The sequence below is a fragment of the Clostridium sp. 19966 genome (assembly GCF_032335695.1).
GTDB lineage: Bacteria > Bacillota > Clostridia > Clostridiales > Clostridiaceae > JACTOJ01.
The window spans coordinates 57,672-115,342 of sequence record NZ_JACTOJ010000011.1 but is presented as its reverse complement, the minus strand read 5'-3'; the positions used below and the strand labels follow the sequence as shown (position 1 = coordinate 115,342).

Annotated in this window: 57 protein-coding genes and 1 pseudogene (2 of these 58 cut by a window edge); 16 read left to right on the top strand and 42 right to left on the bottom strand. The window is 33.4% G+C overall.

Features of this window, described 5'->3' with window-relative positions; translation table 11 throughout:
- The 13 genes from IAI10_RS13065 to IAI10_RS13005 form a co-directional block, all read right to left on the bottom strand.
- On the bottom strand, positions 1 to 228 hold the start of the coding sequence (locus IAI10_RS13065; protein ID WP_315673721.1) for an ABC transporter ATP-binding protein. The gene continues 447 nt to the left of window position 1, outside the view; only the first 228 of its 675 coding nucleotides appear in the window; its start codon is at positions 226 to 228; its stop codon lies off the left edge, out of view.
- Between the two features lie 11 nt (positions 229 to 239).
- Positions 240 to 1,388, bottom strand: a complete 1,149-nt coding sequence (locus tag IAI10_RS13060; RefSeq protein WP_315673720.1) for an ABC transporter permease — start codon at positions 1,386 to 1,388, stop codon at positions 240 to 242.
- Positions 1,389 to 1,479: 91 nt separating this feature from the next.
- Positions 1,480 to 2,130: a response regulator transcription factor gene (locus tag IAI10_RS13055; RefSeq protein ID WP_315673719.1), complete on the bottom strand. Its 651-nt coding sequence runs from the start codon at positions 2,128 to 2,130 to the stop codon at positions 1,480 to 1,482.
- Between the two features lie 8 nt (positions 2,131 to 2,138).
- Positions 2,139 to 3,314: a sensor histidine kinase gene (locus tag IAI10_RS13050; RefSeq protein WP_315673718.1), complete on the bottom strand. Its 1,176-nt coding sequence runs from the start codon at positions 3,312 to 3,314 to the stop codon at positions 2,139 to 2,141.
- A gap of 203 nt (positions 3,315 to 3,517) precedes the next feature.
- Positions 3,518 to 4,222 carry a purine-nucleoside phosphorylase gene (gene deoD, locus IAI10_RS13045; RefSeq protein ID WP_315673717.1) on the bottom strand — a complete coding sequence of 235 codons (705 nt, stop codon included), beginning with the start codon at positions 4,220 to 4,222 and terminating at the stop codon, positions 3,518 to 3,520.
- A gap of 88 nt (positions 4,223 to 4,310) precedes the next feature.
- Positions 4,311 to 5,483, bottom strand: a complete 1,173-nt coding sequence (locus tag IAI10_RS13040; RefSeq protein ID WP_315673716.1) for a phosphopentomutase — start codon at positions 5,481 to 5,483, stop codon at positions 4,311 to 4,313.
- 18 nt (positions 5,484 to 5,501) lie between these two features.
- On the bottom strand, positions 5,502 to 6,806 hold the full coding sequence (locus tag IAI10_RS13035) for a pyrimidine-nucleoside phosphorylase (RefSeq protein ID WP_315673715.1): 1,305 nt from the start codon (positions 6,804 to 6,806) through the stop codon (positions 5,502 to 5,504).
- 12 nt (positions 6,807 to 6,818) lie between these two features.
- Complete coding sequence (gene deoC, locus IAI10_RS13030; RefSeq protein ID WP_315673714.1) at positions 6,819 to 7,478, bottom strand: deoxyribose-phosphate aldolase; 660 nt, start codon at positions 7,476 to 7,478, stop codon at positions 6,819 to 6,821.
- Positions 7,479 to 7,510: 32 nt separating this feature from the next.
- Entirely contained in the window at positions 7,511 to 8,533 is a 1,023-nt protein-coding gene (locus IAI10_RS13025) for a LacI family DNA-binding transcriptional regulator (RefSeq protein WP_315673713.1), read from the bottom strand.
- A 34-nt stretch (positions 8,534 to 8,567) separates the two neighbouring features.
- Complete coding sequence (locus IAI10_RS13020) at positions 8,568 to 9,500, bottom strand: ABC transporter permease (RefSeq protein WP_315673712.1); 933 nt, start codon at positions 9,498 to 9,500, stop codon at positions 8,568 to 8,570.
- Entirely contained in the window at positions 9,493 to 10,584 is a 1,092-nt protein-coding gene (locus IAI10_RS13015) for an ABC transporter permease (RefSeq protein ID WP_315673711.1), read from the bottom strand. Before IAI10_RS13015 ends, IAI10_RS13020 begins: the two co-directional genes overlap by 8 nt.
- A 1-nt stretch (position 10,585) precedes the next feature.
- Entirely contained in the window at positions 10,586 to 12,124 is a 1,539-nt protein-coding gene (locus IAI10_RS13010; RefSeq protein WP_315673710.1) for an ABC transporter ATP-binding protein, read from the bottom strand.
- Between the two features lie 315 nt (positions 12,125 to 12,439).
- A complete protein-coding gene (locus tag IAI10_RS13005) occupies positions 12,440 to 13,504 on the bottom strand; it encodes a BMP family ABC transporter substrate-binding protein (RefSeq protein ID WP_315673709.1) in 1,065 nt (354 codons plus the stop codon).
- 327 nt (positions 13,505 to 13,831) lie between these two features.
- On the opposite strand from IAI10_RS13005, the gene IAI10_RS13000 reads away from it, so the two are divergent.
- Positions 13,832 to 14,083 (top strand): hypothetical protein, encoded by a 252-nt coding sequence (locus IAI10_RS13000; RefSeq protein ID WP_315673708.1) that lies wholly within the window; start codon positions 13,832 to 13,834, stop codon positions 14,081 to 14,083.
- Positions 14,084 to 14,104: 21 nt separating this feature from the next.
- Here IAI10_RS13000 and IAI10_RS12995 read toward each other — a convergent pair whose 3' ends face one another.
- The 4 genes from IAI10_RS12995 to IAI10_RS12980 all read right to left on the bottom strand — a co-directional run bounded on the left by IAI10_RS12995 (position 14,105) and on the right by IAI10_RS12980 (position 18,833).
- Positions 14,105 to 16,000 (bottom strand): ABC-F family ATP-binding cassette domain-containing protein, encoded by a 1,896-nt coding sequence (locus tag IAI10_RS12995; protein ID WP_315673707.1) that lies wholly within the window; start codon positions 15,998 to 16,000, stop codon positions 14,105 to 14,107.
- Positions 16,001 to 16,013: 13 nt separating this feature from the next.
- Positions 16,014 to 16,505: a peptide-methionine (S)-S-oxide reductase MsrA gene (msrA, locus tag IAI10_RS12990; protein WP_315673706.1), complete on the bottom strand. Its 492-nt coding sequence runs from the start codon at positions 16,503 to 16,505 to the stop codon at positions 16,014 to 16,016.
- Between the two features lie 140 nt (positions 16,506 to 16,645).
- A complete protein-coding gene (locus IAI10_RS12985; RefSeq protein ID WP_315673705.1) occupies positions 16,646 to 18,268 on the bottom strand; it encodes a hypothetical protein in 1,623 nt (540 codons plus the stop codon).
- Positions 18,255 to 18,833 (bottom strand): sigma-70 family RNA polymerase sigma factor, encoded by a 579-nt coding sequence (locus tag IAI10_RS12980; protein WP_315673704.1) that lies wholly within the window; start codon positions 18,831 to 18,833, stop codon positions 18,255 to 18,257. Before IAI10_RS12980 ends, IAI10_RS12985 begins: the two co-directional genes overlap by 14 nt.
- Positions 18,834 to 19,034: 201 nt before the next feature.
- Here IAI10_RS12980 and IAI10_RS12975 point away from each other — a divergent pair, with 201 nt between their 5' ends.
- Entirely contained in the window at positions 19,035 to 20,609 is a 1,575-nt protein-coding gene (locus tag IAI10_RS12975; RefSeq protein WP_315673703.1) for a DEAD/DEAH box helicase, read from the top strand.
- A 136-nt stretch (positions 20,610 to 20,745) separates the two neighbouring features.
- Entirely contained in the window at positions 20,746 to 21,762 is a 1,017-nt protein-coding gene (gene pdaA, locus IAI10_RS12970) for a delta-lactam-biosynthetic de-N-acetylase (RefSeq protein ID WP_315673702.1), read from the top strand.
- Between the two features lie 84 nt (positions 21,763 to 21,846).
- Here the strand turns inward: pdaA and IAI10_RS12965 are convergent, their stop codons facing one another.
- The 3 genes from IAI10_RS12965 to IAI10_RS12955 form a co-directional block, all read right to left on the bottom strand.
- The gene (locus IAI10_RS12965) at positions 21,847 to 22,656 is read right to left on the bottom strand and encodes a GNAT family N-acetyltransferase (RefSeq protein ID WP_315673701.1); all 810 of its coding nucleotides are present in this window, start codon (positions 22,654 to 22,656) and stop codon (positions 21,847 to 21,849) included.
- Between the two features lie 75 nt (positions 22,657 to 22,731).
- Positions 22,732 to 23,451, bottom strand: a complete 720-nt coding sequence (locus tag IAI10_RS12960) for a PP2C family serine/threonine-protein phosphatase (RefSeq protein ID WP_315673700.1) — start codon at positions 23,449 to 23,451, stop codon at positions 22,732 to 22,734.
- 271 nt (positions 23,452 to 23,722) lie between these two features.
- Positions 23,723 to 24,595, bottom strand: coding sequence for a radical SAM/SPASM domain-containing protein (locus IAI10_RS12955; protein ID WP_315673699.1), 873 nt, complete (start codon positions 24,593 to 24,595; stop codon positions 23,723 to 23,725).
- A gap of 98 nt (positions 24,596 to 24,693) precedes the next feature.
- Here IAI10_RS12955 and IAI10_RS12950 point away from each other — a divergent pair, with 98 nt between their 5' ends.
- The 5 genes from IAI10_RS12950 (at position 24,694) to IAI10_RS12930 (ending at position 27,452) form a co-directional block, all read left to right on the top strand.
- Complete coding sequence (locus IAI10_RS12950) at positions 24,694 to 25,077, top strand: VOC family protein (protein ID WP_315673698.1); 384 nt, start codon at positions 24,694 to 24,696, stop codon at positions 25,075 to 25,077.
- A gap of 199 nt (positions 25,078 to 25,276) precedes the next feature.
- Positions 25,277 to 25,471 carry a hypothetical protein gene (locus IAI10_RS12945; RefSeq protein ID WP_315673697.1) on the top strand — a complete coding sequence of 65 codons (195 nt, stop codon included), beginning with the start codon at positions 25,277 to 25,279 and terminating at the stop codon, positions 25,469 to 25,471.
- Positions 25,472 to 25,491: 20 nt separating this feature from the next.
- A complete protein-coding gene (locus tag IAI10_RS12940; protein WP_315673696.1) occupies positions 25,492 to 25,680 on the top strand; it encodes a hypothetical protein in 189 nt (62 codons plus the stop codon).
- 25 nt (positions 25,681 to 25,705) lie between these two features.
- Positions 25,706 to 25,894 carry a hypothetical protein gene (locus tag IAI10_RS12935; protein ID WP_315673695.1) on the top strand — a complete coding sequence of 63 codons (189 nt, stop codon included), beginning with the start codon at positions 25,706 to 25,708 and terminating at the stop codon, positions 25,892 to 25,894.
- A gap of 79 nt (positions 25,895 to 25,973) precedes the next feature.
- Positions 25,974 to 27,452, top strand: a complete 1,479-nt coding sequence (locus IAI10_RS12930; protein ID WP_315673694.1) for a radical SAM/SPASM domain-containing protein — start codon at positions 25,974 to 25,976, stop codon at positions 27,450 to 27,452.
- A 64-nt stretch (positions 27,453 to 27,516) separates the two neighbouring features.
- Here IAI10_RS12930 and IAI10_RS12925 read toward each other — a convergent pair whose 3' ends face one another.
- The 4 genes from IAI10_RS12925 to IAI10_RS12910 form a co-directional block, all read right to left on the bottom strand.
- The gene (locus IAI10_RS12925; protein WP_315673693.1) at positions 27,517 to 29,040 is read right to left on the bottom strand and encodes a radical SAM/SPASM domain-containing protein; all 1,524 of its coding nucleotides are present in this window, start codon (positions 29,038 to 29,040) and stop codon (positions 27,517 to 27,519) included.
- A 101-nt stretch (positions 29,041 to 29,141) separates the two neighbouring features.
- The gene (locus IAI10_RS12920; protein ID WP_315673692.1) at positions 29,142 to 29,303 is read right to left on the bottom strand and encodes a hypothetical protein; all 162 of its coding nucleotides are present in this window, start codon (positions 29,301 to 29,303) and stop codon (positions 29,142 to 29,144) included.
- Between the two features lie 76 nt (positions 29,304 to 29,379).
- Positions 29,380 to 30,372, bottom strand: coding sequence for an HlyD family efflux transporter periplasmic adaptor subunit (locus IAI10_RS12915; RefSeq protein WP_315673691.1), 993 nt, complete (start codon positions 30,370 to 30,372; stop codon positions 29,380 to 29,382).
- Positions 30,372 to 32,591 (bottom strand): peptidase domain-containing ABC transporter, encoded by a 2,220-nt coding sequence (locus IAI10_RS12910; RefSeq protein WP_315673690.1) that lies wholly within the window; start codon positions 32,589 to 32,591, stop codon positions 30,372 to 30,374. The genes IAI10_RS12915 and IAI10_RS12910 overlap by 1 nt, the downstream gene beginning before the upstream one ends.
- Positions 32,592 to 32,825: 234 nt before the next feature.
- Here IAI10_RS12910 and IAI10_RS12905 point away from each other — a divergent pair, with 234 nt between their 5' ends.
- The 3 genes and pseudogenes from IAI10_RS12905 (at position 32,826) to IAI10_RS12895 (ending at position 35,347) form a co-directional block, all read left to right on the top strand.
- Positions 32,826 to 33,632: a lipid II flippase Amj family protein gene (locus IAI10_RS12905; RefSeq protein WP_315673689.1), complete on the top strand. Its 807-nt coding sequence runs from the start codon at positions 32,826 to 32,828 to the stop codon at positions 33,630 to 33,632.
- Between the two features lie 263 nt (positions 33,633 to 33,895).
- Positions 33,896 to 34,021: pseudogene (locus IAI10_RS12900) on the top strand (IS607 family transposase); the annotation flags it as partial.
- Positions 34,022 to 34,063: 42 nt separating this feature from the next.
- Complete coding sequence (locus IAI10_RS12895) at positions 34,064 to 35,347, top strand: transposase (protein WP_315673688.1); 1,284 nt, start codon at positions 34,064 to 34,066, stop codon at positions 35,345 to 35,347.
- Positions 35,348 to 35,544: 197 nt separating this feature from the next.
- Here the strand turns inward: IAI10_RS12895 and IAI10_RS12890 are convergent, their stop codons facing one another.
- The 4 genes from IAI10_RS12890 to IAI10_RS12875 form a co-directional block, all read right to left on the bottom strand.
- On the bottom strand, positions 35,545 to 37,404 hold the full coding sequence (locus IAI10_RS12890) for a DUF2264 domain-containing protein (protein ID WP_315673687.1): 1,860 nt from the start codon (positions 37,402 to 37,404) through the stop codon (positions 35,545 to 35,547).
- A gap of 26 nt (positions 37,405 to 37,430) precedes the next feature.
- On the bottom strand, positions 37,431 to 39,251 hold the full coding sequence (locus IAI10_RS12885) for a heparinase II/III family protein (protein ID WP_315673686.1): 1,821 nt from the start codon (positions 39,249 to 39,251) through the stop codon (positions 37,431 to 37,433).
- Between the two features lie 163 nt (positions 39,252 to 39,414).
- The gene (gene kduI, locus IAI10_RS12880; RefSeq protein ID WP_315673685.1) at positions 39,415 to 40,245 is read right to left on the bottom strand and encodes a 5-dehydro-4-deoxy-D-glucuronate isomerase; all 831 of its coding nucleotides are present in this window, start codon (positions 40,243 to 40,245) and stop codon (positions 39,415 to 39,417) included.
- Between the two features lie 123 nt (positions 40,246 to 40,368).
- The gene (locus IAI10_RS12875) at positions 40,369 to 41,364 is read right to left on the bottom strand and encodes a LacI family DNA-binding transcriptional regulator (RefSeq protein ID WP_315673684.1); all 996 of its coding nucleotides are present in this window, start codon (positions 41,362 to 41,364) and stop codon (positions 40,369 to 40,371) included.
- Between the two features lie 273 nt (positions 41,365 to 41,637).
- Here IAI10_RS12875 and IAI10_RS12870 point away from each other — a divergent pair, with 273 nt between their 5' ends.
- Positions 41,638 to 42,006: an HsmA family protein gene (locus IAI10_RS12870; protein ID WP_315673683.1), complete on the top strand. Its 369-nt coding sequence runs from the start codon at positions 41,638 to 41,640 to the stop codon at positions 42,004 to 42,006.
- Between the two features lie 62 nt (positions 42,007 to 42,068).
- On the opposite strand, the gene IAI10_RS12865 is transcribed toward IAI10_RS12870, so the two are convergent.
- The 4 genes from IAI10_RS12865 to namA form a co-directional block, all read right to left on the bottom strand.
- Positions 42,069 to 42,959: a GNAT family N-acetyltransferase gene (locus IAI10_RS12865; RefSeq protein ID WP_315673682.1), complete on the bottom strand. Its 891-nt coding sequence runs from the start codon at positions 42,957 to 42,959 to the stop codon at positions 42,069 to 42,071.
- A 175-nt stretch (positions 42,960 to 43,134) separates the two neighbouring features.
- Positions 43,135 to 43,476 (bottom strand): cupin domain-containing protein, encoded by a 342-nt coding sequence (locus tag IAI10_RS12860; protein WP_315673681.1) that lies wholly within the window; start codon positions 43,474 to 43,476, stop codon positions 43,135 to 43,137.
- Positions 43,477 to 43,589: 113 nt separating this feature from the next.
- Positions 43,590 to 44,303, bottom strand: a complete 714-nt coding sequence (locus IAI10_RS12855; protein ID WP_315673680.1) for a Crp/Fnr family transcriptional regulator — start codon at positions 44,301 to 44,303, stop codon at positions 43,590 to 43,592.
- A 274-nt stretch (positions 44,304 to 44,577) separates the two neighbouring features.
- Positions 44,578 to 45,591 (bottom strand): NADPH dehydrogenase NamA, encoded by a 1,014-nt coding sequence (gene namA / locus IAI10_RS12850; RefSeq protein WP_315673679.1) that lies wholly within the window; start codon positions 45,589 to 45,591, stop codon positions 44,578 to 44,580.
- Positions 45,592 to 45,737: 146 nt separating this feature from the next.
- Here namA and IAI10_RS12845 point away from each other — a divergent pair, with 146 nt between their 5' ends.
- Positions 45,738 to 46,073 carry a helix-turn-helix domain-containing protein gene (locus IAI10_RS12845; RefSeq protein WP_315673678.1) on the top strand — a complete coding sequence of 112 codons (336 nt, stop codon included), beginning with the start codon at positions 45,738 to 45,740 and terminating at the stop codon, positions 46,071 to 46,073.
- A 19-nt stretch (positions 46,074 to 46,092) separates the two neighbouring features.
- Here IAI10_RS12845 and IAI10_RS12840 read toward each other — a convergent pair whose 3' ends face one another.
- Complete coding sequence (locus IAI10_RS12840) at positions 46,093 to 46,848, bottom strand: AIM24 family protein (protein WP_315673677.1); 756 nt, start codon at positions 46,846 to 46,848, stop codon at positions 46,093 to 46,095.
- Between the two features lie 178 nt (positions 46,849 to 47,026).
- Between IAI10_RS12840 and mraY the strand changes: the two genes are divergently transcribed.
- Positions 47,027 to 47,980 (top strand): phospho-N-acetylmuramoyl-pentapeptide-transferase, encoded by a 954-nt coding sequence (gene mraY, locus IAI10_RS12835; protein WP_315673676.1) that lies wholly within the window; start codon positions 47,027 to 47,029, stop codon positions 47,978 to 47,980.
- Here the strand turns inward: mraY and IAI10_RS12830 are convergent.
- The 5 genes from IAI10_RS12830 to IAI10_RS12810 form a co-directional block, all read right to left on the bottom strand.
- The gene (locus IAI10_RS12830; RefSeq protein ID WP_315673675.1) at positions 47,977 to 48,312 is read right to left on the bottom strand and encodes a DUF3795 domain-containing protein; all 336 of its coding nucleotides are present in this window, start codon (positions 48,310 to 48,312) and stop codon (positions 47,977 to 47,979) included. The two genes, mraY and IAI10_RS12830, sit on opposite strands and share 4 nt — an antisense overlap.
- A 193-nt stretch (positions 48,313 to 48,505) precedes the next feature.
- Complete coding sequence (locus tag IAI10_RS12825; protein ID WP_315673674.1) at positions 48,506 to 49,030, bottom strand: DUF2812 domain-containing protein; 525 nt, start codon at positions 49,028 to 49,030, stop codon at positions 48,506 to 48,508.
- Positions 49,031 to 49,043: 13 nt separating this feature from the next.
- Entirely contained in the window at positions 49,044 to 49,355 is a 312-nt protein-coding gene (locus IAI10_RS12820; protein WP_315673673.1) for a PadR family transcriptional regulator, read from the bottom strand.
- A 93-nt stretch (positions 49,356 to 49,448) separates the two neighbouring features.
- A complete protein-coding gene (locus IAI10_RS12815) occupies positions 49,449 to 50,924 on the bottom strand; it encodes an amino acid permease (RefSeq protein ID WP_315673672.1) in 1,476 nt (491 codons plus the stop codon).
- A gap of 81 nt (positions 50,925 to 51,005) precedes the next feature.
- Positions 51,006 to 51,689 (bottom strand): helix-turn-helix domain-containing protein, encoded by a 684-nt coding sequence (locus IAI10_RS12810; RefSeq protein WP_315673671.1) that lies wholly within the window; start codon positions 51,687 to 51,689, stop codon positions 51,006 to 51,008.
- 427 nt (positions 51,690 to 52,116) lie between these two features.
- On the opposite strand from IAI10_RS12810, the gene IAI10_RS12805 reads away from it, so the two are divergent.
- On the top strand, positions 52,117 to 53,430 hold the full coding sequence (locus IAI10_RS12805; RefSeq protein WP_315673670.1) for an NlpC/P60 family protein: 1,314 nt from the start codon (positions 52,117 to 52,119) through the stop codon (positions 53,428 to 53,430).
- 137 nt (positions 53,431 to 53,567) lie between these two features.
- Here IAI10_RS12805 and IAI10_RS12800 read toward each other — a convergent pair whose 3' ends face one another.
- Both IAI10_RS12800 and IAI10_RS12795 read right to left on the bottom strand, forming a co-directional pair.
- The gene (locus IAI10_RS12800) at positions 53,568 to 54,131 is read right to left on the bottom strand and encodes an HD family hydrolase (RefSeq protein ID WP_396334382.1); all 564 of its coding nucleotides are present in this window, start codon (positions 54,129 to 54,131) and stop codon (positions 53,568 to 53,570) included.
- A 355-nt stretch (positions 54,132 to 54,486) separates the two neighbouring features.
- Positions 54,487 to 54,933, bottom strand: a complete 447-nt coding sequence (locus IAI10_RS12795) for an Lrp/AsnC family transcriptional regulator (RefSeq protein ID WP_315673668.1) — start codon at positions 54,931 to 54,933, stop codon at positions 54,487 to 54,489.
- 169 nt (positions 54,934 to 55,102) lie between these two features.
- On the opposite strand from IAI10_RS12795, the gene IAI10_RS12790 reads away from it, so the two are divergent.
- Positions 55,103 to 55,948, top strand: a complete 846-nt coding sequence (locus tag IAI10_RS12790; protein WP_315673667.1) for an aldo/keto reductase — start codon at positions 55,103 to 55,105, stop codon at positions 55,946 to 55,948.
- Positions 55,949 to 55,964: 16 nt separating this feature from the next.
- On the opposite strand, the gene IAI10_RS12785 is transcribed toward IAI10_RS12790, so the two are convergent.
- The gene (locus IAI10_RS12785) at positions 55,965 to 56,825 is read right to left on the bottom strand and encodes an AraC family transcriptional regulator (protein WP_315673666.1); all 861 of its coding nucleotides are present in this window, start codon (positions 56,823 to 56,825) and stop codon (positions 55,965 to 55,967) included.
- A gap of 103 nt (positions 56,826 to 56,928) precedes the next feature.
- Positions 56,929 to 57,671, bottom strand: partial view of a C45 family peptidase gene (locus IAI10_RS12780; RefSeq protein WP_315673665.1) — the 3' portion only. It continues 373 nt past the right edge of the window; the window shows 743 of its 1,116 coding nt (coding positions 374–1,116); the start codon falls outside the window, past its right edge; its stop codon occupies positions 56,929 to 56,931.

The window sequence follows — 57,671 nt, the reverse complement described above, 5'->3', positions numbered from 1 at the left end:
GGAATTTAAAGAGCTGTATTCTGAATTATTGTAAAATACTTTTCCTGAAGTAGGCTTTTTAAAACCCGCCATAGCATAAAGCAAGGAGCTTTTTCCGCTTCCGGAAGGTCCCATAATTCCTATGAGCTTATTTCCTTCCAAGGTCAAATTTATATCTTTAAGTGCATAAGTTTGGACTTCTTTACCTATATCGTAAATAAGATTAACTTTTTCTAACTTAAAACTCATAACAATACCTCCTAGTTACTTTCAATCATCTTTATTGGATCAAGCTTGTTAATCATCATATTTATAGGAACTACAGTAAAAAGAGTGGTGAATAAAGGAATATATAAGGACATGATTATTGATTTTCTGTTGATAACAATACCTATGGCCCCTTTACTATCAAACATATTTTGAGCCATGAGACAGCTTATGCCTATGGCAGCTGCCAAGCCTATCAAATAAGCTATCCCATTTAGTGCTGCTACCTCTTTTATTGCTCTAACTAAAATTTCTTTCTTGCTATAGCCCATAGCATTTAAAATCCCAAGCTCTTCTCTTCTATTGAAAAAATGCACATATTTTGTGCTGCCTACTGTAATTACCATCAGTATTATTGATAATAAACATATGATATCCAGCACGCTCATTATATTCATACTGCTGTCAAACTCTTTCTGAGCAAAATTTAAGGTCATCAGCTTTACCTTTCCCTGATCCAGATTTTCTACTGTGCTATTCACATTTTCAAGCTTTCCTTCCTTAGGAAATATTAAAATTCCTCTATGCAGATTCTGCTGCTCATCAGCATAATTGGGCATCGTAGAATCATTTGCACTCACTATAGAAAGCATTGTATTACCCTTTAATATCCCTACAATTTTATATTCTCCATTTAAATTGTCAAATTGATTTATGCTGCTCCCTACCTTATCTCCAAGCTTTACTTTTTTATTTAGCGCAACTTTATCATATATTGCTATCTCATTTTTACCTTCTTCAGGCAGTCTTCCTTCTTTGATAGAAGCTCCATACTCATTCATCACGTAGCTCATATCGCTGCTTCTTAAAGCTAACGCATCTACCTGAGTAATAGTACCGGGTACGCTGTATCTTAAACCATAATTCATAAATGGTACTAGCTTATCTACATCCTTATTGTCTTCTAAAGTTTTCAATATATCGTCCTCTATAGGTTCACTTTTACTATACTCTGTCACTTCGGAATGATTTTTATAATTTTCCACTGTAATAAAGTGAACAGAAGAATTTAAAGAGGCTAAAAGAGAATAAAATACATAGATAAATACCACTGCCACAAATACTGAAATTATCGAGGTGACAAATCTTTTTTTATTGTTGATATTATAATTTATCACGGATAAAGGTTTCAAAGCACTCACTTCCTTTCCAAAACTTTCATCTCTGTAATTATACGAAATTTTTACAGTAATAAAAAAGTTACCCCGGTCACATTTTCTATGACCGGAGTAATTATTTGGTTATAAGTTTCTTTATTGTTATGGCCGCAGTGGTTCTATCAGAAGTGCCCAGCTTAGAGTATATATTGCTTATATAATTTTTCACCGTACCTTCAGATATGAATAGAGAGGCTGCAATCTGTTTATTGTTAAAGCCTTCCGCCATCATCTTGGCTATATCCATTTCTCTTTCAGTAAAGTCTTCTATACTTTTACTTTCTTCCACTATGTAATCAGTGCTCTCATAAATCTTATTTACTAGCTTTCTTGCTACATCATTAGGCAGCATAAATTGTCCTTTGTAAGCATCGTTTATGGCTTTTATTAGAGCGTCTCCTTCTATATCCTTAAGTATATAGCCTGCTGCGCCATAATTTATAGCTTGAATTATATACTCTACATCATTGAAGGTAGTAAGAATAAGCACCTTCACCGAAGGGTAGAGCCTCTTAAGCTCCTTAGTGCACTGCACTCCATCCATTTCAGGCATTCTTATGTCCATAAGCACAATGTCAGGAGCCTGTTGCCTGCAGAGCTCTAGAACCTCCGCTCCATTACTAGCAAGCCCTAGGATATTAAAATTATCTTCCAGCTCCAATATAGTTTTCAGACCATCTCTCATAAGGGTCTGATCATCAGCTATTATAATATCTATTTTCTTCATAATTCACCTCATAACTCTATACATAATTCTAACCCTTCCTCTGGGCAGGTGTTGATAGAAAGCCTTCCTCCAAGCTCCTCTACCCTCTCCCTCATGGCTTTAAGTCCAAAGCCTGGAGTAAGCACTGCCGTCCCTCTGCCATTATCTGAAAGAGAAAAAAATATGTGTCCATTCTTATTCAAAAGCCTAAACAAAAAGGCAGTGCTCTTACCATGTCTTATGCCATTAGTAAGGCCCTCTAATAAAGCCGATAGTATTACCTTTCCCTGCTCTTCTGTTAAGTTTATTTCTTCTATTTGAGTTTTTATAGCTACCTCTGAATGCTTTTTAGTATCCTCTATTATTGCATTAAGAGATTGGGAAAAGCTCATAATTTCTTGTCCATTCTCAAGTATCCTCACAGAGCTTCTTATATCGTTTAATCCCTTTCTCACTTGTTCCTGAGCTAAATTTAATTTATCTAGTGCTTTTCCTGTATCTTTATTTATAAGCCTCTTAGAAGCCTCTATTTCCACCAACACTGTAGTAAGCGTATGACCAACTGTGTCATGAATTTCCCTGGCAATTCTATTTCTTTCCTTCATTGCCGTTAGGTTTTCTACTCTCTTATAAGCTTCCTTTAATTCATCATACACTATATCTTTTTCTAGTTTTTTTACTGTTATATCCTTTAGATTTTCTTCTATGATTTCTGTCTGCATTATGAGATATTTAATAAGGAAAAATATTATATACATCACCAAATATATGGGAAGGCTTAGCAATATGGTTGGAAGAGCTCTATTCATAGCATAATCCATATATAATACTATGGAAAAAGAAGAGAATAAATATACTATTAATGAGGTTACTATTCCAGTTCTCTGGCTTCTGTTCATCACTGCATCATCAAGAACAATAATATAGCAGGCAAGGGTTACCCTGGTTGGATCGAACCTATTTATTAAAAATATGAAGGCTACCTCTAGCAAATAACCTAAAAATAAAACTATACGACTTTTAATCCCTCTCTGCATATAGCTGCTTATGAAAAAGGTTCTAATGGAATAGGAAAATAACAGCATGAAATATAAGAACACTAAAAGCATATCCTTTTCATTATTGTTTAAGCAGCTTATGAGAAGAGTTAATATAATTGTGCAGTAATTTATTATTATAACCGTGGTTTTAACTTTATTTATCATAATACGAAGCTCCATCAAAACATTTAATATGTTTATCTATGTAAAGCAGGAATTCTATAATTGAAGCAACCTGCCTTTTGGATAAGTTAATTGTGCAGACAATTTCTATATAGTTTTATATTACCCTATCTTAAATTATAAAATCAACACTTACTAGTTTTTTATAAAAGAAAAAAGCGGCCGAGGCCGCTTTAAATTTGGAGCTATACATTAGTTGCTACTTCAAGAGCAGTTTCTATCATTTTTGTGAAAGTAGTCTGTCTCTCTTCAGCTGTTGTTAACTCTCCTGTTACTAGATGATCGCTTACTGTCATTATTCCAAGAGCATCAACTCCGAATTTAGCTGCTATAGTGTAAAGTGCAGCTGCTTCCATTTCAACTCCTAGAGCTCCGTATTTAGCCCAAAGCTTCCAGCTCTGTGCATCATCATAGAATACATCTGAGCTTACTATCTGACCAACCTTTGGATCAAAGCCCTTTTCTACCGCTACTTCATAAGCCTTCTTCAAAAGCTTAAAGCTTGCTGTAGGTGCAAAGCTTCTTCCTTCAAAGGTTAGGCTATTCATGTTTGAATCTGTGGAAGCTGCCATTCCTATTATCATATCTCTAACCTTTACGCTGGTTTGAAGCCCTCCGCAGGTACCTACTCTTATTAAATTTTTAACTCCATAAGCTTGGATAAGCTCTGTAACATATATGGATATGGATGGCATTCCCATACCAGTTCCTTGAACTGATACTCTCTTTCCTTTGTAGGTTCCAGTAAAACCATACATTCCTCTTACTTCGTTATAGCATTCTGCATTTTCTAAAAATGTCTCTGCTATAAACTTTGCTCTAAGCGGATCTCCTGGAAGTAGAATACTTTCTGCTATCTGTCCTTCTTTTGCTCCTATATGAACGCTCATTGTAAAATCCTCCTATTTATAAAAACAATACTACTTTAGACTTTGTTTTAAATCTGCTATGCTTTTTAGCAGACTCTAAAACACAGCCTTACTTTAAAATTTCCTTTAAAAAGCTTTCACCGTCAATTATTTTTTCAACTCCAAATATGTCAGCAACAGTCTGCCCCATATCTGAGAAGGTTTTTCTTGTTCCAAGATTTATATTTTCCTTTAATGCCTTTCCATAAGCAATAAACGGAACATATTCTCTGGAATGGTCAGTACTTGGTGTGGTTGGATCACAGCCATGGTCTGCAGTTATGAATAGAACATCCGTATCCTTCATAGCATCAGTTATTTCCTTAAGCCTTACATCAAAAGCCTCCAAGCCTCTTCCGTAGCTTTCAGGATCATTTCTATGTCCCCACTTCATATCAAAGTCCACTAGATTAGTAAAAATAAGCCCTTTCTTATCTTGAGCCATATACTCTAGAGTCTTATCTACTCCATCCATGTTGTCTTTAGTATGAACTGCTTCTGTAACTCCCTGGCCAGTAAATATATCTTCAATCTTTCCTACAGCCATCACATTAAGTCCAGACTTCTGAATTTTTACCAAAACTGTTTCCTCCGGTGGAAGCAATGAAAAATCTCTTCTGTTAGGAGTTCTTGTGAAAGCTCCTGGCTTTCCTAAAAATGGTCTAGCTATTACACGTGCCACTGCATGCTTGCCTGTAAGCATAGCCCTGGCTTTTTTACACATATCATATAACTCTTCTAAAGGTATGACCTCTTCATGAGCCGCTATCTGAAATACGCTGTCTGCAGAAGTATACACTATAGGTTTGCCTGTTTTCATATGTTCTTCCCCAAGCTCATCAAGTATAACTGTACCTGATGCAGGCTTATTGCCTATAATCTTTCTCCCTACAGCTTTTTCAAAAGCCTCTACTACATCTTTCGAGAACCCATCAGGATAGGTTGGAAAAGGTACTTCAGATATTATTCCGCCCATTTCCCAATGTCCAGTGGTGGTATCCTTACCATTAGAAGCTTCTTCAAATCTAGCAAAGCAGCCAGTAGGATGTTCAGCCTTCTTTAAGCCTTTAATTCCATCTATATTTCCAAGTCCTATAGCTTCCATATTAGGTACCTTAAGTCCTCCCAGGAACTTAGATACATTTCCTATGGTATTTGAACCTTCATCTCCGTATTTTGCTGCATCCGGCATTTCTCCCATGCCTACGCTGTCTAAAACTATCCATATTACTCTATTTATCATAAGCTTAATACCTCCTTCTTACTCTATTATACCATATACCAAAGGTATACTATTCTCATAAGCAGGTACTATCTCATAATTTTCTAATATATCTTTTGCGGCCTTATGTATTTTATCTTCATCATTAGCATGTATATAAGCAATAGTATCTCCCTTAGACACCTTGATTCCTCTTTTTTTGTTTAATACTATTCCTACAGCTAAATCTATTTTATCTTCCTTTGTGGCTCTTCCAGCTCCCAGCTCCATAGCTATAAGTCCCATGTCTTCAGAATGTATCTTTGAAACATAGCCATCCTTATCGCTCTTAACTTCAAAAACATATTTTGCTTTAGGCAAAAGACTGCTGTCATAAACCGCAGCCCCCTCTCCGCCTTGAGCATCAACAAATTCTTTGAATTTAGCTAAAGCAGAACCATCTTTTATAGTTTTCAAAAGCTTTTCTCTAGCTTCTCCTACATTTTCAGCCTTTTTAGCCAAGACTACCATGTGGCTTCCTAGGGTAAGGCAAAGTTCCAGAAGATCTTCTGGTCCTTCTCCCTTAAGGGTATCTAAAGCTTCCTTAACCTCAAGGGCATTTCCTATGGCAAGCCCCAGAGGCTGATCCATATCGGATATTACTGCTACAGTTTTTCTGCCTACATTATTTCCTATGCTAACCATAGCCTCAGCCAATCTTTCAGCATCCTCATAATTTTTCATAAAAGCTCCGTCACCTACTTTTACATCTAAAACTATGCAGTCAGCTCCTGCCGCTATTTTTTTACTCATTATGCTTGAAGATATCAAGGATATATTATCTACAGTTCCTGTAACATCTCTAAGGGCATAAAGCTTTTTATCCGCTGGTGCTAAATCAGCAGTCTGAGCCATTAATCCTAGCTTTCTTGTATTAACATTTTCAATAAATTGTTCTTCTGTGATTTCTACTGAAAAACCCTTAAAGGATTCAAGCTTATCTATAGTGCCGCCGGTATGACCAAGACCTCTTCCTGACATCTTAGCTACTGGAATGCCTAGAGCTGCCACCATTGGTGTAAGCACTAAAGAAGTAGTATCTCCAACTCCGCCTGTGCTATGCTTATCTACTTTTATGCCTTCTATTTTTGATAAATCAAGCACATCTCCGGAATGGACCATGGCCATGGTAAGGTCTGCGGTCTCCCTCATATTCATCTTCTGAAAGAATATTGCCATCATAAGAGCAGACACTTGATAATCGGGAATACTTCCTTTAGTATAATTTTCTATGAAATAATTTATTTCTTCCTTAGTAAGCTCTTCACCGTTTCTTTTTTTGATTATTAAATCATACATTCTCATAATGATATTCTCCTAGAGATTATTTTTACTTTCTTCCATAATAGAAACGCTGGCACTTACACCTATTCTGCTGGCTCCTGCTCCTATCATAGCTGCAGCAGTTTTATAATCTCTTATTCCGCCTGATGCTTTTACTCCCATTTCTTCTCCAACGGTTTCTCTCATAAGCTTAACATCTTCTACCTTAGCTCCTGAAGTAGAAAATCCTGTAGAAGTCTTAACATATTCAACTCCAACTTCCTTACAGATAGTGCATACTTTAACCTTCTCTTCATCTGTAAGCAGGCAGGTTTCTATAATAACCTTTAGAAGCGCCTTACCTTTAGTTTCATTAAACACCGCTGCTATATCTTCTTTAACTACATCATACTTCTTATCTTTCAATGCTCCTATGTTTATTACCATATCAACTTCCTGAGCACCATCTTCCATAGCCTTTTTAGCTTCAAAGGCCTTAACTTCCTTTATGTTTGCTCCTAAAGGGAAGCCGATAACTACACAAGTTTTTACTTCCGTTCCCTTAAGTTCTTCGCTTACTGTTTTAGCATAAAAAGGGTTTACGCAAACTGAAGCAAAGCTATACTGCTTTGCCTCACTGCATAATCTTTTTACCGCTTCCTCAGTAGCTTCAGGTTTTAATATAGTATGATCAAAATATTTTGCTAAATTCATATTTACCACCCTTCCGGCTAATGCATCCGCTATTAAGATTTATTTATATACTTCTCTGAGCCCTTTGCTTCTATCTTTGGAGATATAGTTATAGTTCTAACTTCACCGCTGTCATCATTTTGCATAAGTTCAAACAATATTTTTATTGCTTCCTGGCTTAGGCTTTTAGCAGAGACGTCAACATAGCTTACATTTAGTCCTAAATAATTTAATATATCTACTTTGTCAAATCCAATTATAGCTATGTCCTCAGGTGTTTTCAAGCCTTTTTCATTCAGTGCCCTTATGCAGCCTATAGTCATCATACTGCTTCCCACCAATAAAGCTGTAGGCTTATCCTCCATATTCAATATCTCTTTTGTTATATTATATCCGCTCTCCGGTTTATAATTTCCCTCAAAAATATATTCTTCATTTATAGCCATATTATTCATAGTTAAAGCTTTTTTATAGCCTATAAGTCTGTCAAAGGAAGGCTCGGAACCCAAGTTGCCAGTTATTATAGCAATTCTTTCATGCCCCTCTTGTATTAAAAGATTAGCAGCATCAAAGCCTCCTTTTACATTGTCTACAAAAACTCCATTAAAGCTTGCATATCTTATACTGGCCGCCACAAGTACTAATGGCATTCCTATACTATCCAAGGTTTTAAAATAATCATTATCAAAGCTGCCTTCCCCGAAGGCAGGTATCATTATGATACCTTTTACCTTACTTTGTTTTAGAAGAGCCAAGGCTTTGATTTCCTTATATATTTCATCATTGGTATTAAATATTGATATATTATAATCGTATCTCTCAGCAATTTCTCCAATGCATTTTACTATTTCTCCAAAGTAAGGGTCTGAAATATTAGGTACAATAACACCAACGGTATTAGTTTCTTCATCCTTGAAGCTTTTAATGCCGCTAGGAGTATAATTTAACTCAGTTATGACTTTCATAACCTTTGCCCGGGTGGCTTTGCTTACATACCCAGAGTTATTGATTACCCTTGATACCGTTGCTAATGATACTTCAGCTTTTTCCGCTATATCATTTATAGTAACACCCATAATTACGTCCTCTCAATATTAACTATTTTAAATATTATCTTTGACCCTTTTCGTAAGGTATACCATCTGCTGCCGGCGGCTGAGTTTTCTTAACAAAACCAGCTAAAGCGATCATGGTAACTAAATATGGGAATACACTATAAAGCTCTGAAGGAAGATTCAAGCCTAAAAGCTGAGACTTCAGCTGAACAGCCTGAGCAAGGCTGAACAATAGGCATGCTAAGAAGGAGCCTACTGGTTTCCAGTTACCAAATATTACGGCAGCCAAAGCTATAAAGCCTCTTCCTGAAACCATTCCATCACTATACAAAGGCACTGAACCTAAAGTTAATGCCGCTCCGCCTATTCCAGCTAATATTCCTGAAATAGCAACACATATATATCTAGTTTTGTATACATTTATTCCTAAGGTATCTGCTGCCTTAGGATGCTCTCCTACGGATCTTACTCTAAGTCCCCAAGCAGTTTTATAGAGAACAAAATGAGATATTATTACGGCTGCTATAGCTAAAAATACAAACCAATTGAGACCATCAAAAAGACTTCCTAAGACAGGTATATTCCTAAGCCAGCCTGCTACGTGATAGGGCAAGGGATTAACTCCGTCTGTCTGACCACCTTTATGAAATAATTTAAGTATTAAGAAAGCTGCTAAGGCTGTAGCAAAAAGATTTATCGCTGTACCTGAAATCGTCTGATCAGCCTTTAAGCTTATGCTTAAGAAAGCATGTAAAAGAGCAATCAAGCATCCAGCTATGACAGCAAATAATATTCCAACATAAGGACTTCCGCTTACATGAGAACCATATACGCTGAAAAAGGCACCCATTACCATCATACCGTCTAACCCAAGGTTAACAACTCCTGAACGTTCAGAAAATACACCGCCTAGAGCCGCAAATATTAGAGGCGTAGCTAATGCAAGCATAGATGCTATAAGCTGAACTATTACATTTACACTACTCATGTATCATCGCCTCCTTTTTCTTTTTATCATTAATATATTTAACTATATAATCTGTAGCTATAAATATGATTACAACACCCTGTATCAAGGATACTATTTCCTTTGGAATTCCATTAAGCTGCAGGGTCTTTGCGCTGCTGTTAAGAGCTCCAAATAAAAGAGCTGAGAATAAACAGCCTATAGGATTACTCTTTGCAAGAAGTGCAACTGCCATACCTGTAAATCCATAGCCAGGTAGGTTAGTCATATCATCCATATAGAACTTTCCTCCAGTTACATGGATAACTCCACCTAAAGCTGCGATTACTCCTGATAATGCCATAGCAAGAACTATGTTTTTCTTTACATTTATTCCACCATACTCTGCTCCGAATCTATTCATTCCTACGCTTCTAAGCTCATAGCCTATTACTGTTTTCCAAAGTAGCCAAGCTATGAATATAGCTATTACTACTCCTATTATAATTCCCACATTAGCCTGATACTTATCTATAAATCTTGCAAGTCTTGCACTTTCTGCAATCATTGGAGTTGAAGCTTTTTTAGCTATACCTAGCGGAGTTCTTCTTATTATATAATCTGTCAGATATAAAGCTATATAGTTCATCATTATAGTGTTTATAACTTCGCTGGTTCCAGTCTTTGCCTTAATATATCCTGGGATTCCAGCCCATATTCCACCTAAAAGCATTCCGCTCAAAAATATTAATGGAAGATGTATTATAGCTGGAAGTCCAGTTATTTGTCCAACTACAGCTGCTGTTATCATTCCTATTATAAACTGGCCTTCTGTACCTATATTAAAAAGTCCTGTCTTAAAAGCTACAGCATTTGCAATACCAGTAAATATTAGCGGAGTGGTATAAAAGAGAGTATTCATGGTTGACATCTCCGAGCCAAAGCTTCCCTTCCATACTGTAGAAGTTAAATCGCTAAAACCATCAAAAAACTGTAATATGCTATAAGATTTTGCCCACATTACAAAGAATACAGAAACTAATAGTGCTACCACTATAGCTAATAATGGAAATAATATTGGGCTGACTATACTAAAAATACTATTTTTAGACTTCTTATTCTCCAAGTTATTCACCCCTGTTCTCTATTTTATCCTTATTTAAATTTCCCCCAGCCATGAGTATTCCAAGCTTTTGCTCTGTTGCATCCTTACCATCTAAGGTATCTATAATTGATCCGTCATATATTACTGAAATTCTATCAGCCAAGGACATTATTTCATCTAGCTCAAGGGATACCAAAAGAACTGCTTTTCCATTATCTCTTTCCTGAACTATTCTGCTATGAATATACTCTATGGCGCCAACATCAAGTCCTCTGGTAGGCTGAGCTACTATCAAAAGAGATGGATCCTTTGTAATTTCTCTTGCTACTATAAGCTTCTGCTGGTTACCTCCAGAAAGTGCCGAAGCAGCTACCTCTTCGTTTGGAGTTCTAACATCAAAATCCTTTATAAGCTTTCTGCAGTGCTCCTTTATAGCTTTATAGTTCAGTGCTATACCTTTAGTGAACTGCTTTTCTTTATGAATACCTAAGATAGCATTCTCGTATAGAGGCATATTAAGTACAAGTCCTCGCTTATGTCTATCCTCAGGGACATTTCCAACTCCGCAATCCATTATCTCTTTAGTAGATTTATTTATTACTTCTTTACCTTTTATTTTTATAGAACCATTCTCTGCAGGTCTAAGTCCAGTTAAAGCTTCTAGAAATTCGCTCTGACCATTTCCGTCTACACCTGCTATGCCAAGTATTTCACCAGCCCTAAGCTTTAAATTTAAATTTTTAACTGCCTCAACACCTCTGTGATCTTTAACTACTAAATCATTTATTTCAAGCACCACATCGCCAATTTTAGCTTCGCTCTTATTTACTACTAGATTAACTTTTCTCCCTACCATAAGCTCAGCTAATTGATCTATATTGGTGTCCTTTGTGTTCACAGTTCCAGTAACCTTTCCTCTTCTTATAATAGTTACTCTATCGCTCATACTCATTACTTCTTTAAGCTTATGAGTTATAAGTATTACAGATTTACCTTGAGCTTTTAAATTATCTATGATATTCCCAAGCTCTTTTATTTCCTGAGGAGTAAGTACTGCAGTAGGTTCATCCAATATGAGAATTTCAGCACCTCTGTATAAAGCCTTAAGTATCTCTACTTTTTGCTGCTGACCTACTGTTATATCTTCTATAATTGCATTAGGATCTATATTAAAGCCATACTTTTCGGAAAGCTCTTTTACGTCTTTTATAGCTCTATTTATATCAACCTTTAGTCCTTTTTTAGGCTCTATTCCTAGGATTATATTTTCAGCCACGCTAAAATTATGAACAAGCATAAAATGCTGATGCACCATACCTATCCCATGATTTATAGCATCCTTAGGACTATTTATATTCACTAAATTTCCGCTTACATATATTTCGCCCTTTTCCTGCTTATAAAGTCCATATAATACATTCATAAGTGTGGTTTTTCCAGCTCCATTTTCCCCAAGAAGAACGTGGGTTTCACCTTTATTTAAATCGAAATCCACATTGTCATTAGCTACAGTTCCTGGAAAAACCTTGGTTATATTTTTCATTTCTACAACCTTGGTCATACATTAACCTCCATTCAGCTTATTATTCATATAAATCATATTTTGTCATTGCTTTGAGATGCTGATATTTTTTTCAAAACTCAGACTATGTTTTTTTATAAATGCCACAAAAATTTTATCATATTAATTTAAAGTAAGCTAGTACAATATGAAAGTTTTACATATGGTTTTAAGCGCCATAACTGCCTTAAAAACCCGTAAATCATTTCCATATTTCCATTAGTATACTTCTTGAATTATAAATATCATAAAAGAGCCAGATATATATTTTATACATCTAGCTCTTTAAATTTTAAATTAGATTCTTTTATGCTATTACTGTAATGTAGTAGGCTTAAATTCTTTGTATTCTGCTTTTGTAGCAGGAACCTTTATTTTATCAGCCTTTATTGCATCACTGTACTTCTTAACAAGATCTGCTGTTGCTGAATCAACATGTGTTTCAGCAAGATCAACTCCGCCTTCTTTAAGTCCTAGTGAAACAACTGTGTTACCCTTGAAAGTGTTGTCTATAACTGATTTTGTAGCAGCATAAGTTGCCATATCAACTCTCTTTAATGCTGATGCAAGTATTATATCTGCATACTGTGGAGCAGTTTTTGACTGATCCATATCAACTCCGATTGCCCAAACTTTCTTTCCGTTTGCATTAGCATTCTTTACAGCTTCGAACATACCCATTCCAACCTGACCAGCTGCATGGTATATAACGTCATAGTTATCATTTATAAGCTGCTCAGCTGCTGTCTTACCAAGACTTGCATCACCGAAGCTGTTTACATATATAGCTTTAACTGTAGCACTTGGATTAACTGATTGAACACCAGCTTCAAAGCCTACTTCGAAAGCATTTATTAAATCTCCGTCCTTACCGCCTATGAAACCTATCTTGTTGCTCTTAGTTGCCTTAGCTGCAACAACACCGGCAAGGAATGAGCTTTCATTTGCTTTAAACTCATAGGATACAACATTATCCTTCTTAACCTCTGAATCTATTATAACAAATTTTGTATTTTTGTTCTTATCAGCTTCAGCACCAACAGTGTCTGCCATCTGATAACCAACTCCGAATATTAATTGTCTTCCGTCAGCAACTAGAGAATCTAGGTTTGACTGATAATCATCTGCACTCTTTGATTCCAAGTACTTATAATCTACTCCAAAATCTTTAACAGCCTTCTGTAATCCTTCATGAGCAGATTGGTTAAAGGATTTATCATTTATTCCACTTTCATCTGTTGAAAGTCCAACCTTTAAGGATGATTTTTTAGTTGAATCACTAGTAGTTCCAGAATTATCGCTCTTTTTTGAACATCCTGCAAATAAAGAAGCTGCTATAGTCAATGCTGCTACGACAGCTAACACTTTTTTCTTATTCATTAAAAAGACACCTCCACAAAATATAACTCTTCTTTTTCCTATTCCAATATAAACAATATGCCGTACATTGTCAACGAATTTTCATGTTTTTTTCATACCAGTATGAAAATTTTTTCATATTCATTAATATTTTTTTCATATTTTATTCTTTTAACAAAATATAAGCTCTTTTTTGTTAGGATTATTATTAGATTTTTATCCTAAATCCGAAATAAAAAATAGGTGACGAATGACTTAATTATAGTAATTCCAAAAAAACTCAACTATTATACTGTTTATATCTTTAAATTTTGGTATAATTTTCATATATGCAGAAGGAGGTTTTTTATGTTTTCAACATACGAACTAAAATCCATAGGTAAAAAAAGTTTTTATGACAATTTGGGAAATGCAATATTAGTTACCTTTATCACTTCTATTTTGATGTGGATTGTTTCAGCCGCTGACAGACATTCTTATTACTACAATATTCGAGACATCTTAAGTAACAATGGTGTTTCCACATATGCACCTGACACTTATAAAATGCACAGCAAAAACAGCCTCAAAATTGTAAGGCTGTTTATTTTTGTTATATAATAGGTGAGGTGAAAACTCAATTTATTTCTTCTGATTTTCTATTTTTTCTGCCAGTTCATTTAGATATACCCATCTTTCCATGGTTTGATCTAAACTTTGCTTTAGATTTTCTTTTTCTAAAAGCAGCTGCTGAAGAGCTGAATAATCTGATGCTGCTTCTTCTATTTTAGCTTCTACCTCTGCTATTTCATTTTCTATTTTTTCTATTACAGAATCTATTTCTTCATATTCTCTTTGCTCTTTATAAGAAAATTTTAAGGCTTTTTCTTTTTTTTTGTCCACAGGCTCCTTGTTCTTATCCACATTTTTTCTATTCTTATCCTCAAAGCCTATACTTTCTTCCACAGCTTTTATATCTTCTTTAAAATCAGAGTAATTTCCATTATGTATGGTTACTTTACCATTTCCATGAAAAGCAAAAATTTTATCTGCAATTCTATCTAGAAAATATCTATCGTGAGATACTGTTATGACCGCTCCATTAAAGCTATCTATATAATCCTCCAATATAGTAAGGGTTTGTATATCTAGATCATTGGTAGGTTCATCCATCAAAAGCACATTAGGTGCACTCATCAAAACTCTTAAAAGGTAAAGCCTTCTCTTTTCACCGCCTGACAGCTTTCCAATGGTAGTCCACTGCATTTCTGGAGGAAAAAGAAATCTTTCCAGCATTTTTGACGCACTTATTTTTTCACCCTCAGCATCAGTAATCCATTCTGCAACTTCCCTGACGTATTCTATAACTCTAAGCTTCTCATCCATTGAAGTATTTTCCTGAGAGTACATTCCTATCTTAACAGTTTCTCCAATTTCTACTTCGCCTTTTTCAGGTTTTATCTTATCAGCTATTATGTTCATAAGTGTAGATTTACCTATGCCATTTGGACCAACTATACCTATTCTATCATTTCTTAACACAATATAATCGAAATCCTCTAATATAGTTTTTCCCTCATAATACTTTGATATATGCTTAAGCTCAATTATTTTTTTACCAAGCCTGCTTCCTTCCAAGGAAATATCAAGCTTCTCTTCAGAAGCTGCATTTCCTTGCTGGCTTAAGGCTTCAAACCTATCTATTCTAGCCTTTTGCTTGGTACTTCTGGCTTTTGCTCCTCTTCTTATCCAAGCTAATTCCTTCTTGAAAAGGGATAATCTTTTCTTTTCATTTGTAGCTTCTATATCTTCTCTCTCAGCCTTTTTCTCTAAAAACAAGCTATAATTGCCGCTATATCTATATAGATTTCCTTCATCCAGCTCAATTATGTTATTTACAACCCTGTCCAAGAAATACCTATCATGAGTTATCATAAGTAAGGCGCCATTTCTTTTATTTAGATATTGCTCTAACCAATCTATAGTTTCATTATCAAGATGGTTAGTAGGCTCATCTAGAATAAGCAAATCAGAGGACTTTATAAGAGCAGCTGCAAGAGCTATTCTCTTTCTCTGTCCACCTGATAACTTACCAACTTTAGCTGTATAATCCGTTATTCCAAGCTTAGTAAGCACATTTTTAGCTTCAGTTTCCATATTCCATGCATTTAACTCATCCATCTTCTGTGATAGCGCTATTATTTTATGGTCATCACCTGATGCTAAGCTTTTTTCATATTCTTTTATGGCCATCATTATAGGAGAATTACCGCTGAATATCTGTTCTAATACAGTAGCTTCTTCGTCAAAATCAGGATTTTGAGACAGATACTCTATAGAAGCAGAGTTGTTTTTAATTGTTTTCCCTTGGTCAGCTTCTTCTACTCCTGCAATAATCTTTAAAAATGTAGATTTTCCTGTACCATTTACTCCTATCACACCTATTTTATCACCATCATTTATACCTAAGCTCACATCCTTAAGTAGCATTTTTTCGCTATAGCTTTTTGTAACATTCTCTACATTTAAAATATTCATTGAATATCCTTCCTTATTTCTTTTTCTCTATAAGCTCTCTTGGTATATGACAGTATCCATTTGGATTTTTATCCAAGTACTTCTGATGATATTCTTCTGCATCATAAAAATTCTTAAGTGGAATCACTTCTGTAACTATAGGCTTCTCATACTTTTTCTGCTCTTCTTCTAGAGATTCTCTTATAGCCGATTCATCTTCAGCTTCTATAAAATATATTCCAGTACGATACTGAGTTCCTATGTCGTGTCCCTGGCGATTTTCTATGGTTGGATCTACTATGAACCAATAAGCATTTAAAAGTTCTTTCAGTGACAGAACCTGCTCATCGTATTCTATATAGCATGCTTCTGAAAAGCCTGTTGTGTTCTTGCATACCATTTCATATGTAGGGTTTTCAACATTTCCGTTAGCGTATCCTACCTTAGTATTTATGACTCCATTTATTGTATTAAAATAAGCTTCGACTCCCCAGAAGCAGCCGCCAGCTAAAACTATTTTTCTCATGTAAATCACCTCATAATAATTTAAATTTAATATTATCAGTATAGCATAACCTATATTACTTTAGAATATTAACCTAATAAAAAAGCACATTTCAAAGATTATGTGTACCATACCTTTGAAATGCACTTTTTTCTATTAGTCTATCCTGCTCTCACTATATTATCAAACACATCAGCTTCATCTAAATTTAATTCTTCTACCTTATTAGTATATTTATCAAATTTAAACCATCCCTTTATGCCGCTGGCACTTTCTATCTCAACATAATTTTTCTCATCTGTACCAAGAAGCTTAACCTCTTCTCCTGGATGAACTGTAGCTGCAACTGCAGTCGAATCCTTTGACTTGTATATCTTTAAATCATGTTTTACTTTAAGTGTAGGAATGTTTCCGCTATTAGTTCCATCATTCTCTGGATATACATCCTTTTCTATTTTTCCAAAGCTGTCGTCTTTATAATATTGATATTCTTCATCCTTGCTATGGGTAGAGAAAAACTGAGATATCATTCCTTTAAATAAGATTTTCCCATCAGCTTCAATCTGCGGGGCACCGTCACTGCTCAATATCTTACTTATGGAACCATTTTTATATATATAGTATGAATTATCCTTATAATCATTATCTAAATTATACTTTAAATATATTTCACTATGCTTATCCTTCTTATATATATCTACTATATCAAATTGGGAAAACTCACAGCTACTGTCTGTCCGTATAGAACTTCCATCAATGCTGAGAACGCTTCTGACAGGGTCAAATTTTATATCATCTTCCTTACCATCACCATCCATATCTTTTTTTAACTCTATGGCGGCTATACTGAATTCTTGTAAATTTAATTTATATATCTGCTTTTTAATAGAAGTTTTCCTATCGTATTTATACAGACTGCCATTATTCCTATCATAGGTGTAATATATATTCTTATTATTTTTATACATATAAGAATCATCTGGTATATCCTTGCCCTTATCAGGTAAAGAATTTGTATAATTCCCTGATACTCCTATATCTCTAGCTATTTCAGAATAATCTGTTATACCTAGATTATCTGCTTTATTTATCAATATAGCTATGCTGTTTTCAGAAATATTGTAATCTTGACCATAACTGTTTTCAAGCTTTGTAGAAAAATCATCAGTATATACGTAATACTGCTCTGCTTTAGGAATTACACTATCACTTCTCTGCTCGTATAGACTTATCATATAATAATTTTTCTTGGCATCCACATCGTAATACAACTCCTGATTTGAATATATAGAAAACTTCTTATATTTGCTTTCTCCTATTTTTTCAATAGCATTATACGCCTTTACATAGTATTCAGCTAAATTTTTAGCTTCAGGTCTTTGATCACTATCCTGACTTGCTTCCGAGCTATTGGTCTTTGGTACCTGATTCTCCGAATTTACTGCAGTATCTGAATCAGTAATTTTATTTTCATCACTTTTGGTTGAAGCTACTTTACCATTCTGGTTCTGAATTCCACTTTTTTTATTGTTAATATATTTTTCGCCGTACTCTAGTCCGAATGGAATTGATGCTGATATAGCCACCACAAGTATAGCGGCAGCAATCTTTGAAAAATAATATTTTTTATTTAATTTATAAAATTTAAAAGATAGCTTGTCATTTTGTTTTTCTTTAAATTCTATTGAAGAGAGAATATTATTCCAGCACTTTTCATATACCTGAGAATTTGGATGTTTCTTATTTTCTTCTTTCATTTCCTCTAATAGCTTATCTATATTCATATGCTTTTCCCTCCTCACTTCCTATTGACATTAAATCTTTTCCAAGATTTTTTTTAGCTTTGAATAGTCTGCTCTTTACCGTACCCTCTGAACAATTTAAAATATCCGCAATTTCTTTTATGCTCATATCATTGAAATAATAAAAAATTATACATATTTTTAGTTTGTCAGACAACCTGTCTATACAGCTTTTTAATTCAGTATAGGCTTCCTTCCTTTCTATGATTTCATTTGGCATTTCTCCAGCTTCTCCTGACAAATTTTCTATAATGCTGTCTTCACAGGTAATACTTCTTTTATTTTTTCTAAAATAGTTGTTGCAGCTGTTAATTACTATTTTGTAAAGCCACACTTCAAAAGCTGCAGCTTTCTTAAGTTTGTATAACTTTGTATATACCGTTACAAAGACTTCCTGCAAAATATCTTCTGCTGCTTTTTCATCTTTGGTAATATTTTTAGCTGTAGCATATACTTTGCCCTTATACACATCATAAAGCTTTCTAAAGGCAACCTTATCTCCTGAAATCGTCTTTTCAATTAAGTCTTCCAAAATTTGAATTTCCATACATTTGCCAGCTCCCCCAAATTAAAACACTTATAAAATTAATAATATCAATTATCCTATATATAAGACACCATATATTGAAAAAAGTTTCCTATATTTGGCGCAAAATTATAAAATATTTCTATCGTATTTTATAATTAAGTCTTGTTATTATTGAGATACTATATTATAATGAAGTGATTTACGTTTGGAGGAATATGAATGGAAAATAAAAAATTTAGTGATTTAGGTCTTAGCGAAAATGTGCTAAAGGCTATTGATGATATGGGGTTCGAAGAGCCATCAAGTATTCAAGCAGAGGTTATACCTGTACTTTTAGAAGGATTTGACGGAATAGGTCAGGCTCAAACAGGAACTGGAAAAACTCTAGCTTTTGGAGCACCTATTTTAAGTAAGTTTACCCAAAGAAAAGATTCTATATTTGCATTAATTCTAGCACCTACAAGAGAATTAGCAATTCAGGTTAACGATGAACTTACTAGAGTAGGAAAATATTCTAAAGCCAAGTTTTTACCTGTATATGGCGGTCAGCCTATTGACAGACAAATAAGAGCATTAAGAAATGGAATGGACATAGTTGTTGGTACTCCTGGAAGAGTATTGGATCTTATAAGAAGAAATGTGCTGGATTTATCTAAAATTGAGTATTTAGTGCTTGATGAAGCCGACGAAATGCTTAATATGGGATTTATAGATGATATAGAGGAAATAATAAAGAAGTCTAACTCTGAAAGACAAACTCTTTTATTCTCAGCCACCATGCCAGATGAAATTAAAAAGCTTGCTAAACGATATCTAAAGAATGATTCAAAGCATATCTCTATAGTAAAAAATGCTATGACCGTATCCACTGTATCTCAATTTTATTATGAAGTTAAGCAAAAAGACAGATTTGAATGCCTTTGCAGAATTCTTGATGTGGATGAACCTACTGCTGCGATAATATTCTGTAAGACTAAAAAAGGTGTTGATGAGCTAGTTGAAGGACTTCAGTCAAGAGGCTACAATGTTGAAGGTATGCATGGTGATATGAACCAAAACCAAAGACTTAACACCTTAAGGAAATTTAAGGAAGGCAATCTAGAATTTCTAGTTGCTACTGACGTTGCAGCAAGAGGTATAGATGTAGAAAATGTATCTCATGTTATAAATTACGACCTTCCTCAGGATATAGAATCCTACGTACACAGAATAGGAAGAACTGGAAGAGCTAAAAGAGAAGGAATGGCTTACTCTCTTGTTACAGCTAGAGAATACATTACTCTTAAGCAGATAGAGAAGGTTACTAAGAGTAAAATCAAGAGAAAAGACATACCTACTGTTGATGATATTTTTAATGCAAAATACCAAAATATATTATCAAGAATTAAGGACACCATCGAAGCTGGTGAACATAAAAAGTTTATGGAATTAGCTGCTGAGATGGATGATGAATTCACTCTAGTAGATGTAGCTGCAGCACTTATGAAGATAGTATATGACAAAGAAGTCAGCTATGATTATACAGAAAACGAAATTGGATCTTCGGAAGAATTTATAAGATTGTTCTTTACTGTAGGAAGAATAGATGGTTTGACTCCTAAAGTCCTTCTTCAATTTTTAAATAAAAATGCTGGAGTAAACCGTGAAAATGTTGGAAGCATAGACATATTAGAGAAATTTACCTTTGTTAATATTCAGGAGCCTTTAGTAAATACAATACTTAAGAATTGTAATGGTAAAAAGTTCTCCGGTAGAAAATTAAAGATAGAAATAGCTAAAAAAACTAGAGCTTAATTATGTTTAAAACACTGTTAAAAATTACAGTGTTTTTTTCTTATTTATAGGCCTCTATTCTATATACTTTTTTTTATTATTCACGTATTATAATATTGTCTATACAAAAAAGCAAAGGAGATAGGGGTCTTAAAACATGAATAAACATACTAGAATTCTTATTTTTTCTGCTGTTGCATTAATTTTTTCCGCTTCGGCTTCTGTTTATTATTTTTCACAGCTTGGCGGCCAAAAAAAAGACAGCAAAGCTATTACTAAAGCTACTTCTGCGGTTGTAGCAAAACCTGGTGAAAAGAACAGTAAACCTGCTGATAATAATTCAAAATCTCAGCAAAATACAAATTCTAATACCAGCAATTCAACTGAAGGAACTAACGATACTAATAACTCCCCATATGTGAATGTGGCTAGTTTAGTAAATAATGTAGATGTGAATAAGATGAATTCACTGTCTAATGTAAAAAAGTCTTGGTACTTTATGAAACATGCAGATAACACTATACCTGATTCACCTGCTGAATCTAAAAATTGGATTACTCCTTACAATGCTTACTACGTAGGGGATACTAGCAGGAAAGTCATTTATCTGACTTTTGATGAAGGTTACGAAGCTGGGTACACTCCAAAGCTTTTAGATGCTCTTAAAGCTAATAATGTACATGCCTCATTTTTTATGACTCAGCCTTATATAAAATCTTCGCCTGACAATGTAAAAAGGATAGTGGCTGAAGGTCATTTAGCTGCAAATCACAGCGTTCGCCACCTTTCAATGCCAAGTATAACAGATCCTAAAAAATTTAATGATGAATTCGCTGGCGTAGAACAAGCCTTCAATCAACTGACTGGCAAAAATATATCTAAATTTTTTAGACCGCCAATGGGTGAATACAGTGAACGTTCACTATACTTAACAAATACCTTTGGATATAAATCTGTATTCTGGAGCTTTGCCTATGAGGATTGGGATCCAAACAAGCAGCCAGATCCGACTAAGGCGGAGACTTCTATATTAAAAAGTGTCCATAATGGAGCTATAATACTTTTACATCCAGAATCTAAAACTAATGCTGAAATATTAGATGACTTACTTAAAAAATTAATAGCTCAAGGCTATGAATTTGATACTTTGGACAAACTTCCGGCTAAGAGTTAACCAATATAGTTTTAAAAGAACCCAAATAAAAAAGTGTCAAGGAAGGATTTATACCTTACTTTGACACTTTTTTTAAGTTATATATTATAACAATGCAAGAACTACTTTATAATCTGTTACCTTGCGAAAACCTATTTTTTCTGCACAGGAAAGTGATGAAATGTTCTTCTTCCAAGTATCCCAGTAAGGTACCAGCCCTTTCTCTCTGCATTTTTTTAAAAATATCTCAGAAAGAATAGACGCAACTCCCTGCCTTTGGAATTCCTGAACTGTCTGTATTCCTACTCCACAGGTCTTGTTTCCCAAATATTCAGCTGTACACCACCCTAAAATTTCCTTATCCTTTATAGCACAATAACCAAAACCATGGGTTACAAATCTGTTTTTGCTAGCCCATTTTTTCTCTATTTCTTTTTTAAGAAAGTGTACATTAGCTAGCTTAGAACTAAATATTATTTGTCCATCTATATTTGTTATGCTAAGCCCCTTATCCGCATTAATCTGCTCTGGAATTTCATCAAAATTGTGAGCATAGAGACTTCTCCAATATATCTGAGCATTAAAGTTTCTTAGCTCCTCCAGCAGTATATCTTCCCATTCATCAGTTTCATAATATATTTTTATCATAGAAAGCTTATCTCGGGTATCCTCATCCAATATATTTTCCTTTAAAAATCTAACAGCTTCAACATAGTCCTCTTTATTAGATGAGTGCCCTCCAAAGTAAATACATTGTTCCATGTCCCATACCATAGATATGGTAGAATCGCTCTTTTCATCTACATAAGCATTAGTGGAAACATTGCCCTGCAATATGGAATCAAAAACGAATTCTGACTGTATACTCTTATAATTTGCCCCAATTTGCTGAATATCAGCAAGAATTTTTTTCATATAAAAGTTTGCCCCCTTTTAATATTAGCTGCACTTTAAATAAGTGTATTTTTTCACACCTATTCAAAATTTGCTTTAAAACTTTATAGCCACAAATGTTCTGTCCCCAATCCAATACTTAGGATACCTAGCTGCTACCAGAGAAAATACTTTTTCAACGGCTGCTTCCAAAGCGTTATTTCTCATTATATCAAGCATTTCCTGTTGATTTATGAGACTATATACCAAATTGGAACATAGCAGCAATATATCTCCCAGCTGAACAGTATCCTTGTTTGAAGCTATATCTGGTACAACTTCCGGCAAATAGTTATCAAAATAAGGCTTTAATCTTTCTGGCAAGGCTCCTACGGCTTTAACTGCATCCTCTTCAGTAAGGATTCCATATTCTATCTCATTATGATATTTCTTTTTAGTTTTTAAAAATCTTTTTATGGTGGAACCTTTAATTAAAAAAGATTCCGTATTGCCTACTCCGCTTATATAAAGCTGATTCTTCTCCAATACCACTGCAAGAATGCTGCTTGTAAAAAGTTTTTCTTCTTCCTGACTCTTTTCTATCAATGTATTGTTTGCCACATTTATACACTGTTTTAAGTAGTCAAAAGGCTGCAAACCAGAAGCCCCATAGTTTGCTTTCTTAAAAGCATTTATACAATATTCACTAGCAGGTTTCTCCGTATAAAAGCTTGAACCGCCCTCACATAAGACAAAAATATCTTTATTATCAGAAATATAGCATGCATCTTTAGACACACCTGAAGTTCCTACCAGCAAATTCGCATAACATTCCACAGCCATCCCGCCTTATCAAAATAATACTTGCCACTTGTTTATTAGACTCTGTTTTAAAGCAATCAAAGCCTTTATCAACATTCTTTTAAAACATAGCCTTTTATTAATACAGGTATTTTTCTGAATAATCATACAAAATCCTATATTAAAATAATTATAAGTTTAAAGTTGTTTTATAGTCAATACTTACACCAAAGTTAAATTATCCCTATGCAATCTTGCCAAGAAGGGACAAAGCCCTTAGCAGCATTCTCTTAAAGCATAGCTTACTTTAAAAGCGTGTCCTAAAGCCGCATCTTTTGCAAAGTTCTTCCTCAACTTTCCTTCTAGAAAAGCCCTCCAATATTTTTTTAGCCCTATCTCCTTCAATGATTTCCTTAAAAGCTGTGTCCTTTATATTTCCTAAATTTATAACTCCTTCCCCATCTAGGCAGCAGGGCACCACAGTTCCTTCACTTAAAATAGCTATTTGCTGCTTAAGCCCTTGACAGAATCCTTCTTCCCCAAAACTATCAGCTTGAAGACTTGGCCATTGAAACTCATGATCCTGATTTAAATAAATATTCTCAGCTATTTTCTGACCTCTTTCATTAGTAAACTTTTCTTCTATATTATAATTTAGTTTGAAAGCTTCCTCTATAAAATTAAGTATATGCCTGTTTTTGTTTTTTGCTAAATTAATCTTATTGCTTTTATCTAAATTCCACAATCTTAAAGCTGCAATAGTACCGCTTTTCTCTGTTATTTCTTTTGAAAAGCTCACTATTTCATTGATATATTCTTCTATATCTATGCTTTTTTCATTAGCATCAAAGCTGTGAAGAGATATATTTATTTGTCTTAGCGCCCGTTTTCCTATGAGTTTCGTCCCCACGTTCTTTAGTAAAGTACCGTTAGTTGTTATATTAACCTTTAGTCCAGCTTCCTCGCTTATGTCCAAAAAATCCTCTATGTATGGGTGCAGCAAAGGTTCCCCTTTCACATGAAAATATATATGATCTGTGTATGGCTGTACTTCCTTCACTATATGCTTAAAAGTTTCCTTATCCATAGTATTTGCTTTTCTCTGAGTTTGAGGACAAAACTCGCACTTTAAGTTGCATATATTAGTTATTTCTATATAAACTTTTTTAAATCTCTTCATTTGCTTTCTCCTGTCTTTTGGTTTGACACATCATATTAAAACCTTATACTTATTATATAATTATAATGAAATAGTTCAATATCGTAAGGAGTGATTAAATGAAAATTAATAGAACTCATCACGCAGCAATAATATGTTCAAATTATGAAAAGTCTAAATTTTTTTATACAGAGATACTAGGTTTTAATGTGATAAATGAAGTGTATAGGGCTACACGCAATTCTTATAAATTAGATTTAATCCTTGGAGATTGCCAAATAGAATTGTTTTCTTTTCCTTCTCCTCCTAAAAGGCCTAGTTATCCTGAAGCTGCTGGTCTTAGACATCTTGCCTTTGAGGTTGATGATATAAAAGCCGCTGTAAGCGAACTTAAGGAAAAAGCTGTAGAGGTAGAAGAAATAAGAACTGATGAGATTACTAATAAAAAGTTTACATTTTTTAGTGACCCTGATGGTCTTCCCTTAGAACTTTACGAAAAATAGGGGATGTTTTAAATAAACATAAAAATCAACATTGATTTAAAACAGAACCAAAATAATAAGCACTCTATGTTAACCTGCTATTTAATGGCAGGTTATTTTATTTTTCGTTAAATATGTTATTTTACATTATTGTAAATTTTTGGTATAATATTAAGTAGTAGTTCAATTCAAGTAATATTAAGTAGTGGGAGGTGATAAAATGTGGAAAAAGCCATCAATAGAAATGCCCGATTTCAATAAATCAAATTTAGAAGAGCTTTTAGAGAAGGAATCTCTTGATACAAACGGAGGTGCTTCTGCCAATTCATCAAATATTAATTTAGATTCAATATCTACAATAACTCGAACACCTGGATATGTTAGTGACCCACCCTTTGACTTCAACCAAAATTAACAAAATCGGAGGTGATAATAATGTGGAAAAAGCCATCAATAGAATTGCCTGATTTCAATAAATCAAATTTAGAAGAGCTTTTAGAAAAGGAATCTCTTGATACAAATGGAGGTGCTTCTGTTAATTTATTGAATGTGGATTTAAGCTCAATATCTACACCAACTCGACCACCTGGAATAATCAGTTACCCAGCATTTGACTTCGAATAAGATTAACAAAACTGGAGGTGATAAAATGTGGAAAAAGCCATCAATAGAATTGCCCGACTTTAAAAAATCTAATTTAAAAGAAATCTTAGAAGGTGAAGCTATTGAAACTAACGGAGGTTCCATTAGTAATTTGGTTTCTACTGATTTAATACAAACAATTCCACCAACTAGGCCACCTGGACGAGTTTCTGAGACCTTTAATTTTAAAGAATAATTAAATCAATAATATATAACCTTTTAATTACTTGAATTGAGTCTACTTCTATTATGATTTTATAAGAAGGTGTTTATTTATGGAAAAAGTTAATGAAAAAAACAACTTATTTGATAATTACACTAATTATTTATATAAAGTAGATAATTATGAAGATATTATAGAAAATCATCAGAACAAATATGTTTTATTTAATCCTTCCATCCATTACTGGATAGCTTTAGATGAAATAGGAGTTTCAATATATAATGAAATACATAATAGCAGTAACTTGGAGATAGTTAAGAAAAATCTAATTGATAAATTTTCAATCAATGATTCTATATTTAATGAAGATGTTCTCCCCTTTGTAGAACAATTGATCACAAGTGGTTTCTTATCCTTCAATAAAACTCCTAAAGAAGCAAGCTGGATGAGCAAAAGCTGTGATATAAGCACAGTGGATAGATATCCTTTTAGAGATATTTATATAAGTCTCACAGATAAATGCAATTTAAATTGCCTTTACTGCATTAATAAAAAAGAAAGAAATATAAGGCTAAATAACAATTCAAGCTTAATGATATCAAAGGATAAAATTATTGATGTATTAAAGGAATTTAAAAGCATGAATGGCTCTAAAGTTATTTTTACTGGCGGAGAACCCACCTTGAATAATGAATTTATTGAAATCTGCAGAGAGGCAAAGAATATAGGCTTGGATCCTCATTTCATAACTAATGGTACTCTTCTAAATTCCATTGATATAGATAGGTTATTTGAATATGTTGACAGCTTCACTATAAGCCTTGATAGTGTTATTGAAAAAGAGCTTCAGCTTTTGTGGGGAAAGTCAAATATAGATGTTGATAAAAATATTTATGCAGCACTTGAAAGAGTAAATGAATTTTCTTTAAAGAAAAAAAGGATGACTGTAGTTATAAAACCTATAGTATCAGCAATAAATATTAATTCTTTAGATAAATTAGTTGCGGCGGTAAATAATATTTTAAAGGATTGTGAAGTATCTTGGGCAATGACTCAATTTGAAAAAATAGATGATATTAAAGCTAATGACCTGCTTTCAGTAACAGAAGAAGAGTATGTCTCAAGTACAGCGCAAAGTTTAAGAGCCAGCTATGTAGAGGCTGTCAATGAAAGCACCAACAAGTCAGCTAATAGCCTGAAAAGAATTAATGGTAAAATAAATATTTTCTCATTGGCTCATGGCGGCAGGCTTCTTCCACCAAAATCTCCAAATCTGCTCAGCTGCAATCCATCATTTTATATTGCTGGCAATGGCGATGTATTTCCATGTCAATGTTTTGAGGAAGGAAAATATAAGATTGGAAATGTATTTAATGATACTTTAGCTAATATGTTTGAAAATGAAATCTTTAAAGAAATTCGTGCTAAGTTGCCTATAAATGATATAGAGAACAAAAAATGTTCAAAATGCGAATTAAGATTTCTATGTACAAACGAACTGGGTCCTTGTAATATTAACAAAAATAAGATTAAGGATAATTGTAAACAAATTAATATACAAAAATTATTTCTTCAAACACAATTATCCTAGAGGTAGCTTTGAAAATAAGAAAATCCTCTTCATCTTTTCTGATATAGAGGATTTTTAATAATGCCTACTGAATCTGAGCGGTTTCGTAAAACATTTTACTTAGTTTTTCGAAGCCTTTAAACTTTTCTTTTGCTTCTTCAATCACGTCGATAGCTTCTTGTTTTCTATTGTTTTCTAAAAGTGTGATTGCAAGATCATAATAGGGATCCAAGAAATTTTCATCAGTAAGAGCTATAGCTTTTCTAAGATACGCTATTCCTTCATCCACTTCTCCTAATTTGCAGAGGCATAAGCCCATGCCCTTATTGGCATATGCATCTTCTGGATTCATGGAAAGAAGCTTTTCATTTACCAGTTTTGATTCATCGTAATTTGTAAGCATAAATTCTGAATAACCTAAAAGCTTTAAGCTTTCTTCATTTTCACAATCTATTTCTGCTGCTTTTGCCAATGCCAGCTCTGCTAGTTGTAAATTTCCTTTTTCAATAAATTTTTTACCTTTAAAATTCAATTCCTCTATAGATTCTATTTTATCAAATTGACGCTTTGCTCTGCTTAAGGCAAAGTTATAGGAACAAAACTTGTTCTCAGCATGTATACTTCCACCAGTAGTTAATTTGGCATTAGAGCACCCTCCACGGCAGCTTGAGCCATATTTACATATCTTACACAAACCATTTAGCTGTTCCTTTTTCATACTCCTATTCCAGCTAAAGCTATCTGGATTTTCCCAGATTTCTTTGATAGGTATCTCTTTGATATTTCCTTCTATAAATTCCCTGCTTCTTATAGAGGTACATCCAACAATATCTCCATTATGCAAAATTCCAAGATTGCATCTGCCTGCACCGCAGCCATTCCATTGATATTGTTCAGTTTTCTTATTATGATTCCTAACTTGAATTTCCTTTAAATTATAATAACCTACACAATCGCCCAAATTAATTTGAATTTTACCTTCAAGCATTGCTCTATGAGCAAAATCTATTAAAATATCAACATCTGAAGGCTTAGCTACCAGCTCTATATTCTTTGCAAGATTTCCCATAGGCAGTCCTAATTGCAGCTGCCAGCTCATTAAGCCTTTTTCTATAAGAATTGCTTTTAATTCCTCCAATTCCTTTATATTTATACTATTTATAGTAGTTATTGCACCATAATTTATATTTTTATTTTTTAACAAATCAAAAGCTGCCATATCTTTTTTAAATGAACCTGGCTTTCTTATTAAATCATGTGTATTTTCCAAGCCATCAATGCTTATTGCAATAGTATTAATGCCTGCTTCAACTGCTTTATCAATTATTTCTTCATTTAATAACCAGCCATTTGTAATCATATTGGGGATTATATTATTTTCACAAAGTCTTTTTGCTATTAAATGCCAATCTTTTCTTGTGGTAGGTTCCCCACCTGATAGGGTAATCCATTTAAATTCAAGCTGCCCTAAATCATCACATAACTTTAATGCTTCTTCTGTGGTTAGTTCTCCTTCCATTGGACCTTCACAGCTGGAACCGCAGTGCTTACATCTAAGGTTACATCCCATGGTTATTTCCCATACCGCTGTAATTGGTTTATACTTCATTTTCTAATCCTCCTTATAATAATATGGAATAACTTATACAAGTTATTCCATATCAATTAATCTGTAATATTTAAAGGCCGAATTTTTATGATTTCTATTTTTTAAGCAGTTCTTACAGGATTTGTTCCTGGTGTTGGTTCATATCCATAGCAAACCAATGTACCAGTAGCATCGGCAGAACTTAAAATTGCTGTAGCAGCAAAAGCAGTTCCTCCTGTTATGTCTAATAATTCCTCATCTGATAATATTCTTTCATTAATCATTTTCTCACCCCCCACCTAAAAATAATTTAACTTTCGGCCGAAAGTTCTCATAAAAATACTATTGTGAATATAGCTTTCAATTTATTAGATTTACCTTTTCAAGCAGATAAGACAGTATCTTCTTCCGCTCAGTAATAACCTGAGCTTCACAAGCCATTCCTAACTTAAGTTCACCTTTTTCACCTTTATAACTAACTAAAGGTTTATTCTCAATTGTTGCTTCTGCCAAATAATAGCTTGTCCCTGATTTCTCATCAACAGAAGATTCTACTGACACATCTGTTATTTTCCCTTTAAGCTCTCCATATTCCTTATAAGGCAGCGCTTGAAAATGATATTTTATTGTCTTCCCAGGCTTCATAGCTGCAATGTCCTTATCAGATACATATAACTGAACCTTATATTGTGAACTATTCTGAGGTATAATAATTAAAATTTCCTGGCCATTTTTTATAACCTGATCTATGGATATATCATTTTTTACACTAACTATACCATCTATTGAAGCTTTGACAGTACTTTCATCAATGTTCGTCTGCAAATTAGCTATATCTTTTTCTAGTTCATCTTGTTTTTCTTCATACTGCTTTCGAATTGATAATAGATTTTCAATAGTAGTGGTATATTGTAAATATTCTTTTTTATCTTGTATATTACTATCAAAATAACTTTTATTTTCTGCTACAGAATTTATAAGCTTATCTATCTCACTTATTTCTAGCTGCAAAGCTTTTAACTGTTCTTCATAATTATTTTTTTCTGCAATAAAATCCTTACATTCTAAAGTATATAGCACATCTCCCTTTTTTACCTTTTGGCCATCTTTAAACCTGATATTATTAACTTTGCCATCCACTTCATTGATAACAGAACTAGCTTTTTCATCTGATTTTACAACTCCATTTGTACTCACAACTATATCAATTTTACCAAAGTAAGCCCAAAGCAAAGCAGAAATAAATATTGCAATTAATATATAGGCAAAGGTACTAGTAAACCTATGAGGTCTTGCTTCAAGCAACTCTCTGCTGTCTGTTATTTCATCTAAATTTCGAATGACAATATTCATCACATATTCTCCTCTATGGCTTTAGCTGCTGCAATATTTTCATTAAAATTCTCTGGAAGCTGGTCTTTCCATAAATCAAAGTATCTTCCTCTTTTACTGATGAGTTCACTATGCGAACCGCTTTCTATAATTTTGCCCTTATCCATAACATAAATCTTATCGCAGCTCATAATAGTACTTAACCTGTGAGCAATAATTATTGTAGATATATCTTTTGTAAAGTCATTCATAGTTTTTTCTATAGCTTTTTCAGTAATTGAATCAAGACTGCTAGTAGCTTCATCCATTATTATTATCTCTGGATTTCTAAGAATTGCTCTAGCAATAGCGATTCTTTGCTTTTGCCCTCCTGAAAGATTAGAGCCGTTTTCCTCTATTATGGTGTCATATCTCATAGGCTGCTCATTTATAAAATCATGGATCTTAGCTCTTTTGCAAGCATCTATTACCTGCTCAAACTCTACATCCTGTCTTCCAAAAAAAAGATTTTCTTTTATAGTTCCGCTAAATAAAAATATATCTTGAGAAATGTATGCTATTTTATCTCTTAAAGCTTCTATATTTATGTCTTTGATATTATATCCATTTATTAATATTTCTCCTTTTTCACATTGGTAAAAATTCATAAGAAGCTTAACTAAGGTGGTTTTCCCTGAGCCGCTTTCACCTACTAAGGCAATTCTTTCTCCAGGATTTATAGTAAGATTTAAATCCTCCAAAATTAATTTTCTTGTACCATACCTAAAATCTACATTGTTGAATTCTATCTTTCCCTTTAGGGTATGGGGATTAAGCTTTTTATATTCATCTAAACTTTTCTCTAGCTCTAAATCCAATATTTCTCCCAATCTATCTGCCGCAACAATCGCTGTCTGAAGCTGACTTTGAAGATTAATTAAGTTTTCTATTGGATCAAGAAAATATGCAAGTAAGGAATTAAACGCCAATAGTTGTCCAACTGATAATCTGCCTTGAATGCACTCATAGGCACCTACCCATAATATCACTATTCCAAATATTCCTTTAACCATGCCCTTTATAGAAGCTTGTAAGTTTCCTATCCATCCAGTCTTAAAGGCACTTTTCATTAATCTAATAAATCTTTTTTCTGTTTCTCCATTTACTTCATTTTCTGCATTGAAAGCTTTTATGGTTTCAATACCAGTAAGAGATTCCACTATGTAAGAAGTTATCTTTGCATTATTCTCCATATTTTCTCTATTAATATTTTTAATTGGCTTATTAAAAACAAAAACCGTAATAGCATATAAAACAACTGGAATTACGGTAATACCAAATAAAAGATGATTTTGTGAAAATAAAATTATTGCACCGGCTATAGCCATTAAAGTATCAATCATTATGGTTAAGGTTGCTCCAGAAATGGCCTCTCTTATTTTGGCAGCATCATTAAACCTAGATACAATTTCTCCTACTTTTCTTGTACCGAAGAAATTCATAGGAAGATTAATGACGTGTTCGTAATATCCAAGCATTAAAGGTATGTCTATTCTTTGGGCTAAATACATAAGTAATTGATACCTAAAGGCATTTAATAATATTTTAAAAATGCTTAATACAATAAAACCAATTGAAATTATATTTAGCGTGTTTAACAGGTTATATTGAAGTACATCATCCACTAATACTTGAAAATAAAAAGCACCTATTATGCCTAATAAGGTAAATATTAAAGAAGCAAAAAATATGTCTAATATTAAAGATTTCTGAGGTTCTATCAACCCAAAGAACCTTGAAAATGACCCTTTAGTTTCATCGCCTTTTTTAAATTCTGATGACTTCACCATAAGTATCAGTACGCCTGACCATATCTTAAAGAAATCTTTAGGTTTATATTTAACCATTCCTTTTGCCGGATCTGCAATTAATATTTCTTTATTGCTTATTCTATGTATAACTACGTAATGTAAAAAGACTCCATCTATGACTACATGGGCTATGGCTGGAAGAGGAAATTCTTCAAATATATCTTCTGGTTTGCTTACTTTAACTCCCTTTGCTGTAAAAGCAAGCCGTTCAGCTGCTTTAATGATTCCATAAGCGCTGGTTCCTTGTTTGTCTGTCCCTGCAATTTCGCGTATCTTTGATATTGGAATTTTAAGTCCATATTGCCTTGATACTGTTGCAAGGCACGCTGCTCCGCAATCTTTAATATCATGCTGTTTTATACATACATATCTTTTAAATGGATTTTTCATTTGCTCCCCCATCTAATTGCAGTATTACAAATATTTGTATTTTATATAGAATTATAATACACTATATGTAAATAAAAGTAAATACGTTAATAAATAAATTAACATATATTTTTTTATCTTTTACATTTAAAGAAAGACATGTTTTCCAATTAGAACTTTACCAAGAATAGTTTCGTATTTTATATAAACCTACCATTGTTATGGCAGGCTATTCTTTATTTTAAGGAGATAATTATGAGCTTAAAAATAATCATAGTCATAGTGCTGACATTTTTAATAAGTTTGATAGGTATTCTTGCTTATGCAGCAAAAGTTGTAGGTGTGAAAACCAGAAGAATTGCTATAACTGCCTCTGTTTTTAATATATTGGCACTTATATCTAGAACTGCTACTACAATTCAAGCCCCTCTTCTTACCAGCAAGGTAGAGCAAAGCATAAATTCCCATGCTGCGGGAAGCCTAGTGGCTACCTTTAGAATCATGCTTCTTGCTTCCACTGCTGGTACAATATTAGGAGCACTGTTTATGCCAACCTTTATAAAGCTTTTTTCAAGGGCTGTAGAATCTTTTAATGTTCATCGTTCTATTCCTAGATTAGTATTTCATGGCTTTTCAAAGTCTGGTATGGAGCAGTTTAAAAATAGTTTATCTCTTCCAAAGCGCAGCAATATGAATCAACTTAAAGATATCAGAAGAATGCCTAAAAAAATAATTTTATTCAATGCCTTAGCTTACTCTCTTTCCTCTGTTGGAAGCTATGCCGCCCTTTATGCTGCATGCCTTGCTCCAGAGATTAGAACTACCTGCTCCACTCTTTCACCAGTAATTAATGGTTTTGCCACTATTCTAATGTTTGTATTTATCGACCCTTTTCTTTCCTTGCTGACAGACGATGTTGTAAGGGGTGACTGCTCCGAATTACATTTTAATAGATGTATCACCTTTATAATGGCTGGAATGATCGCTGGTACTATTATTTCTCAAATAATACTAGTACCGGGCGGAATAATAATAAGTTATATAGCTAAATTGATAGCTTAAACTATCCTCTCCCGTAGACTTCTATTTGTGTAAGTGCTGCAAAAGCTGAAGATAATGGGCGCTTTATCTCTGTTAGCTTTAACCAGCTCACTGTTTTAGCTTCAAAGGAAAAGCTTTCAGGCAGTGGGGCTAGAAACAGTTGCATAATATTTAATTAAAGTTACTTCTATAGGTATAAAATTGAACATAAATGTCAATAAGGTGTTTATGAGGAACTACTTAGCTTCAAGTATCACAAGGAAAATGTTAAGTTAGCTATAGGTTACTGTAGAGTTTCCTCTTCGGACCAAAGAGAGGATTTAGTAAGACAGGTCAGAAGCGTATCAGACTATTGCTGGGCAAAAGGATATCAATTCAGAATATTAGAGAATCTTGGGAGTGGTCTTAATTAGCTGAGATTATTAGAGTCATAGAAAGGATGGTGAATCAACTTGATATTTAATCGCAAAATAGAGGTTATATTTTCAAGTGAAGAAAAGAAGATTCTTGATGGTCAATCAAAAATATGTAATTGGCTCTATAACAAGCTTTTAGAGATATCCATAAAAGATTACGATGAAAATAACAATGAGAGGAATCTTTTTTATGGCAGAAATTTAAGAGATCTAGTTCCCACTTTAAAGATTAAATGTCCTTTTTTAATTACCGTTCATTCATCACCACTTAAAAACACAGCCTTAAGACTTAAGGAAACATATAATAGATTTTTTCATGGTATCAGCGGCTTTCCACACTATAGGTCTTGGAAGGATAGCTGGTTTTCATTATTTTATGATGAACCAAATAAAGGTTTTAAAATCATAAAGGGCAACAATCTTAAGATTAGTCTTGGCATTAATGAATCAAAAAAGAGACTATCAGTAACAGGACATTTGAAAGAAAAGCTTTCCTTAAGAAAAGATGATGAAATAAGAAATTTTAGGCTCTGCAAGCAGCAAGGAGAAAGATATTTTGCTATATTCTGCATTAATAGAAAAGACACCGAAATAAAAGAAACTGTTAATTGGCTTTCTATAGACCCAAATCATAAAAATTTATTTATGGCAGTGGACAATAGAGGCACAAGTTATGAATTTTCAAAGCTTAGTCAGATAAAGTATTGGGATGAAACTATAGATTTTTTAAAAAGCAAAAGAGATCAATGTTTGAGAAAATCAAAAAAAGTAGCCACAGAAAATGGAACAGAATATTTTCTGCCTAGTAAAAGGTGGGAAAGACTTAATAGGACACTAAATAAAGCCTATAACTGCAGACGAGAACAGATTAAGACTGCAAGTTACAGTATAGCTAATTGGGCTGCAAAAAATTATGACTACATAGCTTTTGGAGATTATGTACCTAGTATAGAAACAGCATTAGAAAACAATATGCATAGGAGCATGTTAAATGAAGGAATCATCGGCAAAATAAGAACTATAATGGAATGGGTTATGGAGCGAAGCGGTAAGAGATTTTCGGTAGTTGATGAAAAAAATACTACAAGTGCATGTTGTATATGTGGACATAAGGAAAAGAAAGATCCAAGTATAAGAAAATTTACTTGTCCAAGGTGCCATAGCACTCTTAATAGAGATATAAACAGCGGAATAAATATGGCTAAAAAAGATAATATATTGTCTGGCTCGGACTATGCAGGTTGGAATTTAGAAAAACCTACATACACTGCCAAATGGAATCTTGCAGATGGCAAGATTCATTTGCAGGCTGTACAATAGAGTAATTTATTGTACAGATGAATTAAATTGGAAGAATGATACCTTCTGAGCAAAACTTACTCAAATGAATAACTTTAGTAATATTTGAGTAGACTTTGTAGAGCGGTTTTAACCATTGATATTAATATACTACTGCTATCAGAAAATTCCAAAACTCCGCTTTCCCAATTAGTATCATCGTTATTTAAACCATGACCTTATTTGAGACTTATGTTAATTATGCTTTCTCCAGTGTCTGCTGAAAAAATATAAACTTCATCCTCTATTTTTTTCAAATACGGTGCATAGCTTTTAATTTCATTTAAATCTTTTTTATCTGATCCACATACTGCTGATATTAAGCAATGCTTGCCTGTCTTTAATTTGCTTAAAAGTGTTGGTATAACTGTTCTTGAATGGATAAGGTTGGTATCACAATTAGGATATATTAGCTCTTCTTTTTCATAGCCGTACATATTTACTATTCCGCTGATACCATAAATTGATTTAGCAAATACTCCATTTTCCGTCTTAAGAGTTTCATACTCTGCTTCATCACATATTTTATTGTGAAGTCCTAGGGCAAATCCGCCATCAGCAGCATCTATATTTCTCAAGCTATTAATAATATGAATTCTTATATGCCAAGGATTGCCGCATATGATTCTTGTTTCTACCTGAACATCCTTCCAAGGCTTCCATCTTGAATATATTATATTACCTTCAATTTTGTACTCTTCACATAATCTTTTTATCCTGTAGATATTATCTTCTTCGCTAAGTGCCAGCATAGAGTCTGCAGCTGCTTGACCAATTCCCCACTCTGCTCTAGGCACACTAAAACCAAAAGTATTGGAATATACAAATTTTTCATATTTTGCCGAGGTATGAGTATGCTCATTGGTAGATAGATGTCCTGAATTAAAAGCCATTACCGTGTCATTTTCTTTATTTCTGCAAATAACCAAATGAGGCTTTTTTTGAACTGCAAGCTCCTCTAATTCAGGCAATTCTTCCTCCGTTGATGTCCAAAAATCTCCATTGTCATTTAAAGCCAATATTAAGAAGGTTTTTAATGCCCAATATGGGGATCCTGGTGAATTATAGTTTTCAGCCATAATAAGATTTGGATAAGCATATCCTATAGTTAGAGTTCCGTCATTATTAAAAATAGGCTGTTTAAACCACCATCTAAGATTTCTCAATATGATTCCTTTTATAACTCCTGATGGAAATACCTCTACTCCTGCAAATACCAACGCACTCCAAAAACCAGCTTGAGCAAACCTATAGGTGAGACTTCTTCCATAAGGCAAAGCAGAGCCATCTTTAGCAAACCAATAAATAAAGTCCTTAGCAAAATCTGCTGCTCTCTGTTTATAAAGTTCTGAACGTTTGGTATCCTCTTTTTCCATAATCTTTGCATATATTAAGCAATAATAATGTATAGCAAAAGGAATATAGTAATCACTATGTCCATTTATTCCATCTGAATACCAAGAATCTCCTATATAAAATTCTTCTATTCTATCTAGCGCCCAATTCATTTTTTCAATGTCATAATTTTCTCCTACAGACTTTAGTCCTAAATTAACCATAACCGCAAACAGCACCCAATTGCAATCACAGAGCTTAAGCCCATTGATCTGAGATAACCACTTAGAAAAATTATTTTTCTCTTCAGTAGTAAGAGGTTCCCATATCTTTTCCGGTGCCAATACTAAAACTAAACCCAAAGCAGCCATTTCCACTAATCTTTGATCATAATCATTAACCTTTCCCCAGTACTCTTCATGAAGGGGATTTGTTCCGTTTCTGATTCCATCAATATAAATATTCCAAAGCTCCGAATTTCCTCCCCCTGCAGTAAAAGGAGCTAGTCCCCATAACACTCTAGAAAAGCCTTCAAATTCTGCTATAGAATCAGGATAACCAGCACTGCTATCTCCAATATGCAAAAGAGCAGATCCTTTACTAAAGTGAGCTTTTAACGGATCTGTAAGCTCTGTAAAAGCCCTCTGTAAATCCTCTTTTGTCTTAAGTAAATTTTGCTTAATTGGTAATTTATACTCTTCCATAATTACTCTCCTCATTTTATATGAATTTATTTATTATACAAATTTATTCTAAATGCATAAGAACTTTCTTCATCAGCCTTTATTGAAATAGATATCCTATACACTATTCTATCCTTTCCATCATGATCTTTTAGCTTACAATCTTCTATGCTGCATTCAAATTGCTCATCATAAGAAAGCTCTAAAAAAGAATTTGCTGCCTCAATTCTTACTTTCCCTCTGCTTACTAACTCAGGTCTAAAAGCTGTTATAAAAGCTTCTCTGATTTCATTATCTTTCTTGTTAAATTTAAAGCTGTCCTCTATTTTAAGCTCTAATAAATCTGAATTCCAAATGAAATCTCTCTGAAATTTTAAAAGTTCATCATAAAAATAAGCTTTAGTCAAATCAAGACTAAACAATGTGCTTGGGGCATTGCTTTTATATTTTACTACCTCTGCATAACACTTCTTGCCATATCCCTGCTGATGATGATTTATCTCGGGAACAGAATGTCCTAAAGAAGCTGCTGCAAGGAAGCTGTATCTTGTTTCATCTCTAAAATAATCTTTTACATACTCAGGTGCTCCAATATCAATAAATATATTTTCGCCATTATTGTGAAGTATAAAATGACCTAAATCATTATGATTATGCGGTTCATCATTATTACCACCTTTAGCAGCAAAAGCCGAAAATCTACCATTTTTTATTTTCCTATCCACTACCCACTGGGATTCGCTAAAATAGTAACTTCCTAAAGTAGAATTTTTAGCTTGACCACAGTCATAATACCAAAATAGCTTTCTTACCATTGCTGCCCATCTAAAAGTGTTATCATCAAATATGTCCTCAGCATTTTCGTAATTATATCCAGTTAAATTAAGTTCTTTTTCTAGCCTTGCAAAAAGTCCGCAGTCTCCCTTCCACTTCTCATAAGCTGCATCTGAAAAATTAACAAAATAGCCTGAAGGAAACTGCAGCACCTGAGGTAAGGCTGCAATATTTTTTATTTTTTTATCACCAGTAAGAAGAGAAAGCTTACTGCAGGTTCTTTCTTTAAGTATTTGTGCAAAAATGCTGTAGAAACCAAAGCCATAGCTCCAATAGGATAATCCTTCCCCGGTGACTCCATCCTTATCAAAGCTTCCAAGGTAAGCCTCCATAGACTTCAGCACTCTCTGTATTATAGCCGAAAGTTCCTCTATATCTTCCACAAGGTAAATAGCTGCTGCTCCAACAGAACCTGCACATACAGAGGCCCAATTCATTTTTGCACCTTCCCACCAATAGCTATTTCTCATAAAGGGCTCAATAACTCGTCTGAATATCTCTTTTTTTAGTCTTAATATCAGGAATTCATCTAATTCCTCACCAGTTAATGATATTATTTCTGCGAAAAAGAAAGCGCTTTCTGCTGCGAAAAGAGCAATGGTCTTATCCGGCAGCAAATCTCCTTCCATACTTTCTTCTGAACGCATACTAAAATGAGCAGGCAGTTCCCAGCTATACAAATCACACCATTCCCACAGCTTCTCTTCAATAGCTTCTTTATACTCCGGCTTATCTTCAAACATATATGCGAGTACTAAAGAAAATAATTGTTTTCTTCTTCCGAAATATGCATCCTCAAATATAAGTCTTTTTCCTGTGCTCTCAAATTCCTTAAATATTTTAAAGCTTATAGTGGGTGAAGGTTCTTTTAAGGCTTTCTCTGCATTTTCCTTGATATGAAGCAGCTGTTGCCTATTTTGATTGTTTGCCTTTATACATTTAATTATCTCCTTATTTCTAGCTTCAGGAAATACAACATAATTGTTATCAATGCCATAAATCAAAGCCTCTTTAATTTCAGATAAGGTATTCATAAAATCCTCCCAAAATCGTCTTAAAATCGATTACACAAATTGTATCATTATTTTCATATGTACAAAAGCACAGAACAGAACCTCAATTCTGCTCTTCTTGCCTTTTGATTTCACAATTAGCGCTAAACAAGATTTGCTGTTTGATGAAAAAGCTGGCTTCTCCTTATCTTAAATCTCCAGTTGCTACATTATCCATATCTGTGAAGGTCTTATTTTCTCCAACCATTCCCCAGATAAAGGTATAGTTCTTAGTTCCTACACCCGAGTGAATTGACCAGCTAGGTGATATGACAGCCTGTTCGTTCTTCATAACTATATGTCTTGTCTCATCTGGTCTTCCCATAAGATGAAAAACCACATTATCCGCATCTATATTAAAGTATAAGTATACTTCCATTCTTCTTTCATGAGTATGGCAGGGCATGGTGTTCCATATGCTGCCTGGCTCTAATACCGTCATTCCCATTGCTAGCTGACAGCTTTCACATACTGCAGGATGAACATATTGATTTATAGTTCTCTTATTGCATTCTTCGTCGCTGCCGCAGTGAACCTTATTAGCTTTATCCAACCCTATTTTTACAGTAGGATAAGTTTTGTGAGCTGTAGCACTGTTTAAGTAAAATTTAGCAGGATTATTAATGTCCTTGCTTTCAAATTTCACTTCCTTTGTCCCCATGCCAACATAAAGTCCATCCTTTGAAGCTAATTCATATTTTTCTCCATCCAAAGTAACTACCCCAACTCCGCCTATATTAATTACTCCCAGTTCTCTTCTTTCAAGAAAATAGTCACAAGCCAGCTCTTTGCTTCCCTCAAGGACCAAAGGCTTGTCTGCAGGGACAACGCCAGCAACAATTATTCTATCTATATGGCTGTACACCATTTTTATTTCACCTTTAACAAAAAGATCTTCTATTAGGAAATGTCTTCTTAAATCTGCAGTATCATATTTTTTTACATCCTCAAAATGGTTTGAATATCTAATATCCATATATATACCTCCAAAATCATTTTTTCGTTAACGTTAACGAAAAATGCAATCAGGCTACGTTAACGTTAACGCACTATAGCCTAATTATATATTTTAAAAGCATAATAGTCAATTGCTTATCCTTTACTCACCGCAAGTTTTTCTTATAATAAGCTTAGGTTTCAGTGTTATTTTTTGATTCTCCCTAGCATTCCCGGTGAGTTTGTCTAAAAGCAGCTGTGCAGCTGTTTTACCTAATAATCTATCATTCTGGTCTACAGTAGTGAGAGGTATAGGAAGCATGGAGGCCTGTTCAATATTATCATAGCCTGCTATGCCTAAATCCTTAGGTATACTTATACTATTTAGGTAGCAATACTTTATTATGCCCATAGCCACTGTATCGTTAATTGCAAAAATACAATCTACGCCTTTTTTTATAAGCTTTTCTCCCAAGCTGTAACCTTCATCAAAGGTAGCATTACTGTGCATAACTATATCTTTATCGAATTGAATATTATTTTTTATAAGCTCATCCTTATAAGCTCTGAATCTTTCATTAGACGCAGTAGACCCTTCTCCACCTAGAATTATTCCAATTCTTTTGTAGCCTTGCTTTATCAGATGCTCAATAATTTTTGTTCCCCCAAGATAATTATCTGTAGTTACAACACTAACTTCTAGACCTTCTGCATAATTATCCGCCATGACTAAAGGTATCTGCTTTGCTATATCCTCATAATCTTCTTTTTTAGGATTTACAGGCAGCACTATTATTCCGTCCACCCTGCCTTCAGTTAAAAACTCTAAATAGCCTTTTTCATTAGATTTTTTTCTGTCACTATTGCACAGTACTAAGCCATATCCATATCCTTCTATAAAGGAGCTCACCCCCTTACTTACATTTGCATAATATTGATTGGTGATATCCGGAATCACTAGTCCTATCATCTTAGTCTTTTTTGTAATTAAGCTTTTCGCAGCAGAATTAGGCTTATAGCCAAGTTCTTCACAAGCTTTCAATATTCTTTTTTTAGTTTCAAAAGATATTTCATTGCTGTTATTAAGTGCTCTTGAAACAGTCATAGCTGATACACCGCAGTATTTTGCTACATCTTTTATATTAGCCAAAAATTTCACCTCTACACTAAAAATACTATTTATGCCTATACCCTTGTTTTAATAGGTACTTTTGCGCCGTAGCCTTCTAATTAAATTTGGTCCTGTTTTAAATCAGTGTTGATTTTTACACTGGTTTAAAACATATCCATATATAAATGATAATACCAAAAATATAAATTTGCTTCAAACTAAATATAAATAAACGGCTTTAGGTCACATTGAGGTCACATACCCATACTATAATAAATTTCATGGAAGAATATATTTAAATAACTATTAGGAGGAATTTCTATGTTAATATACGCTATAATTTCTATAACCTTAGCTCTAGTATTTTATACCATAGGAGTATGGAGTGAAAAAAATCAAGGTGAACTAAAAAAGTGGCATTTAGTAATGTTTTTTATCGGATTAATATTTGATGCTACTGGCACAACCCTAATGAGCAAGCTAAACAGCAGCGGCTTCCAATTTAATTTTCATGGTATAACTGGTCTTGCTGCCATTCTTCTAATGATTTTTCATGCACTTTGGGCAACCTTTGTTTTAATAAAAAATAATAAGAAGTCCAAAGAAAATTTCCACAAATTTAGCATCTTTGTATGGCTTATTTGGCTCATTCCTTACATATCCGGAATGATTGCCGGAATGTCTAAATAATAATTTTTATGAAAGCCGATTAATAAAGGCATGGTGTAAATATTACCACCACGCCTTATTTGTTACAAATCATATTTATAGCAAACCACCGCTTCTGCTTCTTTAAAACCTTCCTGCAAATACAACCTCTTTGCTCTATCATTTTCTGCATTTACAGAAAGAAGAGTTCTGCTGCAGCCTCTTTCTTTAACAAAAGCTAAAGCAGCTCTTAAAAGATTTCTGCCAAGACCCATGCCCTGATATTCAGGTATAATCGCAAGAGGTCCTATATACATAACTGGTAAATTTTCATATTCGTCTGTTCCTACTCTAACTACTCCTACAGGTTTTTCTCTGTTGTATAGTATCATCATTCCGCCTTCCACATAGTCACTGCCCAAAAGTCTTTTAGGAATCATATCCGGTGTCATGGGTGTTTCACTGCCTTGGAGATGCGCAAAGGCTGCATTTCTAATGCTGCACCAAATTTCCTCATCCCTATTTACTTGAAAATTTCTAATCTCATAATCTTTATACAAAGATAACTCCTTCGCTTCTTCAGCTTCTCTTAGAAAAAGAAAGGAATATCTCTCTACCTTAAAATTTAAGGCCTCAATAAACTGAATCAATTTTACATTTTTTATAGGTATGAATAAAAATACTTTATTAAATTGTTCTGTATGTCTCATTATAGCTTTAAACAGCATGTCATAGCACTCTACGTCTTCTATTTCTGAATGAAATATTCTAAATCTAGCTTTTTTTCCCTTCCTGTCGTAATCATCAATTATAAGAGATATAGCTGCGGTTATCTCTTCATCCTTAGTGATAACATAAGTAGGATTATCCTTTCCAGGCTGGAAGCTTTCTAGGTCCTCATCATACAGAAAAGAGTCATCCAATTCTTTTCTGTGCTTTTTGCAGTAATCCCCAAAAGCTTTTACTTTTTCTCTTTCTAAAAATTCTACTTTCATATATAATCTATCCTTTGCTCTTATAACTATAATAGAATTTTATTATTAATCTTACCAAGATTTCAATGTAAAAAATTTTTCTATAGAGTTTTTTACTCTTATGCTTTTAACATTATACTTTTCCAATACAAAAAAGTCATGTAAAAACATGACCTTTAAGTTGTTAAATATTAAGTTAACCTTTTACCACTATCAACATCATTTTAAATTTTTCTGCTGCCATCACCGCATGTGGCACATTAGCTGGCATAACTATAAGCTTTCCCTCTGTAACAATTTCCGGCTCATTATCTCCAATTGTTACAGCCGCAGTCCCTTCTGATACATAAATTAATGCATCTCCTGGTGCTGAATGAGCGCTTATCTCTTCACCTTTATCAAAAGAAAATAAGGTTATTCCTACATTGTTAGTCTGTACTAATGTCTTACTTACCACTTGACCTGGTGCATAAGCCACATCTTCCTTAAGTAATAATGCCTTTGCAATCTCTATATTCTTGAAAAATTTCCCTTTCATTCGCTTTCCCTCCAAACACTTATTATTTGTTCTTCTTATGTATTCAGTATAAAACCTTTAACATGACTTGAATGTGATTTAAATCAAAATTTTGTTTTAAATCATATCCTAAATTAAATATAATCTTTTAAGCCTTCTTCATCTAAAATCAAAATATTTTTTGTTCCTACCAATTCTATCAGCTTCTCTTCTTCAAATTTTTTTAATTTTCTGCTGATAGTTTCTCTGGTAACTCCAATATAATTGGCCATTTCTTCTCTAGACAGAGGCAATTTTACTGATATATTTTCTTCTGATTTTTCTCCGTATTTCTCCATCAAATCCATAATTAAATAAGCCATTCGAGAATCCACATCATTGGTAGCTAAATTTTGTACTAGATTTTCTACCTTGGATAACCTTTCCCCCATGGTTTCTAAAAGTTTTATTCCTATCTCAGGTTTTCTTAGCATTATGGCTTTCATTTCTTCTTTAGTAAGAGTACATATCTTTGAATTAACTATAGCCTTAGCGTTGAAACCATATTGTGAAGGCTTTATGAGGTCCAATTCGCCAAAAAAATCTCCCTCTGAAAGCACATGAAGTATCTGTTCCTTACCGTCCTTAGTATATTTATATAATTTTATTTTTCCTTCGTTTACAAAGTAAAGAGTACTAGCTGTATTGCCCTCAGTAAAAATAGTATCTCCCTTGCTATATTCTTTATGATTAATTGTATTTACGACTTCCACCAGTTCTTCTTCATTTAAATTTTCAAATATAGGCACTTTGCTGGCACAAAGTTCTCCCCTGCAATTATTGCAGCAGTTTTTGCAGTGATTATGCATAATATCCGCTCCTCTGCTATTGATTAAATCCATACATTTATCTTACTATATTCTTCATATTATTTCCGTAACATATGCTACCGATGCAAAAATGGCCATGTTAAAAAACACAGCCTGCCCTTCTAAAGAAATGTTTTTACCGTACAAATTTTTAATTTATAAAATTGTGATTAAAATCATATTCTTATAAATTAAAAAGTATATGACTAAAACCGCTTCAGCAAAACTTATGCAAGCTAGTTTTACTGAAGCGGTTTTTTAAAAATTAGACTTATTAAAAAGCACCACTATATTGAATTGGATATTCTATCATTTGGTTTTTAAATTTGGCTGCATTTAATACAAAGTATGGATTCCTCAAAAGTTCTCTTCCAATAGCTACTAAATCTGCTCTGCCATTTGATACTATTTCTTCAGCCATATTAATGTCTGTTATAAGTCCAACAGCTATAGTCGGAATATTGCACTCTGCTTTTATAGCCTCTGAAAACTTAATCTGATATCCTGGATAAGCCTTTATAGCTGCTTGAATAAGTCCTCCTGTACTTACATGAACCATATCAATATATTGTTTAACCTCATTTACTATTTGAATCATATCATTTATATTTATCCCACCATCTTTATAATCATACGCTGAAACTCGCAGCAAAATCGGTTTTTCCTTTGGCCAAACTTCAGTTATAGCCTGAAGCACTTCTTTAAGAAATCTTGTTCTATTTTTTAGATTTCCTCCATACTCATCCTGTCTTAAATTGGAAAGAGGTGATAAAAACTGATGTATTAAATATCCATGAGCCCCATGCACCTCTATTGCATCAAAACCAGCTTTATCCGCTCTTTCAGCTGCCTTTTTAAAGTCTAATATAATTTCTTTTATTTCTTCCTTAGATAACTCCTTAGGAAGAGGACTGTTTTCATCAAATTTAACTGCACTTGGTGCTACCACTTCACCTGCTTTTCCTTCATATTTTCTTCCTCCATGGTTTAATTGTACTGCAATCCTAGCTCCATATTTTTTAGAGCCGCTTACAATATTTTTTAAACCTTCTATTTGGGAATCTTCCCAAATGCCCAAATCATTGTCTGTGGTTCTTCCATTCTTAGCAACTCCTGTAGATTCCAATATTATAAAACCAACACCTCCAATAGCCCTGGTAATATAATGATTGTAGTGAAAGTCATTCGCTATACCTGTGCTGTCAGATGAATACATGCACATTGGAGGCATTACAAGCTTGTTCCTCACAGTCATGCTTTTTAGAGTATAGTTTTCAAAAATATTCATAAATTTAATCCCCTTTTATTTAAATTTCTTGCATGTCTTGATTATATTGTATATACTATACTTTGAAAAGTAGTGATATTTTTTTCATATAATTTCAAAAAAGTAAGTATTGTGATAAATCAACGCTTTAAAGGAGATAAATTTTTATGTCAGAAGTTAAACTTGAACGTTCAGCCTACGGTAAAAGGTGCTCGATAGAAGCAGCTCTTGATATAATAGGCAGTAAATGGACCTTTTTAATAATAAGAGATCTGCTTATAGACGGAAGATTAAGATTTGGTGATTTGCTTCGTTCCTTAGAGGGAGTGAGCCCTAAAACCTTGTCTCTCAGATTAAAGGAGTTAGAGAAATATGGCCTAGTAAATAGAATTGTGTACCCTGAAATTCCGCCGAGAGTTGAATACGAATTGACAGAAAAAGGTAAAAAACTAGAACCTATATTTATTGAACTAAAAAAATGGGGACTTACAGTTATGGACTAATACTAGTCCCCTTTTTTCTTTATTGTACAGGTGCCATAAGTATTCTGCCTGTTCCTCTATACACATTAACAAAGCCTTCTCCTGAAACTGCAGAGCCAATTAAGCTTTTGCTGGATTTTTCTACTTTAAAATCTAAGGATTGAGACCAAGCAATAGCATAGTTTCCATCTATTCTTACTTCATCCTCCTCCAGTACAAATTCTATAAGCTCATTCCTAGGTACTGGACTTTCTAATACAGCAATTCCGGATCCCCTAAGACATAAATTAAATAACCCTTCCTTTCCCATCACCGCGGAGGAAAGGTTAGTCCTAGCAACCACTTTTTGCTGAACCTTGGATTCACAGGCAAGAAAAAGTCCATCATCTAAAACAATTCCGTTCCAATCTGAAACCTCTTCCAGCAGAATATGTTTGTAGGTTGGTTCTAGCATTAGCAAGCCTTTTCCTTGATATTTAGGCTTAATTGCAGATTCTTTCGTCACCTTGGAAGATAATGCTTTGCCAAAAAAATCTCCTATTCCCTTAACATCTGCAGCCATAGTAACATTTCCTGCAGTCCACTGCATTGCTCCAGCACTGATTGTGAAGGCACTATTCTTTAATTCAATGAGTACTTGTCTCTTTCTTACATTCATCTGTGAAGAAAAATAAGCTGCCACAGCCCTTGATACATCCACACTCAAATCCTTTTTATACTCAAGAACCTTAACATCACCCTTAGTTTCCACAATTTCTATATTTTTATTTTCATATAAATTTTTATATGTGATCATTTTTATATTCTCCTTTTTATCATGCTACTTGAATATTATTCAAGTGCTATTTGATACTTTTCAATTATATTTGATACTTTTATATAACCATTGAAGGATTTCGTCTTATATACTAATATACTGCCATAACCATTTTAAAATGCTTCATCATAAATTAAAGTTACGGAAAGGCGTTATAATGAATATTATCGTATATTACATTTTGCTAAGTTTTTTTCTATCCTTACTCATTGGAACTCTTATCATTCCTCTACTTAGATTTTTAAAGCTAGGACAAAATATTAGAGAAGATGCTCCTAAAAGTCATATGAATAAGGCTGGTACTCCTACCTTTGGAGGCATAATCTTTATTACTTCTTCCATAGCAGTTATGTTTATCCTTGGAAATCATAATAATAGAGAAAGTCTTATAGCTGCTTATTCATTTATAGCTTTTGCACTTGTCGGCTTCGTTGATGACTCTCTTAAAACAATACATAAAAAAAATGAAGGATTAACCATAATCCAAAAATTTTTGCTATTGCTTTTAGTATCCATCTTGTTTACCTTGTATATATATCAAAATTTCTCAATGAATACATATATACTGATTCCATTTACTTCAAAGATATTGAATCTTGGAATATTTTATGTACCCTTTATAATATTTTTTTATTTGTCCACTACAAACGCGGTAAATATATCTGACGGATTAGATGGCCTTGTAGCATCTACTGCTCTTCTGATAACAATTTTTTTTGCCTTAGTAAGCTTTGGTATGAAGCATTATTCCCTGGCAATATTTTGCGGATGCGTATCAGGTGCTCTTCTTAGCTTTCTTCAATTTAATTCTTATCCAGCTAAAATAATCATGGGCGATACTGGAGCCTTAGGTCTTGGAGGACTATTAGCAACGGTAGCTATTATACTTAGAAATCCTCTAATTATTGCTATTGTGGGCGGAATTTATGTTATAGAAATTTTATCAGATGTGATACAAATATTTTTTTATAAGCTTTTTAGAAAGCGCATATTTAAAATGGCTCCCTTCCATCATTCCTTGGAATTATCAGGCTGGCATGAGTCAAAAATAGTTTCCGTTTTTTTAATTGCCACTGGTATTTTGTGTATCATTGGGCTCGCAGCAATTTAAACGTTAGCTATACCATCTAATCTGATTCTATTAGGCGAACCCTTGGCTATTCTCCTTTCAACGATATCACAGGGATACTCCTTACATAATCCACAATTATCAACAGACTTGTCCTTGGCGCAATTTCTTATTTCGCAAGCTCCACACATTTTAGTGCTGTCGTTCTTCTCCCAAAAACAGCCCTGGCAGGTCATATCCTCTGTAGTAAAAACTATATCTTTAGTGGAACATTGAATTGCAAGCTTCTCCTTTGCTTGTACATCATTATTTTTTGTTGCAACATATATTGGGCACTCCTGGCACAGCATGCCACAGTAAGATATATAACTCATATTTTTATCTCCTTTTATCTTTTTTATTATCTACCTTATTCTGCATATGCTTATAATTTCCTTCTAAAACAAACAAATTTCTCTAGAGCATTTTGTAAAATTAAAAAAGTGCTCAATCTCTGAAGAATTGGCACTTTTTATAATAAAACATTTAATATTCAATAGTAAGAATAAACTTATATTTATCAATGCTTTAGCTGCTAATGTTTTTTTCATGTTTAAATCCTTCTATTTTCCATTTGCATTTCCAGATCACCTTTAATAACGCTAGGCATATTATTGCAAGCAGCACTGTAAATATTCCGAAAACATAGTAACAAGTACTAATCGCTGCCAAAAGCTCTACAAACAAACATACAATTTCCAAAATCAGAAATATTACAAAAAAATTTTTAATTCTACGGTACTGCACAATTTTCGATTCAGCATCTGTATACATTTCAAATGGACCATCTGACGACTTCTTTTGCAAGTATATCCATCTCCACCACTGGCCTATGACTTTTACTCCTGCCTCTTCCATAAAGTCTGCATATTCCTCCTTGTCACCGCTCCAGTTATCAAGTAAATCTATTTGATAATTGTATTCTCCTGGCTCACAGGGTTCAAAGGTATAAAATCCCAAAAAGAATTTTTTAAAAGCCCATCCAGTTAAAGACATCTTCTTAAGCCATTCTTCTTCCTCATCTTTGTCATAATATAGTCTAAATTTCAGCATATTTCACATCCCCCTAAGCATCCATTTTTTTTGCATTTTCTAAGAGCTCCTTTAACCTTTTAACTTCCTTATGAAAGACTTCTTTTCCTTTATCTGTGATTAGATATTCTTTTTTCTTTCGGGATTCCTTATCCTCACTATATAAACTAATCCATTCCTTGGCAAGCATTGAATTAATAGCTCCATATAAAGTTCCTGGACCTAATGTTACCTTTCCATCAGTCATTTTACTTACATCCTGAATAATTCCATATCCATAGTTCGGTATTCGTACTGCCAATAAAATATAAAATAAAGCTTCCGTCAAAGGTATATTATTTTCCAAGCCACTCTTCCTCCGATCTAACATCTAGCAATATATTAAATATATCACATGATGATATATCGGTCAACGATATATTGTGTTATCGTATTAAAGCTATGATCTAGGTTTTCTTGGGTCTTCTATTGATTTATTTTTTCTGTCTTTTTCAGTATTCTCTTTAGTTAATTCTTCTGAAATCTCCGTTATAAATTTCCCGTGGTATTTCTTAATTCCAACTATCTTAGCAGTGATATCTTCAGATTCTGCCTTGTGCTTAACCTTCATTGCCATATAGATTAGTGAATATACTGCCACCATCACTATTCCAGCCGCAAGTCCCGAGCCCTGACCAGGAATAAGAGGCATACTTACAATGACTATAACTGTTCCTATTAATGCAATCCAAGAAGTATAGGGATATCCAGAAATTTGACACTTCCCTTCTGGCGGACATCCATTAATTTCCCTAAATCGTATGTGAGCAGCTAAAATTGCGGCATAGGTAAATAAAGTGGCGAAACCACTGGAAGCTATGAGGAACAGGTATACTCTAGGGAACAAAAGTCCAATGCCTAATGATAATAGCATTATAAATCCAGAAAATAATATTCCTCTATAGGGTATCTCGCCCTCATCTTTAAGCCACCTTGGAGCTTGTTTTTCCTCTGCTATAGATTTCATCATTCTTCCAATTCCAAACATAGATGCTAAAGCGGCAGAAAGTATGGCTGTAATAAGCACTAAATTCATGGCTGCTCCAGCCCAATTCATTCCCCATTTGCTAAGAGCCTCTACCATTGGGCTCATATTTTCACTAAGGGAAGCGGTTGAAATTAGTGGAAGCAATGCGAGAGCGGAAAGTATATACAATCCCACCAGAGCTAGTACTGTACTCCTTATTGCCTTAGGAATAGTTTCCGTTGGATTTGAAGTTTCCGAAGCTGCTAGCCCTATTATTTCAAACCCAGCATAAGCAAACATAACTATGAGCATGCTTCCTGCAATACCTTTTATTCCAGCTGGCATAAAAGGTTCTCTTGCTAGCTCTCCAGCTCCAACGGGTGAAATTCCTGGAATTATACCTATAATTAAGAATACTGATATGATAATAAAGAAAAGTATGGCTAGGAGCTTTATAGCAGATAAACTGCTTTCTAGCTTGCTCAATTTATCTGCTCCTAATAGATTAGCTAGGGTAACTACTATTATTATCAAGCTTCCCAGCAAAGATATATGTATTTTAGGTAACCAATTACGTATTAATATGGAAGCTGCTGTTGCTTCACTGGACATAGCTAAAATCATCCCTGTCCAATAGACCCAGCCTACAACAAACCCAGCTCCCTGGCCAAAGGTATTAGCTGCAAAGGTTCGAAATGAACCAGCATCAGGATTTGCTACAGTCATTTCAGATAGAGCATAAAGTGTAAAATAAACCAACACCCCGCCTAATATATACGCTATGATAACAGAAGGACCTGCCGCATTAAAAGCTACAGCCGTACCAAGGAAGAAAGATCCTCCTATAGTAGACCCTAGCGCCATCATTGTAATATGCCCTGCGGACAATCCTTTAGATTTCTTTTCCATAATATTACCCTCCTTGACACTGCCTGTGCAACAAATGATAATATTATTCCTCAAACAGAAAAATGTATTCTATTAAATTTTTTATTCTAATCTGCTGTTGACAATTTTATCAGCAATTTTCCTACTCACAAAAGGTAAAGCATTTACTAGTTCTTGAAATTCATGATTTTCTTCAATAGCCTTTAAAGCAAGTTTGTCCGCTACCTCCATACTTACAAAGGGTAAAAAATCATCTAAGCTTAATTGATTATTATAAATATGCTTTTCTGCAATTTTATCTGCTACTTCTCTTGTCACAAAAGGCAACACCTGAGTTAGTTCATTTATTGGAAATTCTGATTCAATAGCTCTTAAAACAAGTTTATCGGCTACTTCCATGCTTAGGAAAGGTATATACTCCATTAAAGCATTTATGTTATTAATATCATGAATTTCATTAGATAATTCTCTTATTTGAGTTGGTTTTAATATGGGCGCCACAGACTTAAAATCTTCAAAAGCAATTTTATCTTCCACTGAATTTTCTTTAATTATGCTTTGAATTATTGGTACATTTTTATCATTACACAAGATATCATCAATGGATGTGTTAAAAATCTCTGCAATCTCAGGCAACTTTGAAATATCCGGCATGGTTTCACCACGTTCCCAATTTGATACAGCTTGATAGCTTATATTAAGCTTGTCAGCAAGTTCCATCTGGGTTAAATTTTTCTCCCTCCTAAGCAGTGCTATTTTTCTACCGATATCTTTCATGTCAAACATCACATATCTCTCCTTCATTTTTCAATATGAATAAATGATATCATTGCAATAACTATGACTCCAGCAAGCACTGCTTGAGTCATATGCTATTGCAGCTCAAGCAAAAATTTAGATGTAAATAACTTAATTTTATATGATAATTATACCTCCAAAAACTTTAAATTATATTACTGCAAAAAATATTATATTTTTCCATTTATTTCCTTGTTTTTTTCTTGCTGCAAAACATTTTTCTCAAATCTTTTACATAATGTATATCATTTTTTAGAATAGTATTATAAAATATAAAATATCGGGGTTATTTTAGTTCGTAATAAATAAAGTTTATATATAAACTTTATTTTTATGATGCTTACCCGATAATAAAAATAGCAGTAAATATATATAGCTGTAGAAAAATTAGTAAAGTAAGATGGGAGTAGGATAGATGAAATACAAAAAAAATGTAACAAAAGTATGCATATGCCTAGCTTTATTAATGTCTGTAAGTACAGCTGTAAATGCTGATCCAACAACGGATTCCCTTAATCAACAAAAGCAACAGTTAGAGAATCAAAAACAGAAAGACAATCAGAATATGCAGCAAAACCAATTAAATGCAGACAGTGCACAAAAAGATATTAATAATATCAATATGCAAATCACTACATTAGATTCAAAAATAGGAAACCTTACTAGAACTATATCTGATACCAATTCTAAAATAGCTACAAAAGAAACGGATATGCAGACGGCTCAAAAAAACTTAGAAAAAGCTGAAGCTGATTATGCGAATTCCGAAGCTTTATCTTCGCAAAGAGTAAGGTCCATGTACAAAACTGGGAATCAGGAATATATAAGCATACTTTTATCCTCAACAAGTTTTAGCGATTTTTTAACTAAAGCCTATAATATAGAAGCAATAGTTAATTCTGATAACAAGATAATGAAAGATTTATCTGACAAAAAAGAAAAGATAAAAACATCTCAGGATGTACTAAAAAGAGATAAGGACCAATTGTTAGCTTATAAAAAAGATAATGAAAGCAAATTAGCTGATGTTAAAAAAAATATGCAAAGCCAACAACAATTAATAGCAGAAGCTAAAAATAAACAAGCCTATTATATGAGTCAAATCAGTGACTATAAAAATAAAATAGCTGCTACAGATAAACAGGTTCAAGATACTGTAAATCAGCTTCAAGCCCTAGCAATTGCTAATGCTGCTAAAGCCAAGCAACAGCAAATAAACAATTCTAATAAAAATTCTGTAGTTGTTACAAGCAATGGTAAGCCAACTCAATCAAGCGCTAATTCATCGAAGGTCTCACCAGAAGCTATAGTTGCCTACGCTTACAACTTTCTAGGAGATCCTTATGTCTGGGGAGCTGAAGGAAATCCTTTCACTCAAGCTGATATAGATATGTATTCTGGTACTGATCATGACATAAGCAGCATGAAGAAGCTTCTTGGTAGACAAGCTTTTGACTGTTCTGGTTTAACACAGTATGTGTATGCTCATTTTGGAATACATATTGATAGGACAACCTATGATCAAATAAATAACGGAACAGCTGTAGATAGAAGCAATCTAAAGCTGGGAGATTTAATTTTCTTTGGAACTTATTCAGATCCTCATCATGTTGGTATGTATGTAGGAAACAACTGCTATATACAAGCTCCTTATAGCGGAGATGTAGTTAAGGTATCCTCGCTGGACGATACCAATGAATATTTATGTGCTAGAAGAATATTAAATTAACATTCTAAAGTTTATTTGGTGATTTAATAGATAGATGTTTTAAAAGAATGCTGATAAAGACCTTGGTAGATTTAAAACAGAACCTAATAAATAGCTGTTATTCTAATGCTATTAATTACTGTATTAGAATAACAGTTTTATTTTATATTTTTCATAGTATCCCTATCTATAATCTCACGGATAGCCTTTATTTTTTCATCAAAGGAAGCGTAGCTTTTTCCATATTGAAGATTAAATTCATAATCAAAATCTTCTGGATTATTTCCTTGATTGTGTTGAATGATTGTTTCGATTTTATCCAATGCCTTTACTAACTTTGACTCTTTAGTATTACAAGCGTTGTATTCTTCCCACAGCTCCATTAATTTCTCTTGCTTTCCTTTTGGAAGTAATGAAGTAAGCTTTATTAAGGCTGCTCTTTCTTGATTAATTTTAACCTCCTGTTCAACTTCAGCAATAGCAGGAATATCTCCCTCATAAATTTCTCCCAGATCATGTATTAAACACAATTTAATAATCTTTTCATGATCATAATCTTCAAATTCTTCTTCCAATACCATAGCAAATAATGCTAATCTCCAGGAATGCTCTGCTGTACTTTCATGTCGTCCATTTCTTGTCCACGCCGTTCTTTCTGTGTCCTTTAACATTTCAGCTTCTTTAACAAAATTAATTATATCTTTAAATCTATTCTGTTCCATAACCATAACTTCCCTTCAGTTAAATATTGAAATTTTATTTCTAATATAACATATTTAATTATACGCCTATCATAAGAATATTTTAAAAAGATTTCAAATTTTTATGTAGAATAACATCTTGAAAGTATTGAATTGCCGGAGGTGGCTTTATGAAGCTTAAAGCATTAATCATATCTTTTATAACATTGTGTATGGCATTTAAGCAGCAATAGCTATTTAATTGAAGCTGCTGGTACACGCCAGTATATCTACAAGGATGAAAAATCTATATTAAAATCTCTGCTTGATAAATATAGCAAATAAAAACCGCCTAGAATTCAATTAATCTCTTAAGCTATCATTAATGCTTAAATTCCTAAAAAAATTTCTCAACTCCTTTGTTTATAGGAACTTCTGAAAATATTATATATGTAGAAGTGGTGGCATCAAGCCTAGAAATAGAGTCAACGAATTCCTCAATCTCAGATATAGACGCCACACTGAGCTTTACCATTATACAGGAATGTCCTGTTATTCTATAACAAAAAATGACGCGAGGATGATTATAAATAAAAGTTTTAAATTTATCAAAATTGCTATTTTTAATATCAATTTTTACAAGACACTCTATTGATAATCCTAAAGCTTTTTCGTCTATACTTATGGTATATCCTTTAATAATACCTCTATCTTCCAGTTTTTTTATTCTTTCAGTTACTGATGGCGGGGATAGGTTCACTTTTTTTGACAATTCCCTAATCGATATGCGACTATCAGCTTGTAATTCCATTAAAATTTTAATATCTGTATTATCTAGTTTCATATGATATAAACTTCCTCTTTTTATTATTATATTTGAAACGTATTACCTTAAATAAGGCTATCAAAAGCTAAGGCATTTTTAATTTTCATCTATTATAATATAGTAAATAACAATTAGCAATCATTATAATGAAAATTTTTATGCGAATATTAGTAAGGAGATCTAATGTATGAAAAATATAAAAAATACAACTACTTTAAATAATGGAATAGAAATGCCTTGGCTTGGCTTTGGGACTTATAATACTGGAGATAAGAAAACCGTTATTAACGCCGTAAAGACTGCATTAAAAATCGGATATAGGCACATAGATACTGCTTCATTTTATAATAATGAAGATGCTATCTGTGATGCAATAAAAGAAAGTGAAATACCAAGGAATGAAATATTTTTGACCAGCAAGGTTTGGAACTCAGACCAAGGCTATGAAAATGCTTTGAAAGCATTCAAAGTTTCACTAAAGAAATTGGATACAGATTATCTTGACCTATATATAATTCATTGGCCTCAGCCACTGAACAAAGAAACCTGGAAAGCTCTAGAAAAGCTTTATAAGGATGGCTACGTAAGAGCTATCGGTGTGAGCAATTTTACAATTAAGCATCTTGAAAATTTAATCTCTACTGCTGAAATTGCTCCTATGGTAAATCAAATCGAATTTCATCCGCAGCTTGTTCAATATGAATTAATGAAATTCTGTCAAAAACATGATATTCAAATAGAAGCTTGGTCGCCTCTTATGCGAGGAAAAGTCTTTGAAATGGAACCTTTAAAAGCTCTTTCAAAAAAATACAGCAAATCCATTTCTCAAATCGTTTTAAGATGGAACCTACAAATGGGAGTTGTAACTATTCCTAAATCCTCAAATTCCTTAAGAATAAAGGAAAATACAGATATATTTGACTTTCAAATAAATAAAGAAGATATGCTAAAAATCAAAAAATTAAATACACTAACACGATTAGGACTAAATCCAGAAGAAGTTTATAATCATCCGAAACTACAAATAGAATAAATGCATGGACAAACTTTTATTCTATAGGCACATAAAAATGAAAACAAGACTCTTTTTCATTTGCCTTGAATCTATAATCATAATATTCAAAGTCATAATTCCCCTTTATTTTAAGCCCTGTTCTAGGAAGATATACAGAATATATTTTAGAAATATTTATAGGAACATTCTCTATTATTGATTTTATTGGGAATACTGCATATTTTGATTTTTGAATTTTTATGGTTTTAAAATTTGAAGGAACACTATCACTTTTGTTAATTTCCACTGCTGAAAGATATGTAAAATACGATTTTTCTCCTGCTTCGCTGTACCGTTCAAGACCATAACATATATCTGCATTAAAGGGAACTTTAAGTGAATCCAATTCTTTGTAGAATTTATTCCACAGTTTTGGTACTTCATAATTGTTATTTTCACCTTTGTATTCAAGACCCGTTAATAAAAAGCTGTCCTTTTCTACTATTTCTGGTTCAATAAATTTATCCTCGGCTTTAAAGGTTAGAAGCTCCTCAGATAGTATAAGCTGCTTAAGGTTATCATGGGAAAGTTTATTGACCCTATAATAATTAGGCGTCACACCAAAGGTTTCTTTGAAGGCTCTAGTAAAGGCCTCCTGAGAATTATACCCGTATAATACGGCTATATCCATGATCCTCATGGTTGTATCAGTTAGAAGTTTGGCTGCCTCAGTCATCCTTCTCCGCCTTATATAATCATTTATGGTGTAGCCGGATACAGCTTTAAAGATTCTAAGAAAATGAAATTTAGAAAAGCCTGTACAATTTATTATTTCTGACAGTGGCAATCGTTCCTTAGTTAGATTCCCCTCTATGTAATTTACTGCTTTCAAAATATTATCATAGTAATAATTCAAGGAAGTACCTCCATTGTAATTGTATACTTTTATATACATAAAAAAGCACTATAAAAATTATAGCACTTCTTTAAATATATACAATCTTGTTTACAAAATAGTATTATCTTATTCTCTCCCACATACTATCTTCTGCTTTCTCCATTGGAAATACAGCCTTATATTTTGTAATACCATCCGGAGAATTCAGATTGAAATCATACCACTGGTTAACTGCAGGAGAACCAAAACATATTTGAACTTTTGACTCTGAAACATCAAAAAGCATGGACCACAGAGTTCCCAGCCACTCATCATAATAGTGACATGCCAATCCATTAGGTATATTAGTTGAAAGAAGCTCTTTTAAAGCACTTTTTTCAATTTTATTTTCTGCCTCCAGCTTTTTTACCATAGCGTCATACCTGTACACGGACTGTCTCATTTTATTTTTAACAAATTCCTTCATCTCTTCAAAGGTATAATGGTTTGTTGAGCACAAATACTGCTGCTCTGTATTTCCATTAATATATTTAAAAACCTTAGCAGAATTATGGATTTCAGCCAGCACTGCATTATTATTTCTGTCTGCTATTATAAAGTTGCAGCAAGCTGATATAGGAAGTTCTTTTATAAGAGTGACAGCTTCTTCACAATCCTTGCACTTATCTAAGAGAATTCGAATGACCATCCAGAATCTCAGCCCTTCCTCTTCTGATTCACAGAGAGGTACTGCATTAGACATGGTTATACAAAGCCCTTGTTCATTTATTCCATCCATTCTTCCTAAAAGAATCAACGAAAATCCCATATGAGCATTAAGTCCTTTTGCCTTTATAGTCATTAATCTTAATTCATCATCTGTTC

Bases quoted from the DNA above. Each gene is read 5' to 3' on its own strand.
- IAI10_RS13055 (WP_315673719.1), bottom strand. From the start codon at position 2,130: ATGAAGAAAATAGATATTATAATAGCTGATGATCAGACCCTTATGAGA.
- IAI10_RS13050 (WP_315673718.1), bottom strand. From the start codon at position 3,314: ATGATAAATAAAGTTAAAACCACGGTTATAATAATAAATTACTGCACA.
- deoD (WP_315673717.1), bottom strand. From the start codon at position 4,222: ATGAGCGTTCATATAGGAGCAAAAGAAGGACAGATAGCAGAAAGTATT.
- IAI10_RS13040 (WP_315673716.1), bottom strand. From the start codon at position 5,483: ATGATAAATAGAGTAATATGGATAGTTTTAGACAGCGTAGGCATGGGA.
- IAI10_RS13035 (WP_315673715.1), bottom strand. From the start codon at position 6,806: ATGAGAATGTATGATTTAATAATCAAAAAAAGAAACGGTGAAGAGCTT.
- deoC (WP_315673714.1), bottom strand. From the start codon at position 7,478: ATGAATTTAGCAAAATATTTTGATCATACTATATTAAAACCTGAAGCT.
- IAI10_RS13025 (WP_315673713.1), bottom strand. From the start codon at position 8,533: ATGGGTGTTACTATAAATGATATAGCGGAAAAAGCTGAAGTATCATTA.
- IAI10_RS13020 (WP_315673712.1), bottom strand. From the start codon at position 9,500: ATGAGTAGTGTAAATGTAATAGTTCAGCTTATAGCATCTATGCTTGCA.
- IAI10_RS13010 (WP_315673710.1), bottom strand. From the start codon at position 12,124: ATGACCAAGGTTGTAGAAATGAAAAATATAACCAAGGTTTTTCCAGGA.
- IAI10_RS13005 (WP_315673709.1), bottom strand. From the start codon at position 13,504: ATGAATAAGAAAAAAGTGTTAGCTGTCGTAGCAGCATTGACTATAGCA.
- IAI10_RS13000 (WP_315673708.1), top strand. From the start codon at position 13,832: ATGTTTTCAACATACGAACTAAAATCCATAGGTAAAAAAAGTTTTTAT.
- IAI10_RS12995 (WP_315673707.1), bottom strand. From the start codon at position 16,000: ATGAATATTTTAAATGTAGAGAATGTTACAAAAAGCTATAGCGAAAAA.
- msrA (WP_315673706.1), bottom strand. From the start codon at position 16,505: ATGAGAAAAATAGTTTTAGCTGGCGGCTGCTTCTGGGGAGTCGAAGCT.
- IAI10_RS12985 (WP_315673705.1), bottom strand. From the start codon at position 18,268: ATGAATATAGATAAGCTATTAGAGGAAATGAAAGAAGAAAATAAGAAA.
- IAI10_RS12980 (WP_315673704.1), bottom strand. From the start codon at position 18,833: ATGGAAATTCAAATTTTGGAAGACTTAATTGAAAAGACGATTTCAGGA.
- IAI10_RS12975 (WP_315673703.1), top strand. From the start codon at position 19,035: ATGGAAAATAAAAAATTTAGTGATTTAGGTCTTAGCGAAAATGTGCTA.
- pdaA (WP_315673702.1), top strand. From the start codon at position 20,746: ATGAATAAACATACTAGAATTCTTATTTTTTCTGCTGTTGCATTAATT.
- IAI10_RS12965 (WP_315673701.1), bottom strand. From the start codon at position 22,656: ATGAAAAAAATTCTTGCTGATATTCAGCAAATTGGGGCAAATTATAAG.
- IAI10_RS12955 (WP_315673699.1), bottom strand. From the start codon at position 24,595: ATGAAGAGATTTAAAAAAGTTTATATAGAAATAACTAATATATGCAAC.
- IAI10_RS12950 (WP_315673698.1), top strand. From the start codon at position 24,694: ATGAAAATTAATAGAACTCATCACGCAGCAATAATATGTTCAAATTAT.
- IAI10_RS12945 (WP_315673697.1), top strand. From the start codon at position 25,277: ATGTGGAAAAAGCCATCAATAGAAATGCCCGATTTCAATAAATCAAAT.
- IAI10_RS12940 (WP_315673696.1), top strand. From the start codon at position 25,492: ATGTGGAAAAAGCCATCAATAGAATTGCCTGATTTCAATAAATCAAAT.
- IAI10_RS12935 (WP_315673695.1), top strand. From the start codon at position 25,706: ATGTGGAAAAAGCCATCAATAGAATTGCCCGACTTTAAAAAATCTAAT.
- IAI10_RS12930 (WP_315673694.1), top strand. From the start codon at position 25,974: ATGGAAAAAGTTAATGAAAAAAACAACTTATTTGATAATTACACTAAT.
- IAI10_RS12925 (WP_315673693.1), bottom strand. From the start codon at position 29,040: ATGAAGTATAAACCAATTACAGCGGTATGGGAAATAACCATGGGATGT.
- IAI10_RS12920 (WP_315673692.1), bottom strand. From the start codon at position 29,303: ATGATTAATGAAAGAATATTATCAGATGAGGAATTATTAGACATAACA.
- IAI10_RS12915 (WP_315673691.1), bottom strand. From the start codon at position 30,372: ATGAATATTGTCATTCGAAATTTAGATGAAATAACAGACAGCAGAGAG.
- IAI10_RS12910 (WP_315673690.1), bottom strand. From the start codon at position 32,591: ATGAAAAATCCATTTAAAAGATATGTATGTATAAAACAGCATGATATT.
- IAI10_RS12905 (WP_315673689.1), top strand. From the start codon at position 32,826: ATGAGCTTAAAAATAATCATAGTCATAGTGCTGACATTTTTAATAAGT.
- IAI10_RS12890 (WP_315673687.1), bottom strand. From the start codon at position 37,404: ATGGAAGAGTATAAATTACCAATTAAGCAAAATTTACTTAAGACAAAA.
- IAI10_RS12885 (WP_315673686.1), bottom strand. From the start codon at position 39,251: ATGAATACCTTATCTGAAATTAAAGAGGCTTTGATTTATGGCATTGAT.
- kduI (WP_315673685.1), bottom strand. From the start codon at position 40,245: ATGGATATTAGATATTCAAACCATTTTGAGGATGTAAAAAAATATGAT.
- IAI10_RS12870 (WP_315673683.1), top strand. From the start codon at position 41,638: ATGTTAATATACGCTATAATTTCTATAACCTTAGCTCTAGTATTTTAT.
- IAI10_RS12865 (WP_315673682.1), bottom strand. From the start codon at position 42,959: ATGAAAGTAGAATTTTTAGAAAGAGAAAAAGTAAAAGCTTTTGGGGAT.
- IAI10_RS12860 (WP_315673681.1), bottom strand. From the start codon at position 43,476: ATGAAAGGGAAATTTTTCAAGAATATAGAGATTGCAAAGGCATTATTA.
- IAI10_RS12855 (WP_315673680.1), bottom strand. From the start codon at position 44,303: ATGCATAATCACTGCAAAAACTGCTGCAATAATTGCAGGGGAGAACTT.
- namA (WP_315673679.1), bottom strand. From the start codon at position 45,591: ATGAATATTTTTGAAAACTATACTCTAAAAAGCATGACTGTGAGGAAC.
- IAI10_RS12845 (WP_315673678.1), top strand. From the start codon at position 45,738: ATGTCAGAAGTTAAACTTGAACGTTCAGCCTACGGTAAAAGGTGCTCG.
- IAI10_RS12840 (WP_315673677.1), bottom strand. From the start codon at position 46,848: ATGATCACATATAAAAATTTATATGAAAATAAAAATATAGAAATTGTG.
- mraY (WP_315673676.1), top strand. From the start codon at position 47,027: ATGAATATTATCGTATATTACATTTTGCTAAGTTTTTTTCTATCCTTA.
- IAI10_RS12830 (WP_315673675.1), bottom strand. From the start codon at position 48,312: ATGAGTTATATATCTTACTGTGGCATGCTGTGCCAGGAGTGCCCAATA.
- IAI10_RS12825 (WP_315673674.1), bottom strand. From the start codon at position 49,030: ATGCTGAAATTTAGACTATATTATGACAAAGATGAGGAAGAAGAATGG.
- IAI10_RS12815 (WP_315673672.1), bottom strand. From the start codon at position 50,924: ATGGAAAAGAAATCTAAAGGATTGTCCGCAGGGCATATTACAATGATG.
- IAI10_RS12810 (WP_315673671.1), bottom strand. From the start codon at position 51,689: ATGTTTGACATGAAAGATATCGGTAGAAAAATAGCACTGCTTAGGAGG.
- IAI10_RS12805 (WP_315673670.1), top strand. From the start codon at position 52,117: ATGAAATACAAAAAAAATGTAACAAAAGTATGCATATGCCTAGCTTTA.
- IAI10_RS12800 (WP_396334382.1), bottom strand. From the start codon at position 54,131: ATGGAACAGAATAGATTTAAAGATATAATTAATTTTGTTAAAGAAGCT.
- IAI10_RS12795 (WP_315673668.1), bottom strand. From the start codon at position 54,933: ATGAAACTAGATAATACAGATATTAAAATTTTAATGGAATTACAAGCT.
- IAI10_RS12790 (WP_315673667.1), top strand. From the start codon at position 55,103: ATGAAAAATATAAAAAATACAACTACTTTAAATAATGGAATAGAAATG.